Origin of the sequence: Microbacterium sp. RG1 (genome assembly GCF_005347485.1) — a bacterium.
Lineage (GTDB): Bacteria > Actinomycetota > Actinomycetes > Actinomycetales > Microbacteriaceae > Microbacterium > Microbacterium binotii_A.
In genome coordinates, this window is sequence record NZ_CP034121.1 from 2,704,887 (window position 1) to 2,760,692 (window position 55,806).

At 70.2% G+C, this 55,806-nt stretch carries 56 protein-coding genes and 1 tRNA gene (2 of these 57 running past the window's edge); 39 read left to right on the plus strand and 18 right to left on the minus strand.

The window, feature by feature from the left end; all coding sequences use genetic code 11:
- Positions 1 to 122, plus strand: partial view of a hypothetical protein gene (locus tag EHF32_RS16200; RefSeq protein ID WP_272949048.1) — the 3' portion only. Its footprint begins 4 nt before the window's first position; the window shows 122 of its 126 coding nt (coding positions 5-126); the start codon falls outside the window, past its left edge; its stop codon occupies positions 120 to 122.
- Positions 123 to 247: 125 nt separating this feature from the next.
- On the opposite strand, the gene EHF32_RS13195 is transcribed toward EHF32_RS16200, so the two are convergent.
- Both EHF32_RS13195 and EHF32_RS13200 read right to left on the minus strand, forming a co-directional pair.
- On the minus strand, positions 248 to 1,174 hold the full coding sequence (locus EHF32_RS13195; RefSeq protein ID WP_137418611.1) for a DUF368 domain-containing protein: 927 nt from the start codon (positions 1,172 to 1,174) through the stop codon (positions 248 to 250).
- A gap of 457 nt (positions 1,175 to 1,631) precedes the next feature.
- Positions 1,632 to 1,702: transfer RNA gene (locus EHF32_RS13200), tRNA-Gly, on the minus strand.
- A 50-nt stretch (positions 1,703 to 1,752) separates the two neighbouring features.
- Here EHF32_RS13200 and dcd point away from each other — a divergent pair.
- Positions 1,753 to 2,358, plus strand: coding sequence for a dCTP deaminase (gene dcd / locus EHF32_RS13205; RefSeq protein WP_137418612.1), 606 nt, complete (start codon positions 1,753 to 1,755; stop codon positions 2,356 to 2,358).
- Positions 2,359 to 2,364: 6 nt separating this feature from the next.
- Here dcd and EHF32_RS13210 read toward each other — a convergent pair whose 3' ends face one another.
- Positions 2,365 to 4,911 (minus strand): DUF2156 domain-containing protein, encoded by a 2,547-nt coding sequence (locus EHF32_RS13210; RefSeq protein WP_137418613.1) that lies wholly within the window; start codon positions 4,909 to 4,911, stop codon positions 2,365 to 2,367.
- A gap of 106 nt (positions 4,912 to 5,017) precedes the next feature.
- On the opposite strand from EHF32_RS13210, the gene EHF32_RS13215 reads away from it, so the two are divergent.
- The 4 genes from EHF32_RS13215 to EHF32_RS13230 all read left to right on the plus strand — a co-directional run bounded on the left by EHF32_RS13215 (position 5,018) and on the right by EHF32_RS13230 (position 9,075).
- Positions 5,018 to 6,199 carry a sensor histidine kinase gene (locus tag EHF32_RS13215; protein ID WP_137418614.1) on the plus strand — a complete coding sequence of 394 codons (1,182 nt, stop codon included), beginning with the start codon at positions 5,018 to 5,020 and terminating at the stop codon, positions 6,197 to 6,199.
- 73 nt (positions 6,200 to 6,272) lie between these two features.
- Positions 6,273 to 7,946: a BCCT family transporter gene (locus EHF32_RS13220; protein WP_137418615.1), complete on the plus strand. Its 1,674-nt coding sequence runs from the start codon at positions 6,273 to 6,275 to the stop codon at positions 7,944 to 7,946.
- Positions 7,943 to 8,401, plus strand: a complete 459-nt coding sequence (locus EHF32_RS13225) for a GNAT family N-acetyltransferase (protein WP_337678150.1) — start codon at positions 7,943 to 7,945, stop codon at positions 8,399 to 8,401. Before EHF32_RS13220 ends, EHF32_RS13225 begins: the two co-directional genes overlap by 4 nt.
- A 38-nt stretch (positions 8,402 to 8,439) precedes the next feature.
- Entirely contained in the window at positions 8,440 to 9,075 is a 636-nt protein-coding gene (locus EHF32_RS13230) for an NADPH-dependent F420 reductase (RefSeq protein ID WP_137418616.1), read from the plus strand.
- Positions 9,076 to 9,120: 45 nt separating this feature from the next.
- Here EHF32_RS13230 and EHF32_RS13235 read toward each other — a convergent pair whose 3' ends face one another.
- Positions 9,121 to 10,482, minus strand: a complete 1,362-nt coding sequence (locus EHF32_RS13235; protein ID WP_137418617.1) for an MFS transporter — start codon at positions 10,480 to 10,482, stop codon at positions 9,121 to 9,123.
- A 261-nt stretch (positions 10,483 to 10,743) separates the two neighbouring features.
- On the opposite strand from EHF32_RS13235, the gene dnaK reads away from it, so the two are divergent.
- The 4 genes from dnaK (at position 10,744) to EHF32_RS13255 (ending at position 14,727) form a co-directional block, all read left to right on the plus strand.
- A complete protein-coding gene (gene dnaK / locus EHF32_RS13240; RefSeq protein WP_137418618.1) occupies positions 10,744 to 12,615 on the plus strand; it encodes a molecular chaperone DnaK in 1,872 nt (623 codons plus the stop codon).
- Positions 12,616 to 12,626: 11 nt separating this feature from the next.
- Positions 12,627 to 13,199, plus strand: a complete 573-nt coding sequence (locus tag EHF32_RS13245; protein ID WP_137418619.1) for a nucleotide exchange factor GrpE — start codon at positions 12,627 to 12,629, stop codon at positions 13,197 to 13,199.
- A gap of 9 nt (positions 13,200 to 13,208) precedes the next feature.
- Positions 13,209 to 14,201 carry a DnaJ C-terminal domain-containing protein gene (locus EHF32_RS13250; protein WP_137418620.1) on the plus strand — a complete coding sequence of 331 codons (993 nt, stop codon included), beginning with the start codon at positions 13,209 to 13,211 and terminating at the stop codon, positions 14,199 to 14,201.
- Between the two features lie 82 nt (positions 14,202 to 14,283).
- Positions 14,284 to 14,727: a heat shock protein transcriptional repressor HspR gene (locus tag EHF32_RS13255; RefSeq protein WP_137418621.1), complete on the plus strand. Its 444-nt coding sequence runs from the start codon at positions 14,284 to 14,286 to the stop codon at positions 14,725 to 14,727.
- Positions 14,728 to 14,731: 4 nt separating this feature from the next.
- Here the strand turns inward: EHF32_RS13255 and EHF32_RS15810 are convergent, their stop codons facing one another.
- Positions 14,732 to 15,163: a hypothetical protein gene (locus EHF32_RS15810; protein WP_161594115.1), complete on the minus strand. Its 432-nt coding sequence runs from the start codon at positions 15,161 to 15,163 to the stop codon at positions 14,732 to 14,734.
- Between the two features lie 35 nt (positions 15,164 to 15,198).
- Here EHF32_RS15810 and EHF32_RS13260 point away from each other — a divergent pair, with 35 nt between their 5' ends.
- The 16 genes from EHF32_RS13260 (at position 15,199) to EHF32_RS13335 (ending at position 32,128) form a co-directional block, all read left to right on the plus strand.
- Positions 15,199 to 16,116 (plus strand): FAD:protein FMN transferase, encoded by a 918-nt coding sequence (locus tag EHF32_RS13260; RefSeq protein WP_137418622.1) that lies wholly within the window; start codon positions 15,199 to 15,201, stop codon positions 16,114 to 16,116.
- Positions 16,109 to 16,705, plus strand: a complete 597-nt coding sequence (locus EHF32_RS13265) for a ferric reductase-like transmembrane domain-containing protein (RefSeq protein ID WP_137418623.1) — start codon at positions 16,109 to 16,111, stop codon at positions 16,703 to 16,705. Before EHF32_RS13260 ends, EHF32_RS13265 begins: the two co-directional genes overlap by 8 nt.
- Positions 16,702 to 17,898, plus strand: coding sequence for an NADH-ubiquinone oxidoreductase-F iron-sulfur binding region domain-containing protein (locus tag EHF32_RS13270; RefSeq protein WP_161594116.1), 1,197 nt, complete (start codon positions 16,702 to 16,704; stop codon positions 17,896 to 17,898). Before EHF32_RS13265 ends, EHF32_RS13270 begins: the two co-directional genes overlap by 4 nt.
- Positions 17,895 to 18,098, plus strand: coding sequence for a ferredoxin (locus EHF32_RS13275; protein ID WP_137418625.1), 204 nt, complete (start codon positions 17,895 to 17,897; stop codon positions 18,096 to 18,098). The genes EHF32_RS13270 and EHF32_RS13275 overlap by 4 nt, the downstream gene beginning before the upstream one ends.
- A gap of 86 nt (positions 18,099 to 18,184) precedes the next feature.
- A complete protein-coding gene (locus EHF32_RS13280; protein WP_137418626.1) occupies positions 18,185 to 18,844 on the plus strand; it encodes a GntR family transcriptional regulator in 660 nt (219 codons plus the stop codon).
- A gap of 148 nt (positions 18,845 to 18,992) precedes the next feature.
- Entirely contained in the window at positions 18,993 to 19,985 is a 993-nt protein-coding gene (locus EHF32_RS13285; RefSeq protein WP_137418627.1) for a phosphoglycerate dehydrogenase, read from the plus strand.
- A 41-nt stretch (positions 19,986 to 20,026) separates the two neighbouring features.
- Positions 20,027 to 21,334 carry an ABC transporter substrate-binding protein gene (locus EHF32_RS13290; RefSeq protein WP_137418628.1) on the plus strand — a complete coding sequence of 436 codons (1,308 nt, stop codon included), beginning with the start codon at positions 20,027 to 20,029 and terminating at the stop codon, positions 21,332 to 21,334.
- Positions 21,335 to 21,390: 56 nt separating this feature from the next.
- The gene (locus EHF32_RS13295; protein WP_238343711.1) at positions 21,391 to 22,317 is read left to right on the plus strand and encodes a carbohydrate ABC transporter permease; all 927 of its coding nucleotides are present in this window, start codon (positions 21,391 to 21,393) and stop codon (positions 22,315 to 22,317) included.
- The gene (locus EHF32_RS13300) at positions 22,314 to 23,207 is read left to right on the plus strand and encodes a carbohydrate ABC transporter permease (protein ID WP_137418629.1); all 894 of its coding nucleotides are present in this window, start codon (positions 22,314 to 22,316) and stop codon (positions 23,205 to 23,207) included. Before EHF32_RS13295 ends, EHF32_RS13300 begins: the two co-directional genes overlap by 4 nt.
- 1 nt (position 23,208) lies before the next feature.
- A complete protein-coding gene (locus EHF32_RS13305; protein WP_137418630.1) occupies positions 23,209 to 23,946 on the plus strand; it encodes an SDR family oxidoreductase in 738 nt (245 codons plus the stop codon).
- Between the two features lie 35 nt (positions 23,947 to 23,981).
- The gene (locus EHF32_RS13310; protein WP_137418631.1) at positions 23,982 to 24,851 is read left to right on the plus strand and encodes a dihydrodipicolinate synthase family protein; all 870 of its coding nucleotides are present in this window, start codon (positions 23,982 to 23,984) and stop codon (positions 24,849 to 24,851) included.
- Positions 24,852 to 24,858: 7 nt separating this feature from the next.
- Positions 24,859 to 25,764 carry a ribokinase gene (locus EHF32_RS13315; RefSeq protein WP_238343712.1) on the plus strand — a complete coding sequence of 302 codons (906 nt, stop codon included), beginning with the start codon at positions 24,859 to 24,861 and terminating at the stop codon, positions 25,762 to 25,764.
- Positions 25,761 to 27,392 (plus strand): fucose isomerase, encoded by a 1,632-nt coding sequence (locus EHF32_RS13320; RefSeq protein WP_137418632.1) that lies wholly within the window; start codon positions 25,761 to 25,763, stop codon positions 27,390 to 27,392. The genes EHF32_RS13315 and EHF32_RS13320 overlap by 4 nt, the downstream gene beginning before the upstream one ends.
- 29 nt (positions 27,393 to 27,421) lie before the next feature.
- Positions 27,422 to 28,195 (plus strand): potassium channel family protein, encoded by a 774-nt coding sequence (locus EHF32_RS13325; protein ID WP_137418633.1) that lies wholly within the window; start codon positions 27,422 to 27,424, stop codon positions 28,193 to 28,195.
- Between the two features lie 91 nt (positions 28,196 to 28,286).
- Complete coding sequence (locus EHF32_RS13330; RefSeq protein ID WP_137418634.1) at positions 28,287 to 30,014, plus strand: ABC transporter ATP-binding protein; 1,728 nt, start codon at positions 28,287 to 28,289, stop codon at positions 30,012 to 30,014.
- Positions 30,011 to 32,128 (plus strand): ABC transporter ATP-binding protein, encoded by a 2,118-nt coding sequence (locus EHF32_RS13335; RefSeq protein ID WP_137418635.1) that lies wholly within the window; start codon positions 30,011 to 30,013, stop codon positions 32,126 to 32,128. Before EHF32_RS13330 ends, EHF32_RS13335 begins: the two co-directional genes overlap by 4 nt.
- A 32-nt stretch (positions 32,129 to 32,160) precedes the next feature.
- Here the strand turns inward: EHF32_RS13335 and EHF32_RS13340 are convergent, their stop codons facing one another.
- A complete protein-coding gene (locus tag EHF32_RS13340) occupies positions 32,161 to 32,754 on the minus strand; it encodes a hypothetical protein (protein ID WP_137418636.1) in 594 nt (197 codons plus the stop codon).
- A gap of 109 nt (positions 32,755 to 32,863) precedes the next feature.
- Here EHF32_RS13340 and EHF32_RS13345 point away from each other — a divergent pair, with 109 nt between their 5' ends.
- Both EHF32_RS13345 and EHF32_RS13350 read left to right on the plus strand, forming a co-directional pair.
- The gene (locus EHF32_RS13345; protein ID WP_238343713.1) at positions 32,864 to 34,081 is read left to right on the plus strand and encodes a glycosyltransferase; all 1,218 of its coding nucleotides are present in this window, start codon (positions 32,864 to 32,866) and stop codon (positions 34,079 to 34,081) included.
- Between the two features lie 14 nt (positions 34,082 to 34,095).
- A complete protein-coding gene (locus EHF32_RS13350) occupies positions 34,096 to 35,211 on the plus strand; it encodes a glycosyltransferase family 4 protein (protein ID WP_137419251.1) in 1,116 nt (371 codons plus the stop codon).
- A 27-nt stretch (positions 35,212 to 35,238) separates the two neighbouring features.
- Here the strand turns inward: EHF32_RS13350 and EHF32_RS13355 are convergent, their stop codons facing one another.
- Positions 35,239 to 35,508 carry a hypothetical protein gene (locus EHF32_RS13355; protein ID WP_137418638.1) on the minus strand — a complete coding sequence of 90 codons (270 nt, stop codon included), beginning with the start codon at positions 35,506 to 35,508 and terminating at the stop codon, positions 35,239 to 35,241.
- An 86-nt stretch (positions 35,509 to 35,594) separates the two neighbouring features.
- Between EHF32_RS13355 and EHF32_RS13360 the strand changes: the two genes are divergently transcribed.
- Positions 35,595 to 36,572: a helix-turn-helix domain-containing protein gene (locus EHF32_RS13360; RefSeq protein ID WP_137418639.1), complete on the plus strand. Its 978-nt coding sequence runs from the start codon at positions 35,595 to 35,597 to the stop codon at positions 36,570 to 36,572.
- A gap of 30 nt (positions 36,573 to 36,602) precedes the next feature.
- Here EHF32_RS13360 and EHF32_RS13365 read toward each other — a convergent pair whose 3' ends face one another.
- Positions 36,603 to 36,950: a DUF4870 domain-containing protein gene (locus EHF32_RS13365; RefSeq protein ID WP_137418640.1), complete on the minus strand. Its 348-nt coding sequence runs from the start codon at positions 36,948 to 36,950 to the stop codon at positions 36,603 to 36,605.
- Positions 36,951 to 37,173: 223 nt separating this feature from the next.
- Between EHF32_RS13365 and EHF32_RS13370 the strand changes: the two genes are divergently transcribed.
- Positions 37,174 to 37,854, plus strand: coding sequence for a TetR/AcrR family transcriptional regulator (locus EHF32_RS13370; protein WP_161594117.1), 681 nt, complete (start codon positions 37,174 to 37,176; stop codon positions 37,852 to 37,854).
- Here EHF32_RS13370 and EHF32_RS13375 read toward each other — a convergent pair.
- A complete protein-coding gene (locus tag EHF32_RS13375; RefSeq protein ID WP_161594118.1) occupies positions 37,803 to 38,396 on the minus strand; it encodes an ECF transporter S component in 594 nt (197 codons plus the stop codon). The two genes, EHF32_RS13370 and EHF32_RS13375, sit on opposite strands and share 52 nt — an antisense overlap.
- A 146-nt stretch (positions 38,397 to 38,542) precedes the next feature.
- Between EHF32_RS13375 and EHF32_RS13380 the strand changes: the two genes are divergently transcribed.
- A complete protein-coding gene (locus EHF32_RS13380; RefSeq protein WP_137418643.1) occupies positions 38,543 to 40,750 on the plus strand; it encodes an ATP-dependent Clp protease ATP-binding subunit in 2,208 nt (735 codons plus the stop codon).
- A gap of 52 nt (positions 40,751 to 40,802) precedes the next feature.
- Here EHF32_RS13380 and EHF32_RS13385 read toward each other — a convergent pair whose 3' ends face one another.
- Positions 40,803 to 41,309 carry a small multidrug efflux protein gene (locus EHF32_RS13385; RefSeq protein ID WP_137418644.1) on the minus strand — a complete coding sequence of 169 codons (507 nt, stop codon included), beginning with the start codon at positions 41,307 to 41,309 and terminating at the stop codon, positions 40,803 to 40,805.
- 151 nt (positions 41,310 to 41,460) lie between these two features.
- Between EHF32_RS13385 and EHF32_RS13390 the strand changes: the two genes are divergently transcribed.
- The 5 genes from EHF32_RS13390 (at position 41,461) to EHF32_RS13410 (ending at position 45,387) form a co-directional block, all read left to right on the plus strand.
- Positions 41,461 to 42,633, plus strand: coding sequence for a sensor histidine kinase (locus EHF32_RS13390; protein ID WP_238343714.1), 1,173 nt, complete (start codon positions 41,461 to 41,463; stop codon positions 42,631 to 42,633).
- Entirely contained in the window at positions 42,630 to 43,232 is a 603-nt protein-coding gene (locus EHF32_RS13395; RefSeq protein WP_137418645.1) for a response regulator transcription factor, read from the plus strand. The genes EHF32_RS13390 and EHF32_RS13395 overlap by 4 nt, the downstream gene beginning before the upstream one ends.
- Before the next feature lie 117 nt (positions 43,233 to 43,349).
- Complete coding sequence (locus tag EHF32_RS13400) at positions 43,350 to 43,952, plus strand: class I SAM-dependent methyltransferase (RefSeq protein WP_238343715.1); 603 nt, start codon at positions 43,350 to 43,352, stop codon at positions 43,950 to 43,952.
- 9 nt (positions 43,953 to 43,961) lie between these two features.
- Positions 43,962 to 44,483 (plus strand): putative immunity protein, encoded by a 522-nt coding sequence (locus tag EHF32_RS13405; RefSeq protein ID WP_137418647.1) that lies wholly within the window; start codon positions 43,962 to 43,964, stop codon positions 44,481 to 44,483.
- A gap of 58 nt (positions 44,484 to 44,541) precedes the next feature.
- A complete protein-coding gene (locus EHF32_RS13410) occupies positions 44,542 to 45,387 on the plus strand; it encodes a UbiA family prenyltransferase (RefSeq protein ID WP_192900647.1) in 846 nt (281 codons plus the stop codon).
- 6 nt (positions 45,388 to 45,393) lie between these two features.
- Here the strand turns inward: EHF32_RS13410 and EHF32_RS13415 are convergent, their stop codons facing one another.
- The 5 genes from EHF32_RS13415 to EHF32_RS13435 form a co-directional block, all read right to left on the minus strand.
- Positions 45,394 to 45,912, minus strand: coding sequence for a hypothetical protein (locus EHF32_RS13415; protein WP_238343855.1), 519 nt, complete (start codon positions 45,910 to 45,912; stop codon positions 45,394 to 45,396).
- Positions 45,913 to 45,969: 57 nt separating this feature from the next.
- Complete coding sequence (locus EHF32_RS13420) at positions 45,970 to 47,100, minus strand: FAD-dependent oxidoreductase (RefSeq protein ID WP_137418649.1); 1,131 nt, start codon at positions 47,098 to 47,100, stop codon at positions 45,970 to 45,972.
- Positions 47,093 to 47,785 carry a methyltransferase domain-containing protein gene (locus EHF32_RS13425; RefSeq protein WP_137418650.1) on the minus strand — a complete coding sequence of 231 codons (693 nt, stop codon included), beginning with the start codon at positions 47,783 to 47,785 and terminating at the stop codon, positions 47,093 to 47,095. Before EHF32_RS13425 ends, EHF32_RS13420 begins: the two co-directional genes overlap by 8 nt.
- The gene (locus EHF32_RS13430) at positions 47,782 to 48,864 is read right to left on the minus strand and encodes a type III polyketide synthase (RefSeq protein WP_137418651.1); all 1,083 of its coding nucleotides are present in this window, start codon (positions 48,862 to 48,864) and stop codon (positions 47,782 to 47,784) included. Before EHF32_RS13430 ends, EHF32_RS13425 begins: the two co-directional genes overlap by 4 nt.
- A 332-nt stretch (positions 48,865 to 49,196) precedes the next feature.
- Entirely contained in the window at positions 49,197 to 49,778 is a 582-nt protein-coding gene (locus EHF32_RS13435) for a nitroreductase family protein (RefSeq protein WP_137418652.1), read from the minus strand.
- Positions 49,779 to 49,942: 164 nt separating this feature from the next.
- Between EHF32_RS13435 and rraA the strand changes: the two genes are divergently transcribed.
- Both rraA and EHF32_RS13445 read left to right on the plus strand, forming a co-directional pair.
- The gene (gene rraA / locus EHF32_RS13440; protein ID WP_137418653.1) at positions 49,943 to 50,410 is read left to right on the plus strand and encodes a ribonuclease E activity regulator RraA; all 468 of its coding nucleotides are present in this window, start codon (positions 49,943 to 49,945) and stop codon (positions 50,408 to 50,410) included.
- Positions 50,411 to 50,480: 70 nt separating this feature from the next.
- The gene (locus tag EHF32_RS13445) at positions 50,481 to 50,864 is read left to right on the plus strand and encodes a VOC family protein (RefSeq protein ID WP_192900648.1); all 384 of its coding nucleotides are present in this window, start codon (positions 50,481 to 50,483) and stop codon (positions 50,862 to 50,864) included.
- Between the two features lie 6 nt (positions 50,865 to 50,870).
- On the opposite strand, the gene EHF32_RS13450 is transcribed toward EHF32_RS13445, so the two are convergent.
- Complete coding sequence (locus EHF32_RS13450; protein WP_137418655.1) at positions 50,871 to 52,235, minus strand: glucose-6-phosphate dehydrogenase; 1,365 nt, start codon at positions 52,233 to 52,235, stop codon at positions 50,871 to 50,873.
- A gap of 76 nt (positions 52,236 to 52,311) precedes the next feature.
- On the opposite strand from EHF32_RS13450, the gene EHF32_RS13455 reads away from it, so the two are divergent.
- Complete coding sequence (locus tag EHF32_RS13455) at positions 52,312 to 54,105, plus strand: glycoside hydrolase family 15 protein (RefSeq protein WP_137418656.1); 1,794 nt, start codon at positions 52,312 to 52,314, stop codon at positions 54,103 to 54,105.
- 34 nt (positions 54,106 to 54,139) lie between these two features.
- On the opposite strand, the gene EHF32_RS13460 is transcribed toward EHF32_RS13455, so the two are convergent.
- Together EHF32_RS13460 and EHF32_RS13465 are read right to left on the minus strand one after the other, a co-directional pair.
- Positions 54,140 to 55,261, minus strand: coding sequence for an ABC transporter permease (locus tag EHF32_RS13460; protein ID WP_137418657.1), 1,122 nt, complete (start codon positions 55,259 to 55,261; stop codon positions 54,140 to 54,142).
- Positions 55,258 to 55,806, minus strand: partial view of an ABC transporter ATP-binding protein gene (locus EHF32_RS13465; protein WP_137418658.1) — the 3' portion only. It continues 333 nt past the right edge of the window; only the last 549 of its 882 coding nucleotides appear in the window; the start codon falls outside the window, past its right edge; its stop codon occupies positions 55,258 to 55,260. The genes EHF32_RS13460 and EHF32_RS13465 overlap by 4 nt, the downstream gene beginning before the upstream one ends.

The following is a 55,806-nucleotide window of genomic DNA, read 5'->3' on the forward strand; positions in this document are numbered from 1 at the left end:
CGACCGGAGAGACCGACACCACGCTCGCCGCGGTCGGCGACGTCATCCGATCGTTCGACGACGAGATCGCCGGCGTCGCGATCGCGGCCTGTGCGGCGGCGTGCTCAAGACACCCGGGTTGATCGAGGCGCTGCAGGAGGGCGCCGCCGCCTGAGCGGGTGGGCGCGTTCGGGGCAGGTTTGTCGCGTTGGGGCGCACAGTTCGCGCCCCAACGCGACAAATGCGCCCCAAACGCCGGGATGTGGGTCTAGGCGGCGCGGGGCGCTCGCCGGTCGAGGACCCGCTGCATCGCCACGACCCCCAGCACGACGGCGGCGCCGGCCGCCGCCAGCAGCACCGGACCCAGGACGTCTCCCGTCGGGGCGGTGGCGGCGCCTGCCGCATCCTGCCAAGGCCAGAGAGCCCGGAGAGAGCCGAGCATGAGCCCGGTCATGATGGCGAGCATCGCCGCGTGGAAGCGGGCGAGCAGCATCCGGAGGACGTTGACGAACAGGTTGAGGCCGATGATCGCGCCGATCGCGAAGGCGAGGATGTAGGGCACGTTGCGCTCGTTCAGGGCGACGAGCGTCGTCTCGTAGAGGCCGAACACGAGCAGCAGGAAGGCGCCCGACAGGCCGGGGAGCACGAGAGCGCAGACGGCGACGGATGCGGCGAGGGCCACGATCACGAGCGGCGGGTCCTCGAGGGTTCCCGAGGGAAGCCCGGTGAGGACGAAGGCGGCGACCGCCGCGCCGAGGGCCACGACGGCGAGGCGCCAGGTCCAGTCGCGCCCCAGCATCCGGATCGGGATGAGCAGGGATGCGGCGATCATGCCCCCGAACACCGCGCGGGTCTCGGTCGGGAACTCCTGCACGAGCGGGGCGAGGAGCTTCGCGCCGAGCACGACCGCCAGCACCATCCCCAGGAGCACCGGCGCGACGATCCGCCAGCGCACGGCGCGGAAGTGGGATGCGGCGCGCGCCAGGCCCTTGCGACGGAAGACATCCGCCAGTGCGAGCGTGCCGCGCACCACGTGGCTGGCGGCTTCGATGAGTGTGGCGTAGACGCCGACGATGAGGGCGACCGTGCCGCCGCTGACCCCCGGAATCACCTCCACCGCGCCGATCAGCGTGCCGCGGACGAGGTCCACGGCGGGTCGGAGGGGTGAGCGTCGGTCGGCAAGGGTGTCGGCCATACCTCCCCACGCTACGCGAGGGGGGCTGTGAGGGGCCACTCGGGCAGGCACGAGGACAAAACGCTGGCCCGCTCCTGCGCGGTTGGGCGAGCGGTGCGTGGCCCGCGGGGTCCCGGTCGGGGCACACTACTTGCGTCGGGGCGGGAGGTTCGCGCCCCCGCGCATCAATCCCGCCCCAGATTCGCCGCGCGCGGAGCCTCTGCGTCGTGGGCCCAATCGAATACGCAGGCTTCGCCTGCTTTCGATTCCCGCGGCAAACACGAAAACAGAGAGGGCCCGGACAAGCCGGGCCCTCTCTGTTTTGGAGGGGCTGACGGGAACCGTCCCCACCGCCTTCTCCACACGCGGCTGCGCCGCGCGCGGAGCCTCTGGCGGCGTGGGCCCACCCAAGGGTTCGATTCACTCTGCCGAGACATGCAAATAGCGGCCCGGACGAGCCGGACCGCTATTTGCATTGAGGGGCTGACGGGAATCGAACCCGCGCTGTCTGCTTGGGAAGCAGAAGTTCTGCCATTGAACTACAGCCCCGGGGGTACGCGGCCAGCATAGCAAAGGGCATTGCTCGCTAGGCTGGGCGGGTGCTGCTCTCGGATCGCGACATCAAGCAGGAACTCGCCGACGGACGCATCGGGCTGGAGCCCTCCGATCCTCAGATGGTGCAGCCCTCCAGCGTCGACGTACGCCTCGACAGGTACTTCCGGCTTTTCGACAACCACAAGTACCCCTTCATCGACCCGGCGGAAGATCAGCCCGAGCTCACCCGGCTGATCGAGGTGCGCCCCGACGAACCGTTCATCCTGCATCCGGGTGAGTTCGCGCTCGGCGCGACCTTCGAGCGGGTCACCCTGCCCGACGACGTCGCCGCCCGCCTCGAGGGCAAGTCCTCGCTCGGCCGCCTCGGCCTGCTGACCCACTCGACGGCGGGATTCATCGACCCCGGTTTCACCGGTCACGTGACCCTCGAGCTCTCCAACGTCGCGACCCTGCCGATCAAGCTCTGGCCCGGCATGAAGATCGGCCAGCTCTGCTTCTTCCGCCTCAGCTCGCCCGCCGAGAACGCCTACGGCTCCGGCCCCTACGGCAACCGCTACCAAGGCCAGCGCGGACCCACCGCATCCCGCTCCTCGCGCAACTTCCACGTCACCGACGTGGGCATCACGGATGCGGGAGCCGCCGGCAGCTGACCCGGTTCAGCTTCGCGCGCGGTCGCGGCCGAGCGTCGCCGCCATGCGCGCGGCCTGACGCAATGTGAGCTGGGGCAGATAGCACCGTACGAGCGCGAGCCCCGTCACCGGCAGTGCCGCCGAATCGGCGACCACGAGCCACACGGGCGAGAAGTCCGGCTGGAACTTGCGCTTGAAGCTGTGCAGTGAGCGGAACCCGTAGCCCGGCTCCAGCAGCGATCCCGCGAGATCGAGCATGCGCTGCACCGCATCCGACTCCGCTCCCGCCTCCGCCGTGTACGCGAGGGGTGCGCCCGACAGGCTCAGCGTCTGCAGTCCCTCCTCCTTCAGCTGCACGACCACCGCGCCGATGACGAACTCCATCACGCCGTTGAACGCCTCGTGCCGCCGACGCATGACATCCAGCACGTAGCCGCGGAGTCCCTCGGGGCCGTACAGCGGCAGCCAGCTCGTGATCGCCTCGATGCGGCCGTCCTCGGCGATGGCGAGCATGAGGCGCACATCCGGATCGTCGACCTGATCGAGCCCGCCGAGGGTGAACTCCATCTCGGGGAGCTCCTTGTCGGCCAGCCACGACTCCGACAGCGTGCGCAGCTGCAGGTGCTGCGCGATGCTGAGGTCGGCCCAGCGCGTCCACACCGCCGTCACACCCTCGCGCGCCGCCTTGTTCGTCGCCGTACGGATGTCCTGCCGCTTCTTGCCCGCCGGAGTCCACTCCTGCGCGTCGAGCAGCGCCTCCTCGGCGATCCGCAGCCGGTACCAGCCCCGCGACGCGAGCTCGGCACTGGGCCCGTCGCTCACGCTGTAGAACACCGGCCGCCAGCCGTTGTCGCCGCAGAACGCCGCGAACTGCTCGAACACCCGCACGTCCGCGAACGCCGGGCCGAACGGACCGCCGACCGTGACGGCGACGTTGTGGTGCACCTGATACGCGATCGCGGCGGTGCCGTCGGGCGAGAACCAGTAGGAGTTGCCGGGCCAGGTCGACATGAAGCTGAACGAGTCCCCGCCGCCCGCGCGCAGCAGCTCGCGCGCGCGGATGCGGTCGTCGCGCTCGCCGACGGCCGCCGGCGCGAAGATCAGGTACGCCGTCGCGAGCACCGCCCCGACCCAGAAGATCGCGGGCGGCAGGTACCAGAAGATGCGCGCCTCGAAGGTCTCCGGCACGAACGACACCACGTCGGGCGGCAGCAGCGTCGGAGGGATGAAGCGCAGCGGCAGAGCGAGCAGGATGTCGCCGAAGTCGATCGCCGGATCGTGGCCCTCGCGCGTCAGCACCTGTCCCGCGGTCGCGACGACCGCGGTGAGCACCGTCGCGGTTCCGAGGACCACGAGGTAGCGTCGCCGCGCGGTGGGGCTCGAGGTCACGCGGAGATGCCGTCGGAACACCAGCAGTGCGATCGTCGTGCCGAGCGGCGCGACCGCGGCCAGCAGCGCACCGGAGATCGTCTGCCAGACGTAGGTCTCCGCATCCGTCCCCTGATACGCGGCGATGTCGGCGACCGTCTCGGGCTGCAGCGTGATCCACTGCACGATGATCCAGCCGAACACCGCCGCGTTGAGCACCACCGCGATCCACAGCGCCGCCCGGCGGCCGCGGAGGATGCCCCACGCCGCGATCAGCGCGATGATCATCGGCAGCAGCGCGATCCAGCCCGCGGCGGGGAACACCTCGGCCGCCGTCGTGTACTCGGACGGGCAGTCGACCGCGGAGCCGAACGCGCACGTCGTGCCGTCGACCACGACGACGGGATCGATGCTGAGGAACCCGTAGAACGACAGCAGGCCCGTGCCGGATCCGAACCACGTCGCGATGACGGGCCCGATGCCGCCCACGGCCACGAGGGAAGCGAGCAGCACACGGATCTCGTGGTGCGAGCTGCGCACGACGAGGGTCTTCGCCCTTCGCCCGCCGAGCAGGAAGCCCACCCCGAGTCCGACCGGCAGCGCCACGAGGATGAACAGGCTGTCCGCGTCGCCGCGGTAGAGGAAGAGCACGCAGACGGCGAGAAGGGATGCGAGGCGCACCCGCCGTCGCCAGAGCGCCCCGATGAAACAGCTCGCCGCCATCGCGGTGCACACGATCGCGGCCAGCGGGGTCAACGTGAAGAAGAAGACGTCGTTGAGCGGCAGGAATGCGAGGAAGCGCTCCTCGAGCAGCCCCACCACGATCGACACGGACGTGACGAGCAAGCCGCCGGCGATGTAGGCGATCGCCGCCCGCGCCGTGCCCATGACCCGTTCCGCCTGGCCGACCACGACGGTCGCCAGCACCAGCGTCGTCAGCAGCTCCGGGACGGAGCCCGTGACGAACATGGGGGTGATCGCCGACCACCAGCGGAAGTCGTCGAACGAGTCGTTCCACGGCGGGAGCAGGCCCGTGTCGGCATCCGGGGGAGAGGTGATGACGATCTGCGCGACGCCCGTCACCAGCATGACCAGAAGCAGCGCGGTCGTGAACGGATGCCGCCGCAGCCACGCGGCCGCCACGGCGATGCCCCGCATCCTGCTCAGAGGAGATTCCGAGACGGATGCGGGTGGAGCCGTGGACATGGCGTCATTGTCGCAGGAGGACCTTTCGTCCCTCTGCGCGCCACAGCGCGGGCCAGCACCCTAACCTGGATCGAGAAACGCGACCACGGGGCCGGGAGACGACACGATGACTGTGCAGGAAGTGATCTCGGAGTACGACGTCTTGGGAAGCCCTCCCGACGCGCTGCGCTCGGTGGTCGCGCTCGCCGCGTTCGTCGCCGAGGTCCCGATGGCGACGATCAACATCATCACCGACGACGCACAGCATCAGCTCGCCGCCGTCGGTTTCGATGCGGACATCTGCCGACGCGAGGACTCGATGTGCGCGCTCAATCTGCACCTGGGCCAGCCCGTCGCCGTCGAGGACGCGAGCGCGGATCCGCGCTACCGCTCGAACCCGTTCGTGACGGGCGACCTGGGGTCCGTCCGCTTCTACGCCAACCATCCGCTCGTGCTCGCGGGGGAGACCATCGGCACACTGTGCGTCTTCGACACCGTGCCCCGCGAGATCGACCAGCACCGCACGGCGCTGCTGGCCGTGCTCGCCGCGCGGATCGTCGACATCCTCGAGCTCGAACGGCGCACGCGCTACCTGCATTCTGTGCTCCAGCGCGCGGACGAGCTGCGCGACGAGCTGCGTCGCTCGAACGATCACCTGTCCGCCTTCGCCGGCCAGATCAGTCACGACCTCGCCGGTCCCCTGACCTCCGTCACGATGTCGCTGCACCTGCTGCAAGAGCAGTTCGAGGAGGAGCTGAAGGTTCCCCCGTCCGTGGAGAACTGGGTGGCCACGGGCATCCGCGGCACGTCCCGGATGCAGGAGATGATCCGCGACATCCTCGCCTTCGCACGCCTCGGCGGAGTGCTGAACCTCACCCCCACCGACCTGGGTGCCCTCGCGCACGACGTGCGCGCCGACCTGGGCGTCACCGACGACGACCCGCGCATCACGATCGGCGACCTTCCCGTCGTGGCGTGTGATGCCACCCAGCTGCGCGCGGTGCTACAGAACCTCGTGTCCAACGCGCTGAAGTTCGGCGGGACGGATCCTCGGGTCGACCTGCGCGCGCAGCGGACGCCCGAGGGATGGCGCATCGAGGTCGGCGATCGCGGCCCCGGCATCGACCCCGCCGACGTCGAGCGCGTCTTCGACCCCCTCGTCCGCGCGAACATGGAGGTCGAGGGCACCGGTATCGGCCTCTCCACCTGCCGTCGCATCGTGCAGGCCCACGGCGGTTCGATCGGCATCCAGCCGCGCGAGGGCGGCGGCACCACCGCGTGGTTCCAGGTGCCCGCATCCCGCGACTGACGCCGCCACTACCTCGCGGCGCCGCGAGGCACAAGAGGTGAGGGGGCGTCTCGCGCCTCTTGTCTACGGTGGGGTGGTGAGCACCGCACCCGAATCGGCCACCCCGCCCGCATCCGCGCCCACGCGAGGGATCGCCCGGTGGGTCTTCTGGCCCGCCGCATCCGTCGTCCTGGTCGCCGCTGCGTTCGCGATCATCTTCCCGGATGCGGCGGAGGTGTTCTTCGGCACGATCCAGACCGGCATCGTGAACACCTTCAACTGGTACTACGTGCTGATCGCGGCGTTCTTCGTGGCCTTCGCTCTGTTCATGGGCTTCAGCCGCTTCGGCGACATCAAGCTCGGCAAGGACACCGACGAGCCCGAGTTCTCGATCGGTGCCTGGTTCTCGCTCCTGTTCGCGGCCGGGATGGGCATCGGCCTCGTGTTCTACGGGGTGAGCGAGCCGCTCAGCCACTACGTCGATCCCCGCCCCGGTGTGACCGGGACGCCGGAGCAGCTCGCGCAGGGCGCGCTTACCCAGACGTACCTGCATTGGGGTGTCCAGGCCTGGGCGATCTACGTCGTCGTCGGGCTCGCCCTGGCGTACGCGATCCACCGCCGGGGGCGCCCCATCTCCATCCGCTGGGCGCTGGAGCCCCTGCTCGGGCGGCGCGTGCGCGGCGGGTGGGGCAACGCCATCGACGCGATCGCGCTGTGCGGCACGATCTTCGGTGTCGCGACCTCGCTCGGTCTCGGGGTGCTGCAGATCGGTTCCGGATTGCAGGCCGCGGGCCTGCCCGAACCCGACACTCTGATGAACGTGCTGATCATCGCCGTGATCACTGTCTTCGTGCTCTTCTCGGTGCTCTCCGGCGTGACGAAGGGCATGAAGTGGCTCTCCAGCGCCAACCTGATCCTCGCAGGGGTTCTGCTCGTGTTCGTCCTGGTGTTCGGGCAGACCGAGTACCTGCTGCGCGAGTGGGTGCAGTCGATCGGCGCCTACCTGCAGAACTACGTCGGCCTCAGCTTCACGGTCAGCGCCTTCCAGGGCACCGCGGGCGAGGAGTGGCAGGCGGCGTGGACCTCGTTCTACTGGGGCTGGTGGATCGCGTGGGCTCCGTTCGTGGGCGTCTTCATCGCGCGCGTCAGCCGCGGCCGCACGGTGCGTCAGTTCGTGATGGGCGTGCTGCTGGTGCCCACCCTCGTCGGCATCCTGTGGTTCGCCGTCCTCGGCGGGTCGGGGCTGTACCAGGAGCTCCACAACCCCGGGTCGATGCTCACCGACGGCGAGGTCGATCTGCAGGGCGCCTTGTTCCGCCTGTTCGAGTTCCTGCCCGGCACTCCCGTGCTGACGATCGGCGCGATCGTGCTGATCGCCATCTTCTTCGTCACCTCCGCCGACTCGGGGGCGCTCGTCATGGCGATGCTCGCGACCGGCGGCAACCCGGAGCCGAAGCGGTGGGTGCGCGTGTTCTTCACCCTCGCGACGGCCGTGCTCGCCATCGCGCTGCTGATCGCCGGCGGCCTCACGGCTCTCCAGTCCGCTGCCATCCTCATCGCGCTGCCGTTCAGCGTCGTGATGCTCCTCATGTGCTGGGCCACGATCGTCGCGTTCCAGCGCGAGAGGCGCGTGTACGACCGGGCGCAGCGCGCACAGTTGCTCGAGCAGATCGGCGACCATTACGGTCTCGAGGTCGAGCAGGAGAACGAGGGCGGGCTGCGCATGCCCGCCTGGATGCGGCGCCCCCGCACTAACGTGAAGGAGTGACAGAGCTCTCCTACCGCGCCGCCCGCCTGGCGGACGTCCCCGCCGAGACGCTGTACCGGCTGATGTGGCTACGCGTCGCGGTCTTCGTGGTCGAGCAGGAGGCCGCGTACCCCGAGCTCGACGGACGCGACCTCGAGCCGGATGCGGAGCTGTTCTGGGCCGAGCAGAACGGCGAGGTCGTCGCGACCCTCCGCCTCCTGCACGACGAAGACACGGGTGACGCACGCATCGGGCGCGTGGCGACGGCCGAGGCCGCGCGCGGGCGGGGTGTGGCCGCCGAGCTCATGACGCGCGCCGTGCTGCGCGCGGGGGAGCGCTGGCCCGGTGCGGCGATCGTGCTCGACGCGCAGGAGCACCTCGCGCCCTGGTACGCGCGCTTCGGGTTCGCCGTCGACGGCGAACGCTTCCACGAGGACGGCATCCCCCACGTGCCGATGCGGCGGATCGCCGACTGAGCGGGAATGCGCCGCATCCGTCGGCGTTGTCCTTCACCATGACACGCGTCGGAATCATCGGAGCAGGACACATCGGATCGGCCCTCGCGAAGGGCCTCGTGGACCGGGGTTACGAGGTGGCGATCGCCAACTCGCGCGGGCCGGAGACGCTGGCAGACCTCGTGGCGGAGCTCGGCCCGAAGGCGCACGCCGCCACGGCAGCGGATGCGGCCGCCTTCGGTGAGTGGGCGATCGTCACGGTCCCGCTGAAGGCCATCGACCAGGTGCCGGTCGCGGAGCTGGCGGGCAAGATCGTCGTCGACACGAACAACTACTACTGGGAGCGGGACGGCCGCATCCAGGTGCTCGAGAACAAGCAGACCACGACGAGCGAGATGCTGCAGGAGCGTCTGCCCGGATCCACCGTCGTGAAGGGCTTCAACCACATCATGGCCGCCCAGATCAACACCGACGGCACCGCCGCGGGCACCGAGAACCGCCGGGCGCTGGCGACGGCGGCCGACACGGACGAGGGCCTCGCGTTCATCACGGCCCTCTACGACGAGTTCGGTTACGACACGGTCACCGTCGGTCCGCTGGCCGAGAGCTGGCGCGTCGAGCGCGACCAGCCCGCCTACGTCGTGCGCCAGAACGCCGAGGAACTGCGCGCCAACCTGGCCCGCGCCACGCGCTGACCCGCGTCCGCCGCCGCCGCGGCTCGGTAGGGGGTCGGCGGCGGGTTACGAGGAAGAAGCGGCGAGGCGGCGGGATGCGGCGCGCACCGGGATGAGCATCGCGAGGCCGATGGCCAGCACCAGCACGATGCCGAGGATGCCCCAGTACTGCTCGCCGCCGATGACCACGAACAGTCCGAACGCGCTGGGTGCCAGGAACACCGCGGCGCGGCCGGTCGTGGCGTAGAGGCCGAAGACCTCGCCCTCGCGCCCGGGCGGGATGAGTCGGGCGAGGAAGGTGCGGGATGCGGACTGCGCCGGCCCGACGAACAGGCACAGGATCAGGCCGAACACCCAGAACATGCCCGCGCCGCCGGCGTGGAAGATGAAGATGCACGAGCCGCTGACGATGAGTCCGATGAGCGCGACGAGGATCAGCGGCTTCGGGCCGAAGCGGTCGTCGAGGGGGCCGGAGGCGATGGTCGCGAGGCCGGCGACGACGTTCGCCGCGATGGCGAAGATGATGACCTCGCCGGGGCTGAAGCCGAAGGTGCCCGCCGCCAGCACGCCGCCGTAGGTGAAGACGCCCGTCAGACCGTCGCGGAAGACCGCGCTGGAGAACAGGAAGTACACCGTGTGGCGGCTCTCCCGCCACAGCTTCGCGATGTTGCGGAACAGCAGCCCGTACGACGCGAACACGCCCACCCGCTCTGTCTCGATCGGACGCAGGAACTTGTTCTCCGGCACGGCGATCAGCACGGGGATCGCGGACAGGCCGAACCACACCGCGGCGACGATCATCGACACGCGCACGGCCCAGCCGTTCTCGCTCGTCACGCCGAACAGTCCGACCTCGGGGCTGATGAAACCGAAGTAGACGATGAGCAGCAGCACGATGCCGCCGAGATAGCCCATGCCCCAGCCGAAGCCCGACACCTTGCCGACGGTCTCCGGCGTCGACACCTGCGCGAGCATCGCGTTGTAGTTGACGGATGCGAGCTCGAAGAACACCGTGCCGACCGCGAGCAGCACGAGGCCCAGCCACAGATAGGCCGGGTCGGGCGCGACGAGCGACATGAGAGCGAGCATCAGCACGACCACGGCCGTGTTGATGGCGAGCCAGCGCTTGCGGTGCGCCGACACGTCCGAGCGCTGCCCGGTGACCGGTGCCGTGAGGAGCACGACGACGCCGGCCGCGGCGAGGGCGAACGACATGGCCGCCGAGGTCTCGGCCGTGCTCCCGAACGAGCTGCTGGTCAAGTACACCGTGAACACGAAGGTCGTGGCGACCGCGTTGAACGCCGCCGATCCCCAGTCCCACAGGCCCCACGCGATCACCGGCCCGCGACGGGTGCGTTCGGGGGCGGGAGTGCCGGAGACGGAGGCCGCCCCCGCTTCCGCGGGGGCAGGGACAGGCGAGTCGGACATGTCGGGCACGGTAGGACCTCTCGGTGAACAGCCGGTGCCGCGGATGCGCCGGCCCGCGTCGTCGCGGTGCGCTCAGCGTAACGGCTGGCGACTTCCGTCTCGATGAACAAAGTTGAGCGCATTCATATCAAGTTCACTTGACGCTCAGGTGCGATGTGTCTATCCTTGAGTCATCGCGGCTCAACCTGAGTCGGCGAGCAGATTTCACACACATCGGGCCGTCGCATCCGCGGGGGTCCTTGCAAAGGGAGAGGGAAACACATGCCCCGTGCAGTAGGTATCGACCTCGGTACGACGAACTCCGTCGTCAGCGTCCTCGAGGGCGGCGAGCCGAAGGTCATCGCAAACGCGGAAGGCTTCCGCACCACCCCGTCCGTCGTCGCCTTCACCAAGGATGGCGAGGTTCTGGTGGGTGAGACCGCCAAGCGTCAGGCCGTCACCAACGTCGACCGTACGCTCACCTCGGTCAAGCGCCACATGGGCACCGACTGGAAGACGCAGGCGATCGACGGCAAGCAGTACACGCCGCAGGAGATCTCGGCCCGCATCCTCCAGAAGCTCAAGCGCGACGCCGAGCAGTACCTCGGTGACAGCGTGACGGATGCGGTCATCACCGTTCCGGCGTACTTCAACGACGCCGAGCGCCAAGCCACCAAGGAGGCCGGCGAGATCGCGGGCCTGAACGTCCTGCGCATCATCAACGAGCCCACCGCTGCGGCTCTGGCCTACGGCCTCGACCGCGGCAAGGAGGACGAGCTCATCCTCGTCTTCGACCTCGGTGGCGGAACCTTCGACGTCTCGCTGCTCGAGGTGGGCAAGGACGACGACTTCTCCACCATCCAGGTGCGCTCCACCGCCGGTGACAACCGCCTCGGTGGCGACGACTGGGACCAGCGCGTCGTGGATTACCTCATCAAGCAGTTCAAGGACACGACCGGTGTCGACGTCTCCGGCGACAAGATCGCGCTGCAGCGTCTCAAGGAGGCCGCGGAGCAGGCGAAGAAGGAGCTCTCGAGCTCGACCTCGACCTCGATCAACCTCCCCTACCTGTCGCTGACCGACTCGGGCCCCGTGTCGCTGAGCGAGACGCTCTCTCGCGCCAAGTTCGAGGACCTCACCAAGGACCTCCTCGACCGCACGAAGAAGCCCTTCGACGACGTCATCCGCGAGGCCGGCATCAAGGTCGACGACATCGACCACGTCGTGCTGGTCGGTGGTTCGACCCGCATGCCGCAGGTGACCGAGCTCGTCAAGAAGCTCACCGGTGGCAAGGAGCCCAACAAGGGCGTCAACCCGGACGAGGTCGTCGCCGTCGGTGCCGCCCTGCAGGCCGGTGTGCTGAAGGGTGAGCGCAAGGACGTGCTGCTCATCGACGTCACCCCCCTGAGCCTCGGTATCGAGACCAAGGGCGGCATCATGACCAAGCTCATCGAGCGCAACACGGCCATCCCGACCAAGCGCAGCGAGACCTTCACGACCGCCGACGACAACCAGCCGTCGGTCGCCATCCAGGTCTTCCAGGGCGAGCGCGAGTTCACCCGCGACAACAAGCCGCTCGGCACGTTCGAGCTGACCGGAATCGCCCCCGCCCCCCGCGGCATCCCGCAGGTCGAGGTCACCTTCGACATCGACGCGAACGGCATCGTCCACGTCTCGGCGAAGGACAAGGGCACCGGCAAGGAGCAGTCGATGACCATCACGGGCGGCTCGTCGCTTCCCAAGGAGGACATCGAGCGCATGGTGCGCGAGGCCGAGGAGCACGCCGCAGAGGACAAGAAGCGGCGCGAGTCGGCTGAGACCCGCAACCAGGCCGAGACCCTCTCGTACTCCGTCGACAAGCTGATCTCCGAGAACGCCGACAAGCTGCCCGCCGAGGTCAAGGACTCCGTGCAGGCCGACGTCGACGCGCTGAAGGCAGCGCTCGCCGGTGAGGACGACGACGCGGTCAAGACCGCGTTCGACAAGCTCAACCAGAGCCAGAGCCAGCTGGGCGAGGCCCTCTACCAGGCCGCACAGGCCGAGGGTCAGCCCGCCGACCCGTCCGCCACCGACCCGGGCAGCGGCACCACGCCGAACCCCGAGGAGGACGTCATCGACGCCGAGGTCGTCGACGACGAGGACGAGAAGAAGTAAGAGATACGACCATGACGGACAAGAACTTCGAACAGCCGGACGACGGCGACGAGGTTCGGCCCGGCGAGGAGGGGTCGGAGGCGCACGCCTCCGACCCCGCTTCGCAGGAGCCGGAGCTGACGGTCGACGACATCCTGGGTGCCGAGCAGAACGCGGATGCGGCTGCCGAGGACCCCGACCTGCTGGGAGATCTCAAGCGCCTGCAGGCTGAGTACGCCAACTACCGGCGTCGCACCGAGGAGCAGCGGGAGGTGGAGATCGAGCGCGCGAAGGGCTCGGTGGCCAAAAACCTGCTGCCCGTGCTCGACGATCTCGACCGCGCTGCCAAGCACGGCGACCTCGCCGAGGGCACCCCGTTCGCAGCGATCGCAGAGAAGCTGCGGGGCGTGGCCGAGCGCATGGGCCTGGTCACCTACGGGGCGGCCGGCGAGGCGTTCGACCCGCAGCAGCACGAGGCGATCTTCCAGCAGCCGACACCCGGTCAGACCGAGGCGACGATCCTCGAGGTGGTCGAGGTCGGTTACCGACTCGGCTCCGTCGAGCTGCGCCCCGCGAAGGTCGTGGTCGCCGTGCCGGCGGACTAGGAGGAGAACGTGGCCAGTCAGGACTGGTTCGACAAGGACTTCTACGCGGTGCTCGGCGTCGCGAAGGACGTCTCCGACGCCGATCTGAAGAAGACGTACCGCAAGCTCGCCCGCCAGTACCATCCGGATTCGAACCCCGGGGATGCGGCGGCAGAGGCACGCTTCAAGGAGATCAGCGAGGCGTACTCGGTGCTCAGTGACAAGGAGCAGCGCGAGGAGTACGACCAGATGCGCGCCATGGGCTCCGGCGCCCGCTTCACCGCGGGCGGCGCGGGCGCTGGCGGCTTCGAGGACGTGTTCTCGCGCTTCGGCCAGGGCCGTGGCGGCAGCCAGTTCGACGCGGGCGGCTTCGAGGACTTCTTCACGATGTTCGACCGCGGCGGATCGAGTTCGTTCGGATCCGGCCGCTTCGGGCAGACCTCGGGCGGCTACCGCGGCTTCGGCGGGCCCACCAAGGGCGCCGACGTCACGGCCCGCACGACGCTCGATTTCGCGACGGCCGTGGGCGGCGAGACCATCACGCTCCAGGGCGAGGACGGCAAGCCGTTCAAGGTGAAGATCCCCGCCGGTGTCGCCGACGGGCAGAAGATCCGACTCCGCGGCCGCGGGCGCCCCTCGCCCGACGGCGGCGAGGCCGGCGACATCGTCGTGCAGGTCTCGGTGCGGCCGCATCCGGTCTTCACGCGCGACGGGCTCAATCTGCGCCTGACCGTGCCGATCACCTTCACCGAGGCCGTGCTGGGCGCGACGATCGAGGTCCCCACCCTGGGTGGCGACCCGGTGCGCCTGCGGGTGGCTCCGGGCACGCCGTCCGGCCGGGTCCTTCGGGTCAAAGGTCGCGGCGTCCACACCCAGAAGGGCACGGGCGATCTGCTCGCCGAAGTGCAGGTGGCGGTTCCCGCCCACCTCGACGACGCGGCCAAGGAAGCGCTCGAACGCTTCCAGGAGCTGGAGCCCAAGGAGAACCCGCGCGCCGAGCTGATGGCCAAGGCGCGCAACTGACGAACGATCCGCGGGTGCCGCATCCGAATCCGGATGCGGCACCCGCGGACGACGAGATGATCGGGGCAAGGAGGTGAGCGGGATGGACGAGAACGAGATCGACGACGAGGCGCCGGTGTTCGCGATCGCGACGGCCGCGGAACTCGCCGGCATGCACCCGCAGACCCTGCGGCAGTACGACCGGCTGGGGCTGGTCGTGCCCGGACGCACGAAGGGTGGATCGCGCCGGTACTCGGTGCGTCACATCGAACAGCTGCGCGAGGTCTCGCGCCTGTCGGCGGACGGCATGAGCCTGCCCGCCATCGCCCGCATCATCGAGCTCGAGAACCGCGTGCGGGAGCTTCACGGCCGCGTGCGGGATCTCGAGAACGCGATGCGCGCTGAGCTCGAGCGGCGGCCCGGAGCACGCGTGTTCGCGGCCGGCCCCTCGGGCTCCGTGGTCCCGCTGCGCTCGGGCACACGTGTGCGTCGCTCCACCGAGATCGTGGTCTGGAGACCCCGCCGCGAACTGCCTCCCGCGGACTGATTCGTCATAGCAAACACAGAGAACGCGCTGTAGCGGCGGTCGGCGGGCGCAGGGCATCCGCGACGGTTCCTTTCGCACCATGGGGGTGTGGAAGGGAGGCGGAGATGACCGCAACACACAAGGGACGCCTGCGAACCAGGATCGCCTCGGCAACGGTGGCGATCGCCAGCATCCTCGGATCCGTATTCGCCATCGCGTCGTTCTCCGATGACGCCGTCGCGGAGGAGACCACCAGCGTGACGTCGTCGCAGACGAGCGACGCGAGCGCGACGACCGGATCCACCACGGGCTCGGACGCGTCGACGAGCTCCGACGCCGCGACCACCTCCGGCAGCAGCTCGACCGGATCCGCGACCTCCTCGACCTCGGGGTCCTCCACCTCCTCGGGCTCCTCATCCTCCGCGACGCAGTCGAGCGTCTCAGGCTCCACGTCCACGTCCACCGACGCGACCAGCAAGGGATCGTGACGGGATGCGTGCCGTATCCGGATGGCAGCTGTGGTCTACGACCGCCCGCCTCGTGGTCGAGCCGGCGGACCGTCTCGAAGCGGCGACCGCCATAGCGGATCGCGAGCTCGCCCGCATCGACGAAGTCGCGAGCCGGTTCCGTGCCGACTCCGAGCTCAACCGCGTCGCAGGTTCCGCGCCCAGCGGAGTGAGGGTGAGCCCGCTGCTGGCCCTGCTGGTGGGGCGAGGCATCGATGCGGCGCTTCTCACCGACGGCCTCGTCGATCCCACCCTCGGTCACACCCTGAACCGTCTCGGCTACGATCGCGACATCGAGCTGATCGAGGATCAGGGCGAGCTCGTCCGAGCTGTCGTTCACACACGGCCGGGGTGGCGGAGTGTCTCCCTCGTCGGCGATGTGCTGACCGTCGCCCCCCATCTCGCGCTCGATCTGGGCGCCACGGCCAAAGCCGTCGCCGCCGATCGGGTCGCGGCGACCATCGCCGAAGAGTTGGAGTGCAGCGTTCTGTTGTCGCTCGGAGGCGATATCGCGACCGCGGGGCCCGAACCCGAAGGCGGCTGGCACGTCCTCGTGCAAGACGGCCCGGACGAGCCGGCCGCGACCGTGCGTCTGCGTGCGGGCACTGGACTCGCGACATCCAGCACTCTGCATCGTCGCTGGCGGCGCGGCGGACGCAGTATGCACCACATCGTGGACCCGCGCACGGGGCTCCCCGCCGGCGAGTACTGGCGCACGGTCACCGTCGCCGCCGAGAGCTGCTTCGTCGCCAATGCGCTGGCCACCGCATCCATCGTCCGCGGCGCCGAGGCGTTGTCGTGGCTGAAGGGGCGCGGCGCGGCGCGGCTCGTCGATGAGACCGGTCGGGTGCGCGTTGTCGGCGGGTGGCCGGTGGAGCAGGAGATGCAGGTGCGTCATGGATGAGGCGCTCTGGGCGCTCGGACGAGGCACGGGTGTCGTGGGACTGGTCCTGTTCACGCTCGCCGTCGTGCTCGGGATCGTCGTCCGCGGCGGTCGGGCGGCGGTCGGTCTGCCCCGTTTCGGGATCGCGCGTCTCCACCGTGACGTCGCGCTGATGGCGACCGTCTTCATCGGCATCCACATCGTCAGCTTGCTCTTCGACAGCTACGCACAGCTCAACCTGGTCGATCTTCTCGTCCCCTTCCTCGCGACCTATCGGCCGTTCTGGCTGGGTCTGGGGACCGTGGCCGTGGACCTCGTGATCGCCGTCATCGCGACCGCGTTGCTTCGACACCGGATCGGATCTCGGGCGTTCCGTGTTGTGCACTTCGGTACGTATCTGCTCTGGCCGATCTCGCTCGCCCACGCGATCGGAGCTGGCACCGACGGAACGCAGGCCTGGTTCATCGCGCTGGCGGGAGTATGCGCCTCGGCTGTCGGTGTCGCCGTTGCGTGGCGGCTGTCGCCTCGCTTCCGACGCACCGGCACCGCTTACGCCGGTGCGTCCGAGACGTCGCCGGTCGCGCGCCGCAGACTGGAGACGGTCCGATGACGACGACGATGCCCTCCCCACGCCTTCTGGCGGTCGCGACACCGCGTTGGGACGATCACCTCGCACACCACGGTGCGCTTCCTCTGCTCTCGTCCGAGGCCCTCATCGCAGAAGTCGGTCGGGCGGGGTTGACGGGTCGAGGTGGCGCCGGGTTCCCGGTTGAGCGCAAGCTCGCGGCCGTGGCCAGATCGAGCGCGCGGCATGGCCGGCCCGTCATCATCGCAAACGGCTCCGAGGGAGAGGCGCTGAGTGCCAAGGATGCGGTCCTGCTGACGTCGTCGCCGCACCTCGTGCTCGATGGGCTCCTGGCGTGCGCCGCTGCACTGGATGCCCGGGCCGTGCACCTCGTCGTCGACGAGAAGGTGATGCCGCAGATGCGCCGGGCGCTCGATGAGCGCCCGGACGCGGGGTACGTCGAGCTGCGCGCGGCGGCCGGCGGTTTCGTCGGTGGTGAGGCCTCGGCCCTCGTCGCTTCGCTGCGCGGCGGGCGGCCCGTCCCCGTCGATCGGCGAGAGCGTTTGGCCGTTCGCGGCCTGCATCGCGCACCGACTCTCGTGCAGAACGTCGAAACGCTCGCCGCGATCGGCCTGATCGTGCGCGTCGGGGCGGACCACTTCCGGTCGGTGGGCACCGCCGACGAGCCGGGAACCCGTCTGGTCAGCGTCAGCGGCCCCTCGCGGTCTCCTGTCGTCTTCGAGACGGTGGGAGGCACCCCCCTGCGGGCGCTGCTCGAGGCGGCCGAGATCTCCGACGTCAATGCCGTTCTGGTCGGCGGATACCACGGCGCATGGGTGGGGCAGTCGGCTCTGGACGCACCTCTGTCGCCGACCGGACTTGCGCCGCACGGTGCGGCCGTGGGCGCCGGCATCCTGCACGCGATCGGGTCGGAGCACTGCGGCATCGCGGTCACCGGCGACATCCTGCGTGTCCTCGCCGATGCGTCCGCTGGTCAATGCGGCCCCTGCGCCAACGGTCTACCCGCCGTCTCCCACGCCTGGGAGGCGCTGGGCTCCGGCGTCGACACGCGGGCCGAGCTCTCGCGACTCGCGGGACTGGTGGCGGGCCGGGGTGCGTGCCACCACCCGGACGGCTCCATCCGCATGATGGGCTCCGCCTTGCGGGTCTTCGCCGACGACGCGGCGGCTCATGCGCGTGGCCTCTGCTTCGTTCGGCAGGGAGTGGATGCGCGATGACACGTCTGCACATTGATTGGACGGCCTGTCGGGGACGCGGCGGGTGCACCGAACTGCTCGAGGGGATCCTTCGCAGCGACGACTGGGGATATCCCCTCGGTGAGGGTGGGAGCGATGTCGTCGTGCCGACGGATCGTCTGCGCGACGCGCGAGAGGCCGTGGCGCTCTGTCCGAGGATGGCGTTGAGGATTCAAGACTGACGGCGGCCGACCGGTGCGGATCGCGATTTGACCCGCGCACAAGCGCGGTGCAACGCTGACTGTTAACCGACGACAGTGAGGTGCTCGTGTCCGATCTCCGCCCCCTTGCGATGGGTGACCAGATAGCCCATCGGCTTCGCGTCGAGATCATCAAGGGGATCATCCCCGCCGACACGCACCTCGCCGAGGACGCCCTTGCCACGCGCTTCGACGTCAGCCGTGGTCCGGTGCGCGATGCCTTGCGCCACCTGGAGGCGGAGGGTCTGGTCGAAGACCGCCGCAAACGGATCTACACCCGCGCCGTCGGCATGACCGACATCGAGGAGCTGTACATGCTGCGCGAGGTGCTCGAGTCCCTCGCCATCCGCCTCGCCATCGCCAACGCCAGTTCGAAGGACTGGGACCGGGTCCAGGCGATCGTCGACGACATGGCCGCCGCCGCCGAGAGCAATGACGGCGAGCGCTTCGCGGATGCGGACATGCAGTTCCACACGAGCTTCTACGTCAACGCGCGCAACCGTCGGTTGATGGAGGCCTGGCGCCCGTACCAGCGCATCTTCGCCATCCTCTTCGAGCTCAGCGACACGAGCGACATCGCATCGGCAACCGCCGATCATCAGGGCTTTCTCGATGTGATCCGCACCGGTGATGCCGACGCCGCCGTCAAGCGGCTGCACCTTCATCTCACGCTCGCCAAGGGCCACGTGCGCGACGCCCTGCGCAGCCTGCCCGACGCTGCTCACTGACGCTTCCGCCGTCGATACCCGCCAGGCGGGTATTTGACACGGCCCTCACACTGTCCTATGTTGACTGTTAACAGAAAACAGATCGTTCAACGGTGACCGGTCGCTCCGCCTGGAGCAGCCCTGACCCGTTTCGAGGAGGGGCTCCCAGATGGCAGGACACGATTCGACCGCACCGGTGGGTGCAGGTCGCACCGTCATCGTCGGACCGGTCCGCTACCCGGCCCTCTGCGCCTCCGGCCGTGCGCTGCTTCTCGAGCACGGCTTCACGCTCATCGAGAACGAGTCCACCGTGCCGTGGACGTCCGAAGAACTGCACGCACGCATCGCGGATGCGGACGCCGCCGTCGCCGGCGTCGAGGTCTACGACGCCGACGCCCTCGACCGCGCCGGCCGGCTGCAGATCATCTCGCGCCTCGGCGTGGGACTCGACAACATCGACCTCGACGCAGCCCGCGCCCGCGACATCCGCGTCGTGAACGTCCCCGGCGGCAACGCCGCGGCGGTCGCCGAACTGGCGATCGGCTTCATGCTGGCGCTGCTGCGGCGCATCCCCGAGCTCGACGCAGCGACGAAGAACGGCCGATGGGATCGCTACGTCGGCCGCGAGCTTGCGGGAAAGAGCATCGGCCTCATCGGCTTCGGTGCCATCGCGCAGACCGTCGCCCGCCGCCTCGCCGGCTTCGACGTCGACCTCGTGGCCTTCGACCCGTTCGCCGACCGCCAGGCGGCCGAGCGACTGGGCGTGTGCATCGTCGACCGCGTCACGGATGTCGTGCGCGACGTCGACATCGTCTCGGTGCATGCCCCGCACACGCCCGACACCCACCACACGGTCGACGACGAGCTGATCGCCGCGATGCGTCCCGGCACCCTTCTCATCAACACGAGCCGCGGCGGCCTGGTCGACGAGGCGGCGCTGGTGCGCGGACTCGCGTCCGGGCGCATCGGCGGGGTAGGACTGGACGTGTTCGAGGTGGAGCCCGTCGCCGCGGACAACCCCCTCTTCTCCTTCCCCAATGTCGTCGTCGCCCCCCACGCGGCCGCCGACAGTGCGGAGGCGTACGAGCGCATCGGCCTCGCCACCGCGCAGGCCATCGTCGACGTCTTCGCGGGCCGCGTTCCGGCCGCCCTCGCTGTCTGACCCGAATCCCACGCACCACCCACCTCCTGAAAGGAACAACGATGTTCACGACACGCAGACCCCGTCGGCTGGTCATCGGTCTCGCCGCCGGCGCCGTCGCGGCCCTGGGCCTCACCGCCTGCGCGGGCGGCACAGGCGACGCGGGCGACTCCGCCGACGTCTCCGAGATCACGGTCGTCGCCGCCAACAGCCCCTGGGTCGAAGGCCTGAAGACCCTCGGCACCCAGTACGAGCAGGAGACTGGCGTCAAGGTCAACATCGAGGCCTACGGCAACGAGCAGCTCAACGACAACTACAAGGTCAAGCTCAACGCACAGTCCGCCGACTTCGACGTCATGGCCTTCCAGGTGCAGGACGTCATGCGCGAGTTCTCGCGCAACGGCTGGCTCACCGACATGACCGAGCAGGTCGAGAGCGACGCCGACTGGAACTGGGAGGACTTCCAGTCCGCCGCCCGTGACGCGGTGGAGCTCGACGGAGTCGTCTACGGCGTTCCCGTCATGACCGAGCGTCAGATCGTCTACTACCGCACCGACCTGCTCGAGGCCGCGGGCATCCCCGTGCCCAAGACGCTCGACGAGCTGAAGTCGGCAGCCGCCGCGCTCAACGACCCGGACAACGGGATGTACGGAATCGCCATGCGCGGCTCCCGCGTGCCGCTGGTCACCCAGCTGTCGTCGTTCCTCTACAGCTTCGGCGGCGACTTCCAGGACGAGGACGGCAACGCCAGCGTCGACACTCCGGAGGCGAAGAAGGCCTACGAGTTCTACGGCGACCTGCTGCGCGAGTCGGGCCCTCCCGGAGCCACCAACATGGGCTGGGTCGAGGCATCCGCCCTCTTCGCGCAGGGCAAGGCGGCGTTCTACATCGACGCCGACAGCCAGGCGTACACCTTCCTGGACGCCGACAACAGCGCCGTCGTCGACACGGTCGGCTTCGCGCAGTTCCCCGAGGGGCCGGCCGGCTCGAAGTTCTACAACATCGTCCCGCAGACCATCGGCATCAACGCCTTCTCCAAGAAGAAGGAGGCCGCATGGGAGTTCATCAAGTGGGTGACCAACGAGGAGAACACCAAGTGGCTGCTGGCCAACGAGACGGTTCCCGGCGCGCGTGAGTCCGCATGGAACGACGCGGAGGCCACCGCATCCTTCCCCGCCGGTCTCGTCGAGATCATCCAGAACGTGGGCGACCACGGCGTCGGCCATGACCGTCCGCAGCTGGAGCAGGTCGCCGCGGCCCGCGAGATCGTGGGCGGTCCCGCCATCACCGCGATCGAGGGGGGCGACGTCGCAGACGCCGCCAAGACCGCGAACACGCAGTTCCAGGAACTGCTCGACTCCGAGAAGTGATCTCAGGCCCCGGGCGGCGCTCGCCGCCCGGGGCCACCCCGGACCAAGGAGGCTCCGTGTCCTCGCTCACCGCGCGCAGGTCGACGTTCGGCAACCGCGCACTCAACTGGATCGACGCTCGTCTGAAGTGGATCCTGATCGTCCCGTCGGTGCTGTTCATCGCGCTGCTGATCGCCTTCCCGATCGGTTACACGGTCTTCCTCTCCCTCACCGACTCGGCGGGCGCCGTCACCCGCCCCTTCTCGTTCGTCGGCCTCGACAACTACGTCACCTGGCTCAGCGACACCGACCGCTTCTGGCCGGCCGTCGGTCGCACGGCCTACTTCACGATCGTGGCGCTGGGCATCGAGCTCATCCTGGGCCTCGCGATCGCGCTCCTGCTGCGCAAGACCTTCCGCGGTCAGGGCCTGGTGCGCGTGTTCATCCTGCTGCCGCTGGTTGCCACACCCGTCGCGGTCGGCATGATGTGGCTGCTGATCTTCGAGCCGTCCATCGGCTTCGCCAACAGCGTGATGCAGTTCCTCGGCCTTCCGCGCCAAGGCTGGTTGAGCGACCCCTCGACCGCGTTGAACACCCTCGTGTTCATCGACGTCTGGCAGTGGACGCCGATGGTCATCCTGATCCTCCTCGCCGGCCTGTCGACGCTGCCGGAGGAGCCCGACGAGGCCGCGCGGGTGGATGGCGCCAACGCGTGGCAGCGCTTCCGTCACATCACCCTGCCGCTGCTCGCCCCCGTGATCGGCGCGGCCGCCATCCTCCGCTCCATCGATGCGATGAAGACCTTCGACATCATCTACGCCACGAAGGGCATCGGAGGCGGCTCGAGCCATGAGGCCGAGACGCTCAACATCCTCGCGTACGGCCAGGCCTTCCAGTTCTCGCAGTACGGCAAGGCATCGGCGCTGCTGATCCTCTTCTTCCTGCTGATCGTGGTGGTGCTGCTGGCCCTCGCGATCCTTCGCAAGAAAGGAACCCGGGTATGAGTGAGACCCGCGCCCTCGTCCAGCCCGTCGGCCGTCGCGGCCGTCGCGCTGCCGCCCCCAAGCGTCGCCCGCGTCGCCCGATCGACATCGCCGGGCAGACCGCGCGCATCGTCGGAATCGTCCTCGTCGTGCTCGCCTTCCTCGTGCCGCTCGTGTGGATGCTGCTGGCCAGCTTCAAGCGCAATCTCGACGTCGTGAACCCGGACAAGATGTTCGCGTTCGAGCCGACGCTCAAGAACTACGAGACCGTCTTCACGGTGCAGAACTTCCTGCCGGTCATCGGCAACAGCCTGCTGGTCGGCGTCGGGGCCACCCTGCTCGCGCTCGTGATCGGGGTGCCGGCGGCCTACGGCATCGCCCGGTACAAGGTGCGCAGCACGACCGGCTTCCTGCTGATGGCGCGTGTGATCCCCGGTGTCAGCCTGCTGATCCCGTGGTACTTCCTGTTCTCGCAGGTGCAGCTCGTCGGCAGCTACACGGTGCTGATCCTCACGCACCTGTTCGTGACGATGCCGCTCGTGGTGGCGATCATGTCGAGCTTCTTCGACGGCATCCCGACGGAGCTCGAGGAGGCCGCGCAGATCGACGGCTCGAGCAAGATCGGCGCCTTCGTGCGCGTCGTGCTCCCCCTGTCGCTGCCCGGCATCGCGACCGCGTCGATCCTGTCGTTCATCTTCAGCTGGAACAACTTCCTGTTCGCGCTGGTGCTCTCCAGCCAGTCAACTCGCACGCTGCCGGTCGCGATCGTGAACTTCACGAGCTACGCGTCGGTGGATTGGGGCGGGCTCATGGCCGCCGCGGTGGTCATCACGGTGCCGGTCATGATCGTGGCCCTGTTCGCGCAGCGCTACGTCGTCAGCGGTCTGACCGCCGGCGCCACGAAGGGCTGAGATGGGCGAGGCAACACGGACCGCATGGGTCGTCGGAGGCGGAACCGGCATAGGCCGCGCCGCCGCCCAGGCGCTTGCCCGCGACGGCTTCCACGTCGTCGTGTCGGGCCGCCGGGCGGCAGAACTGGACGCGACCCTCGACGCCGTCCATCAGAGCGGCGGCGCCGCATCCGCCCTCGTGCTCGACGTCACCGACGACGACGCCGTCCAGGATGCGGCTGCGCGCCTGGCCGAGGCACACGGCCACATCGACACCCTGGTCTACTGCGCGGGCACGAACGTCGCCGGACGCTTCTGGGACCGGGTCTCGGCGACCGACATCGCGCACGTCATGGACGTGAACCTCCAGGGTGCGGTGCGCACGGTCCACGCGGTGCTGCCCGGGATGCGGTCGGCCGGCGTGGGACTCGTCGTGCTCGTCTCATCCTGGGCCGCGTGGCGCCACTCGCCCGGCGCGGGCGCCGCCTACGCCATGAGCAAGACCTCGCTCGGCGTGATGGCGGAGACCCTGAATGCGCAGGAGCGGCTGCACGGCATCCGTGCCACGCATCTGTGTCCAGGCGAGGTGGCCACCGACATCCTCGACACCCGGCCGAACCCGCCCTCCGCCGAGGCGCGCGCCCTCATGCTCGCGCCCGACGACGTGGGCGAGACCGTCGCCTGGATCGCCCGCCAGCCCGCGCGCGTCTGCGTGAACGAGCTGGTCCTGACCCCCACCGCCAACACCTCCTACGCGTGAGCGGCTCGCTCCGCATCCTCTCGAAAGGCATCGACATGACCCGTCGCGACATCGTGACCGCCATCCCCACCAGCTTCCACGCCGACGGCTCGCTGGATCTCGACGGCAGCCGCTCGATCTTCCGGTACGTCGGCGAGTCCGGCAACGAGGGCGCCTTCGTGCTGGGCACCACGGGCGAGTTCCCCGCGGTCGACGACGACGAGTTCGCACAGCTCATCCGCACCGCGGTCGAGGAGCTCGCGGGTCGCATGCGTGTCATCGCCCACGTCGGCCAGCCGAGCGCCTACGAGGCCGTTCGGCGCGTGAGGATCGCGAAGGATGCGGGCGTCACCGAGTTCGCCGCCCTCACGCCCTACTACCTGCCCGCTGCCGAGTCGGCGGTGTACGACTACTTCGTTCAGGTCGCCGAGGCGGTCGGCGACGGCACCCTCTACGTCTACATCTATCCGCGACGCAGCGGCATCACCGTGAGCCCCGAGCTGCTGGCGCGCCTCGCCGAGCTTCCTGCCGTGGTGGGGGCCAAGGTCAGCGAGCTCAGCCTCGAGGAGCTCGCCGCGTACCGCGCGGCCGTGCCGAGCGACTTCATCCTCTACACCGGTGCCGACAAGGACCTCGTGGCCGCCGGTCAGGTCGGCGCGCAGGGCGTCGTCTCCGGCGTCTCCTCCGTGCTGCCGAAGCCGTTCCGGGCGCTCGCCACCGCGGCGGACACGGGCGACGCCGAGAAGATCGCGGATGCGCAGGCGGCCGTCGACGACATCGTCGCGGTCATCGGCGGAGACATGGCCCGGATGAAGGCGGCCTACCGGTCGATGGGCGTCGCCGACGGCACCTGCCGCATGGCTCTCGTGCAGCCCGACGGGGCGGCGCTCGCCGAGATCGAGCGCGTCATCGCGACGTACCGCTGAGCCCGCCGTGGCTTCGTCGATCGCCGTGCTCGGCAGTGCCAACATGGACCTCGTCGTCCGGGTCGCATCCGCGGTGCGTCCGGGGGAGACGGTCAGCGGGTCGTCGTTCGCGACCGGGCCGGGCGGCAAGGGGCTGAATCAGGCGGTCGCCGCCGCGCGCGCCGGGGCGGGCGTCTGCTTCCTCGGCGCGGTCGGCGCGGACGAGTTCGGCGGACGCCTGCGCGGCTTCCTCCTCGCGCAGGGGATCGACGCAGCGGGACTCGTGGCCAGCGCGGAGCCCACCGGGATCGCCGCCATCACGGTCACCGACGACGGCGAGAACGCGATCGTCGTCGTCGCGGGCGCGAACGGCGGCGACCGGCTCTCCGACTCGGACCGGGCCGCGATCGCCGGCGCCGGCCACCTCATCGTCCAGCTGGAGCGGCCGGTCTCGCTGGTGCTCGAGGCGATGCGGTGGGCACGCGGACACGGCGTGACGACGGTTCTGACGCCCGCGCCCGTGCCCGATTCCCACATCGACGAACTGGTCTCGCTGAGCGACATCCTTCTGGTCAACGAACACGAGGCCGCCGCATTGAGCGGCGACGCGGATGCGGCGGGCGCCGGGCGCATGCTCAGCCGTACCGCCGGGACGGTCGTCGTGACCCTCGGTGCCGCGGGTGCGCTTGTCGCGCAGGGCGGCGAGGTCACGGCCACCGTGGCCGCGCGTCCTGTCGCAGCCGTCGACACCACCGGCGCAGGCGACACCTTCGCCGGCGTGCTGATCGCCTGGCTCGCCGCCGGCGCCACGCTCCACTCCTCACTCGAGGCCGCATCCGCCGCGGCCGCTCTCACCGTCACCCGTCCGGGGGCCGCGGCGTCGATGCCGCACCGCGCCGACATCCTCACCGCTCTGCAAGGAGATCGATCATGACCTACACCCTCCCCACCGCACCCGCCGCTCCCGTGGCGCCGCCGCGCACCGCGTACCTGATCTCGTCGGGCGACCTCCGCGAGTCGGCGAACGTCGCCGGCTGGCCCGCGCAGGTCGAGCTGGAGGCCGCCGTGACCCGCGTGCTCGGCGACCTCGGCTGGAGCGTGGTCAGGGCCAACGATGTCGACCCCGCGACCGGCCACGGCTTCATCTCGAGCCAGCGCATGGGCATGGAGGTGTTCAAGAGCATCCCCGCCGAGGCTCCGCTCATCGTCGCCGAAGCGGTGTGGCAGTACTCGCACCACGTGCTCGCGGGGCTGCGCACCCACCACGGGCCGATCCTCACGGTCGCGAACTTCGCCGGGGAGTGGCCGGGCCTCGTGGGGCTGCTGGGGCTGAACGCGGGCCTCACGAAGATGGGCACGCCCTACGCCACGATCTGGTCGGTCGACTTCGCCGACGACTGGTTCCGCGAGGGGCTTCTCGAGTGGACGCGCACCGGCCGCATCACCCATGACACCTCCCACGTCCGGCCGCTGCCGCTGCTGCCCGAGAGCCCGGAGCGGGAGCTCGGCGAGGCGATCGGCCGGCAACTGCGCGAGGAGAAGGCCATCATCGGCGTCTTCGACGAGGGGTGCATGGGCATGTACAACGCGATCTTCGACGACGAGCTGCTCAACCCGACCGGCATCTACAAGGAGCGTCTGTCACAGTCCGCGCTCTACGCCGAGATGCTCGCGGTCACGGATGCGGACGCCGAAGCAGCCTTCGACTGGCTGATCGAGCGGGGGATGACGTTCCGCTTCGGCGAGGATCCGGCCACCGAGCTCACCCGCGAACAGGTCCAGTGGCAGCTGAAGATGTACATCGCCGCCCTGCGCATCGCGGACGACTTCGGACTGGATGCGGTCGGCATCCAGTACCAGCAGGGCCTCAAGGATCTCGTTCCCGCATCCGATCTCGCCGAGGGCATCCTCAACACGAGCGAGCGCCCGCCGGTGTTCTCTCGCGACGGACGCCGTGAACTGCACGCGGGGCGGGCGCTGCCGCATTTCAACGAGGCCGACGAAGGCGTCGCGGTCGACGCGCTCGTGACCGACCGTGTGTGGCGCGCGATGGGCCTCGTGCCCGACAACACGCTGCACGATGTGCGGTGGGGCGAGGAGTTCGACGGCGAGTTCGTGTGGGTCTACGAGATCTCGGGATCCGTTCCCGCATCCCACCTCGGTGGCTGGGACAAGGCCGAGGGCTGGCGGCAGGGGCACGTCTTCTTCCCCGCGGGCGGCGCGACGATCAACGGCGTGAGCAAGCCGGGCGAGCTCGTCGTCTCGCGCGTCTTCATCGCCGAGGGTGTGCTGCAGGCAGACATCTTCCGGGCGAGCGCGGTGGAGCTGCCCGAGGAGGAGACCCGCCGGCGCAAGGAGGCGACGAACCCTGAGTGGCCGATCGCCCACGTCGTGCTGCACGGCATCGGCCGCGACCAGTTCATGGCCCGGCACAAGGCGAACCACGCGCAGGTCGTCTACGCGCCGGACGCCGAGACGGCCGACCGTGCGCTCATCGCGAAGGCCGCGGCCTTCGACGCGATGGGCATCCGGGTCAACCTGGTCGGTGACGTCGCGGTGTGAGGCGGGCGGGTGCGCTCTAGAGTGCAGGTGTGCACGGGGATGGGCAGCAGCGCGGCGCGGGGGTGAACCCGCGCGGTGAGACCGCAGCGACGGCGCGGTGGGAGCGGATGACGTACTGGCCGCTGACGATCGCGGCGCTCGTGTTCATCCTGACCCAGACGGTGCACGTCATCGCCGACGTGTCGGGGGTCGCCGCGATCATCACCTCGTCGATCCTCACGATCACCTGGGTGATGTTCATCGGCGACTACCTCGTGCGTCTGGCGATGTCGCGTCCGAAGTGGCGGTGGTTCCGCACGCACCTGTTCGATCTCGCCGTGGCGCTCCTGCCGATCCTGCGGCCGATCCGTCTGCTCGGGGCGCTCACGCGCATTCCTTCCTTCACCCGCACCGCCGCCAGCTCGCTCCGCGCGCGGATGCTGGTGTACGGCATCGCGGCCGCGCTGCTGCTGATTTGGACCGCGGCCCTCGCCGTGCTCAATGTGGAACGTCACGCGGCGGGCAGCAACATCCGGAGCTTCGGGGATGCGGTGTGGTGGGCGTTCTGTACCGTGACGACGGTGGGCTACGGGGACTTCACCCCCGTCACCGTGCCGGGGCGCACGGTCGCGGTGGCGCTCATGGTGGGCGGCGTCGTGCTCGTCGGCCTCATCGTCGCCACCTTCTCGTCGTGGGTCATGGAGCGCGTCACCCGCGGCCATCAGGAGCAGCTGCCCGCCACCCGGGCCGACGTCGCGCGGCTCGAGCAGGAGCTCGCCGCAGCCCGCGCGGCGCTCGCCGCGGCGGAGAAGTCCACGCCCTGAGCGAAATCCTCCCCGCGGTGGATGCGGGGTGTCGGAGCTCCGGCCTACTCTGTGCACGGCGTGTGAACCGCGCCCTGCCTGGGGAGGCACCGTGCTCGTAAAACTCCTGCTGCGATATCTCGCGCCCTATCGTTGGTGGCTGCTGGCTCTGCTGGTCTTCCAGTTCGCCTCCGCCATGGCGTCGCTCTACCTGCCGCGTCTGAACGCCGACATCATCGACAACGGCGTGGCCCGCGGCGACACCGGCTACATCTGGTCGACCGGCACGATCATGCTGGTGATCTCGCTCGGGCAGATCACCGCATCCGTCATCGCCACCTTCTTCGCCGCCCGTGCCGCGATGTCGGCCGGCCGCGACATCCGTCGTGACGTGTTCCAGAAGGTCAGCGGCTTCTCCGAGCGCGAGGTGTCGCAGTTCGGCCCGGGCTCGCTCATCACCCGCAACACCAACGACGTCCAGCAGGTGCAGATGCTCGCGATGATGGGCTCCACGATGCTCGTCACCGCCCCCCTGCTGGCCATCGGCGGCATCGTGATGGCGGTGCAGCAGGATGTGGGGCTGAGCTGGCTGATCGCGGTGGCGGTGCCCGCGCTGCTGATCGTGGCGGGGCTCATCATCGCCCGCATGGTGCCGCTGTTCCGGCAGTTCCAGAAGAAGCTCGACGCCGTCAACCGCGTCATGCGCGAGCAGCTGACGGGCGTGCGCGTCGTGCGTGCGTTCGTGCGCGAGTCGATCGAGGCCGAGCGCTTCCGTCTCGCGAACACCGACATCATGGTCATCGGACGCAAGGTCGGATCGCTCTTCGTCCTCCTGTTCCCGCTCGCGATGCTGGTGCTGAACGTCACGGTCGTCGGAGTGATCTGGTTCGGCGGCCGTCAGATCGATGCCGGGGGCGTCGAGGTCGGAACGCTCTTCGCCTTCATGCAGTACGTCGGGCAGATCCTCATGGGCGTGCTCATGGCGAGCTTCATGACGATCATGATCCCGCGCGCAGCGGTGTCGGCCGAGCGCATCGGCGAGGTGCTCGACGCCGAGGGAGGGCTCGCCCGACCGGTGCGGCCCGTGACGGTCTTCCCCGCGCCCGGGGCCCTCGAGCTCGACGACGTGTCGTTCAGCTACCCGGGCGCGAACGCTCCCGTGCTGCAGGGCATCTCGTTCCGCGCGGCGCGGGGCGAAACGGTCGCGATCGTCGGTTCGACCGGCTCCGGCAAGTCCACGCTCGTCTCGCTCATCCCGCGACTGTTCGACGTCACGGGCGGTGCCGTGCGGGTGGCGGGCGTCGATGTGCGCGAGGCGGATCTCGATCTGCTCTGGAAGGGCATCGGCCTCGTGCCGCAACGTCCGTTCCTGTTCACCGGCACCGTCGCCTCAAACCTCCGCTTCGGTCGTGAGGATGCGAGCGACGACGAGCTGTGGGAGGCGCTCGAGATCGCCCAGGCGAGGGACTTCGTCTCCGAGATGTCCGGCGGTCTCGAGGCGACCATCGCGCAGGGCGGCACGAACGTCTCGGGCGGCCAGCGTCAGCGCCTCGCGATCGCGCGGGCGATCGTGCACCGCCCCGACCTGTTCGTGTTCGACGATTCGTTCTCCGCACTCGACCTGCGCACCGATGCGCGGCTGCGCCACGCGCTCTGGGAACGCCTGCCCGACGTCACAAAGGTCGTCGTCGCGCAGCGGATCTCGACGGTCACGGGCGCCGACCGCATCGTCGTGCTCGACGGCGGTCGCATGGTCGGTGTGGGAACGCACGAGGAGCTGCTCGCCGACAACGACACGTACCGCGAGATCGTCGAATCGCAGCTGGGGGTGGACGCATGAGCACTCCCGACGCCCTGACGGAAGAAGAGCGCCTCGAGCTGGAGCTCGCCGAACAGGCACGCCAGAACTCGGGCAGCTGGGACTCCGTCGCACCCGGCAAGGCCGCGAACTTCGGAAAGTCGTTCCTGCGGCTCATCGGGCTGCTGAAGCCGCACGCCGTCGCCTTCACTCTCGTCTCCCTGGCGGGCGCCGCCGGCGTCGTGCTGGCCGTCATCGCCCCGCGCGTGCTCGGTGAGGCGACCAACGTCATCTTCGAGGGCGTCGTGTCCGCCGGCCTCGGGGGCCAGTTCCCCGCGGGCACCTCGCAGGCCGACGTGGTCGCCGCGCTGCAGGCGGCGGGGCAGGGGGACATCGCCAACATCGTCGGGGCCATGCCGAACTTCGCGGTGGGCGCGGGCATCGACTTCGAGCGACTGCGGGTGGTCACCATGGCGGCCCTGGCGATCTACATCGCCTCCGCCGTGCTCACCTGGTTCCAGGGCTACGTCATCAACGTGATCATGGTGCGCACCATGTGGCGCCTGCGTGAATCCGTCGAGGCGAAGATCAACCGCCTGCCGCTGTCGTACTTCGACCGCGTACAGCGCGGCGAGCTCATCTCCCGCGTCACGAACGACATCGACAACATCACCCAGACGATGCAGCAGTCGCTCTCGACTGTGGTGACATCGGTTCTGACGGTCGTCGGCGTGCTCGTGATGATGTTCTCCATCTCGTGGCAGCTCGCCCTCGTGGCGCTCGTCTCGCTGCCGCTCATGGCGGTCATCTTCGGCGTCATCGGGCCGAAGTCGCAGAAGTCCTTCGCGCTGCAGTGGCGCAAGGTCGGCCGGCTCAACGCCCGCGTCGAGGAGTCCTTCTCGGGCCACGCTCTCGTCAAGGTCTACGGCCGCGAGGCGGATGCGCGCGAGAAGTTCCAGGCCGAGAACGAGGAGCTGTATCGCGCGAGCTTCCGTGCGCAGTTCCTGTCGGGCATCATCATGCCGGGCATGATGTTCGTCGGGAACCTCACCTACGTGGGCATCGCGGTGCTCGGTGCGCTGATGGTGGCGTCGGGGCAGCTGCGTCTCGGTGACGTGCAGGCGTTCATCCAGTACTCGCAGCAGTTCACGCAGCCGCTGTCGGAGCTGGGTGGGATGGCGGCCGTCATCCAGTCGGGCACCGCATCCGCGGAGCGCGTGTTCGATCTGCTCGACGCCGAGGAACAGGAGCCCGACTCCGACGACGCACCCGCACCCGCGGGAGGCCGCGGAGTCATCGAGTTCCAGAACGTCGCGTTCTCGTACTCGCCCGACAAGCCGCTCATCACCGACCTGTCGTTCCGCGTCGAGCCGGGACAGACGGTGGCGATCGTCGGACCCACCGGCGCCGGTAAGACCACGCTGGTCAACCTGATCATGCGCTTCTACGAGCTCGACGGCGGCCGCATCCTCCTCGACGGGCAGGACATCGCCGAACTCACCCGCAACGATGTGCGCTCGCGCACCGGCATGGTGCTCCAGGACCCGTGGCTGTTCGCGGGGTCGATCCGCGAGAACATCCGCTACGGGCGCGCCGACGCCACCGACGAAGAGGTGGTCGAGGCCGCCGTCGCGACACGCGTCGATCCGTTCGTGCAGACCCTCCCGGACGGGTACGACACGGTGCTCGATGAGGATGCGGCGAACGTCTCTGCGGGAGAGAAGCAGCTCATCACGATCGCCCGGGCGTTCGTGGCGCGTCCCGAGGTGTTGATCCTCGACGAGGCCACCAGCTCGGTCGACACCCGTACCGAGCTGCTGCTGCAGCACGCGATGGCGGCGCTGCGGGAGGGGCGCACCTCGTTCGTGATTGCGCACCGGCTCTCGACGATCCGCGACGCCGACCTCATCCTCGTGATGGAGCACGGCGACATCGTCGAACAGGGCACGCACGAGCAGCTCATCGCCGCCGAGGGCGCCTACTGGCGTCTGTACCGCTCGCAGTTCGAGCAGGCGGCGACGGAGCTGGTCGAGGAGCCGCCCGCGGCTCCGGAGGCGACGGCGGATGCGGCGGCCGAGTCGGTGACCGCCGAAGACGTTCCCTCGGCCCCGGTCCCGCCGTCGGCGCCGCCCGCGCCGGGCGTTCCCTCCAGCTGAGTCTGACCGCCCGGTCCGTCGCGACCGGGCGGTCAGGCCGGGTCGATGCGCAGGATGTCGGGCGACTCGCCGATCGGCAGGTCGTCGACCGCTCGCAGCGTGCGGGCGAGGGCATCCACGGCCGGGACCGCGGTCTTCACCCGCTCGCGGTCGCCGAAGACCGCGGTCAGCGTGACGAGGTGCGTGCCGATGTCCCACGTGTAGGTCGCGAACGGCGGCGCCTTCGGGTTCGACGGCAGGTCCATCAGCAGTCGTTCACCCGTACCGAGGTGCGGATTGCGGAAATCCTCGGTGTCGTCGTACTCCATCGGCATCATGGCGCGGGCGGTCCGCAACTGCGGGGTCGCCTCCTGCACCTGCGCGAGCACGACGACGAGTTCGGGGTCGGCGCGCCACATCCACGCCAGGACGCGTCCGGCGGCACGCCTCATGAGCAACGGCGTCGCCTGGCTCACGAGCCAGGCCGCGAAACCGCTGCCGGTGCGCTGCTCGGCGCCGGTGGCGAGCGAGCCCTGTGCCATCAGCATCCGCAGCGCCTTCTTGCGGTGACGACGGCCGCGCAACCCCAACGATTCGGTGACGGCGACCCACTGGGTCTCATCGGCGTCGGCCTGCAATCGCATCATGACAACCAGCGTAGGGCGGGGTGCCTCGGTGGCGCTCGGGAGGGCTCCGGTAGACTCGGGATGCCTGCGCACCCCGCAAACGACCCCCCCAGAGAGGCAGCCACCACACGTGACTACCCCCTCGACGCCCGATGTCCCCGAACCGGCGCCGGATACCGAACGCCCCCTCACGATCGTCATCGGCTGCGACACGTTCGCACCCGACGTGAACGGGGCCGCGCGTTTCGCCGAGCGGCTCGCCGCCGGTCTCGCGAGCCGCGGCCACGATGTGCACGTCGTCGCTCCCGGCCTCAAGTACCGCACGTACCCGCCGGCCACCGAGATCATCGAGGGCGTGCCGATCACGGTGCACCGCCTGCCCGCTGTGCGCTGGAAGCCGCACGACTGGCTCCGTTTCGTCTGGCCGTGGCGCTCGAAGCACTACGCGCGTCAGGTGCTCGACAGCGTGAAGCCGGACATCGTGCACATCCAGTCGCACATCGTCATCGGTCGCGGCCTCGCGCGCGAGGCGCGTAAGCGCGGCATCCCGGTCGTCGCCACCAACCACGTCATGGCCGAGAACATCCTCGACTTCACGACGCTGCCGCCCGTGCTCGACAAGGTCTTCGTCAAGCTCGCGTGGGACGACGCGTCGCGCACCTTCCACATGGCGCGCGCGGTCACGACCCCCACGCGCCGTGCGGCCGACTTCCTCGAGGCCACGATCGACATCCACGGCGTGATCCCGATCAGTTGCGGCATCGACGCCTCCGGGTACACGGCCGATCTGTCGCCGCGCGACGAGAACCGCATCCTGTTCGTCGGGCGCCTCACCACCGAGAAGCACGTCGACACCCTGCTGCAGGCCGTGACCAAGCTCGACCCGGCGCTCAACGCCACCGTCGAGGTCGTCGGCGGTGGTGACCAGCGCAAGTCGCTGGACGCGCTCGTGCAGCAGCTGGGTCTCGCCGATCGTGTGACGTTCCACGGTCGTGTGGAAGAGGAGGAGCTGCGCCGCATCCTCACTCGCGCGACGGTGTTCGCGATGCCCTCGATCGCGGAGCTCCAGTCGATCGCGACCATGGAGGCGATGGCGTCGGGTCTTCCCGTCGTGGCCGCCGACGCGCTCGCGCTGCCCCACCTCGTGCACGACGGCGAGAACGGCTGGCTGTTCCGGCCGCAGAACGCCGACGATCTCGCCGAGAAGCTCACGCGGGTGCTCACCGCATCCCCGGAGGAGTATCGCGCGATGCAGGAGGCGTCGCTGAAGGGTGTCGAGATCCACGACATCGCGCGCACCCTCGACACCTTCGAGAAGCTCTACCGGGGCCAGCCGGTCGCGCCGTGACGGCAGCCGAGCCGCTGCGGCTGTTCTTCGACGCGCGGTACATCCGCACGGACTTCCACGACGGCATCAGCCGCTACTCCGCGGAGCTCGCGGCCGCGGTGTCGTCGGCCGCGGCGGATGCGGGCGTCGAGGTCACCTTCCTCGTGCACGACGCCCGGCAGATCCCGCTGCTGCCGGACGGTGCGCAGACGCTCGCCATCCATGCGCCGACCTCGTGGCGTGAGCCCTTCACCGCACGGCTGCTCAACCGCTTCGCGCCGGATGTCGTCTTCTCCCCGATGCAGACCATCGGTGCCGGTGGACGTCGATTCCGTGTCATCCTCACGCTGCACGACACGATCTACTACCGCCACCGCACGCCGCCGAAGGACCTGCCCGCCCCCGTGCGGCTCGGCTGGCGCCTGTTCCACCTCAGCTACCTTCCGCAGCGTCTGACGCTCAACGCGGCGGATGTGGTCGCCACGGTCAGTGAGACGAGCAAGCGGCAGTTCGCGGCCGTGAGACTCACGTCGCGCCCCGTGGTCGTGATCCCGAACGCGCCGCAGCGCCTCGCCGACCGTCTCGACGGTGTCGCGGTCGACGCGAGCGGCCCCGTGCGCAATGTCGTCTACATGGGCTCGTTCATGCCGTACAAGAACGTGGCGAACCTCGTGCGCGCGATGGCGGGGCTCCCCGGACGCACCCTGCACCTGCTCAGTCGCATCTCGACCGAGCGTCGCGCCGAGCTCGAGGCGATCACCCCCGACGGCGCCGACATCGTGTTCCACAACGGAGTGAGCGACGAGGAGTACGCACGCCTCCTCGCGGACCGGGCGGTGCTCGCGACCACCAGCCTCGACGAGGGCTATGGCCTGCCCATCGCCGAGGCGCTGGAGCTGGGCGTTCCCGCCGTCGTCACCGACCTCGAGATCTTCCGCGAGGTGGCCGGAGACGGCGCCCTGTACGTCGATCCGCACGATCCGCGGGCGTTCGCCGCGGCCGTCGCCGAGCTGGACGATGCCGACGTGCGCGCCGCGACCATCGCCGCCGGACGGGAGCACGTGGCGCGGTTCTCCTGGGGGCGGTCGGCCCGCATCCTGCTCGACACCGTGCGCGCGATGACCCCGCACCCCCGCGCCGCGCGCGACTGAGCCGCATCCCGGCGGTCGGTCCCGGAATTACGCGCGGGCGGCGGTGCTGACGTGGTCGAGGGACGCGACGTGCGATGTTTCGGGCGCCGTGGTCGCGACTCGTGTCCCTCGAACGCGGGTCGAAGGTGCGTCGCTGGTCGAGGGGGCCACGGAGGATGAGGGGGCGACGGGGTCGTCGCGGTCCGGGAGGCGGCTCCAGTCGGTGCGCACCGGGCCGTAACCGTCTCGCGCGACGGCGATGACGGTGGCGACGATGGCCACGATCGAGAGGATGCCGAGGACGATGAGTGCGATCATGGCAGAAAAGCTACGTGTTGTGAGATCGTGCCACGACTGGCAGAATTGCCCATGAGCGCATCAATCCTGCCAACCACGGAGGGCTCATGAGAACCGTCGCCGTCGTCGTCCAGAACGGGTTCACCCCGTTCGAATTCGGACTCGCATGCGAGGCGTTCGGCCTCGATCGCACCGACGACGGCATCCCGATGTTCGACTTCCGCGTCTGCGCCATCGAACCGGGCGCGATCATGTCCAACCTCGGCTTCTCGATCAACGTCGAGCACGACCTCACCTTCGCCGACGAGGCCGACCTCGTCGTGGTCACACCCGTCCCGCGCGACACCTGGGGCACGATCGACGCGCGACTCGCAGACGTGCTGCGCCGCGCGGAGCGCCGCAACGCCTGGCTGCTGAGCGTGTGCAGCGGGTCGTTCGTGCTCGCCGCATCCGGTGTTCTCGACGGACGCCGCGCGACGACGCACTGGAAGTACACCGACCGGATGTCCGAGATGTACCCGAGCCTCGACATCGACCCGGACGTGCTCTACGTGCAGGACGGCAAGGTCATCACGAGCGCGGGGACGGCGGCAGGATTGGACGCGTGCCTGCACCTGCTTCGACAGGAGCTCGGTGCAGAGATGACCAACACGATCGCGCGCCGCATGGTCGTGGCCCCGCAACGGGAGGGCGGCCAGGCGCAGTTCATCTCGCGACCTCTCGCGCAGACGGCGTCGCTCTCGCTCGCCCCGGTGACGGAGTGGATGGTGCAGAACCTGCGTCAGGAACTGTCGGTCGAGCAGCTCGCGGCGAAGGCGCACATGTCGCCCCGCACCTTCGCGCGGCGCTTCAAAGCCGACCTGGGCGCCACGCCGGCATCCTGGCTCGCCCGCCAGCGGGTGCTCCACGCGCAGCGCCTGCTCGAGCAGACCGACTACGGGCTCGACCGCATCGCTGCGGAGTGCGGGTTCGGATCCGCGGCCGTGCTGCGGCAGAACTTCACGCGCGTGCTGTCGACGACGCCGACCGCCTACCGTGCCCGGTTCGCGTGTCCAGCCGATGAGGCGGTCGCCGCCGTCGCATGATCGCCGCGCTGAACGGCAGGCCGCTGCGCCTCAGCTGATCAGGCGCAGGATGCTGCGGTTGCGGTACAGCTCGCCCTTGGCGGCGGCGCGCGCGCCGATCACGGCGAAGATCACGCCGACGATCCATACGAGACCGCCGACGGGCACGTTGATGACGAACGCCAGGATGCCGGCCGCGACGATCCCGAGGAAGACCGTGATCTGCAGGTTGAGCGCCTCTTTGGCCTGCTCGTAGAGGTTCGAGCCCGTACCGCGCTGGACGAGGAAGACGACGAGGCTCGGCACGAACGAGAACAGGATGCCGCCCAGATGCGTCAGCACGGCCGCGCTGTGCGAGGTGGAGCCGGTTTCGACGGTGGGTTGGGGCGTGGAGGTCATGGGGGGATGGTCCTCTCGGATGACGGATGCGGGTGCGCCCGACGGGTGGCGGGCCGACGCGAGAGTACGGTCCCATCGGCGGGCCGGTGGCCCATCGCTGAGTGATCGTCACCTCCGGCCCCGCAGGATTGACGTCCGCGGTGTCGGAGCGCGAGCATCGGAAGCGGATGGGACCGCCCATCGTCGTGATCGCGCACCACCGCGGCGAAGGGAGGAGGCCCGCATGCCCCACAGTCTGAGCCGGCCGACGCCGGTCACCCGCCTGCGGCGGCTTCCCGTGCAGGAGCGCTCGAACGAGCGGGTGGAGGGACTGCTGCGCGCTGCCGCATCCGTCGTCGACCGGGTGGGATCGATCGAGCTCACGCCCGCCCTCGTCGCAGAGGAGGCGCACACCTCGGTCGGCACCGTCTACCGCTACTTCCCGGACGCCAGAGCCGTCATCGTCGCGCTCGGTGAACGCAACTTCCAGCTGCTGCGGCGGCTCATCGCCACGGCCCTCGCTCAGCCGCACGCGGACGCACAGAGCGTATTCCACGCTCTGGTGCGGTCGCTTCTCACGGCGTACCGCACCATCCCGTCGTTCCGAGCGATCCGCACCGCGGGATGGCTGCTCGTGGACATCCCGGCGCGGGATGCGCCCGCCGACCTCACGATCCTCGACGACGTCGTGGCCGCGCTCGAGCATCAAGAGGCCGTGGCGCTCACACCGCATGCGCGCGCAGCGCTCGGGCGCGCGTTCGTGGTGGTCGACGCCCTCGTGCTCGCGGCGTTCCAGCGAGATGCGGCGGGCGACCCGGAGACGCTGCACCTGGCCGTGCGGCTCGGGATGCGGGAGGCGGCGGCCGCCTTCGCTCAGGCGGAGGGCTTGCCGCGCGCTGACACGCCGCCGCTCGCGGCGGACTGACCGCCCACGCCGGCGTGCCGCAGGCGCCGCGCCACGGCCGCGCAGGAGGCTGCGGCCACCGCGGGTGACACGAGAGAGAGCCCGATGGTGACGATCTGCGCGGCGAGCGGCATGACCGTCAGCACGCCGGTCGTGAACGACACGGCGATGCTCACCAGCCCCGCGACGATGCCGCCGCCGACGTGCAACGGGAGCGTCCAGCGGCGGTAGCGCGCGAGGAGGAACGGCAGCTCGCAGGCCGCGGACCACCACAGCGTCGCCAGGATGACGGACGCGCCCTGTGGACTGAAGGGCGTCATCACGAGTCCCACGATGAGGCCCGTGAGAACACCGACGCCCGGGCGGCGGAGGAGCGCCAGTGCGAGCGTCGCCGGCACGACCCAGAGTCCGGCGAGGACGTATGCCGACGGCGGGAAGGCCGGGATCAGCAGCTTGGCGGCGAGGTTCGTGACCGTCAGCAGCACCGTGCTGGCCGCCGCGATGGCGGCGCAGGTGAGGAGCACGCGGGTCGGCAGAAGGGTGCGCGAGGCTCGGCGGATCACCGCAGCACCGTAGCCGTTCCGGTGGCCGCGTCGGCGGCTTCGTGACGAACGCTCATCTGCTCGCACCTCTGGTGCGCGGGGGCCCTCGGTGATAAACTTGAGCCTGTGAGACTCAAGTTTGAGTCCCGGAGATTTCAGGAGAACACATGAACGCCACACAACAGCCCGGGCAGGAGGAGTCGCAAAGCGCCCTCGAGCAGTTCGGCATCAACCTCACCGAACGCGCCCGCCAGGGCAAGCTCGACCCCGTCATCGGACGCGACAGCGAGATCCGGCGCGTCAGCCAGGTGCTGACCCGCCGCACCAAGAACAACCCCGTCCTCATCGGCGAGCCCGGCGTCGGAAAGACCGCCGTGGTCGAGGGCCTCGCGCAGCGCATCGTCGCCGGCGACGTCGCCGAGAGCCTCAAGAACAAGGAGCTCGTCTCCCTCGACATCTCCGCGCTGGTGGCAGGCGCCATGTATCGCGGCCAGTTCGAGGAGCGCCTCAAGAGCGTCCTCAAGGAGATCACCGAGTCCGACGGGCGCATCATCACGTTCATCGACGAGCTCCACGTGCTCATGGGCGCGGGCGGCGGCGAGGGCTCCGTGGCCGCATCCAACATGCTCAAGCCCATGCTCGCGCGCGGTGAGCTGCGTCTGATCGGCGCGACGACCCTCGACGAGTACCGCGAGTTCATCGAGAAGGATGCGGCCCTCGAGCGCCGTTTCCAGCAGGTCTACGTGGGTGAGCCCACGGTCGAGGACACCGTCGCCATCCTTCGAGGGCTGAAGGAGCGTTACGAGGCCCACCACAAGGTGGCCATCGCGGACGGCGCGCTGGTCGCGGCTGCCGCGCTGTCGAACCGCTACATCCCGTCGCGGCAGCTGCCCGACAAGGCGATCGACCTGATCGATGAGGCCGCGTCGCGTCTGCGCATGGAGATCGACTCCGCGCCGCTCGAGATCGATGAGCTGCGTCGCCACGTCGACCGCCTGAAGCTCGAGGAGCTCGCGCTCAAGAAGGAGAAGGACGCGGCCTCGAAGGAGCGCCTCGAGAAGCTCCGCGAGGACCTCCGCGTCGAGCAGGAGCGGCTCGGTGAACTGCAGGCGCGGTGGGAGCACGAGCGTGCCTCGCTCAACCGCGTCGGTGAACTCAAGACCCGACTGGATGCGGCGCGCATCGACGCCGAGCGCGCGCAGCGCGAGGGCAACCTCGAGCGCGCGTCGCGGCTGCTCTACGCCGAGATCCCCGCGCTGGAGCGCGAGCTGAGCGTGGCCGAACAGGCGGAGTCGACCGGCGACCGGATGGTGAACGACCAGGTCACCGACGAGGACATCGCCTCGGTGATCGCGGCATGGACCGGCATCCCGGTGGGACGTCTGCTGCAGGGCGAGAGTGAGAAGCTCGTGCATCTGGAGGCCGAGCTCGGCAAGCGCCTGATCGGTCAGAAGGAGGCCGTGAAGGCGGTCTCGGATGCGGTGCGCCGCTCGCGTGCGGGCATCAGCGACCCGAACCGTCCCACGGGCTCGTTCCTGTTCCTGGGGCCCACCGGCGTCGGCAAGACCGAGCTCGCGAAGGCCCTCGCCGAGTTCCTCTTCGACGACGAGCACGCCATGGTGCGCATCGACATGTCGGAGTACGGCGAGAAGCACTCCGTCTCGCGCCTGGTCGGCGCCCCTCCCGGCTACATCGGCTACGAGCAGGGCGGTCAGCTGACCGAGGCCGTGCGTCGCCGTCCCTACTCCGTCGTGCTGCTCGACGAGGTCGAGAAGGCGCATCCGGAGGTCTTCGACGTGCTGCTGCAGGTCATGGACGACGGGCGTCTCACCGACGGCCAGGGGCGCACCGTCGACTTCCGCAACGTCATCCTGATCCTCACCTCGAACCTCGGCTCACCGATCCTGATCGATCCGATGCTGACGCTCGAGCAGAAGCGCGAGCAGGTGCAGGTGCTGCTGCGGCAGGCCTTCCGTCCCGAGTTCCTCAACCGCCTCGACGACATCGTGATGTTCCAGGCACTGAGCCAGGACGACCTCGCGCAGATCGTGGAGCTGTCGGTGGATGCGCTGCAGCGCCGGCTGAAGGACCGTCGGCTCACGCTCGCGGTCACCCCGGACGCCCGCGCGTGGCTCGCCGAGCGCGGCTACGACCCGGTGTTCGGCGCCCGGCCGCTGCGCCGGCTCATCCAGTCCGAGATCCAGGACCGCCTGGCGATGGCGATCCTCTCGGGCGGCGTGCACGACGGCGACGTCGTGCGGGTGGACGTCGCCGCCGACGGTTCGCAGCTCGTGCTGACGAGCGCGGGCTCGGCCGCATCCGAGTCCGCCTCGGACGATGACGACGTCATCGAGGCCGAGCTGCTCGACGACTGATCGACCGACAGAGAGGCCCCGCATCCCGACGGATGCGGGGCCTCTCCCGTTCTCAGAGGATGCCGGCGAAGGCCCAGACTCCGGTGACGATGAGCGTCGCGATGGCGGCCCACATCGTGATGGCGATGGCCTGCCACACCAGGATCCGTCCCTTGGCGACACCGGCCCCGGCGAGCATCGCGGAGGTGAGCTGCGTCGGAAGCAGCAGCGGTCCGAGCAGGCTCACGCCCGGCACTCCGTAGCGCACGAAGGCGCGCTGGAACTTCTCGCGGCGCGGCGAGGTCTCGGGGACCTGACCGCCGGCGGTGGCGACGCGCCCGGAGGTCACGGCGGATCGGACGCCCGCCCCCACGAGCACCACGATCGCCACGCAGACGAAGTTGCCGACGGCGGCGGCCACGGCCGCGACGATCGGGTGGATGCCGCCGACGATGCCGATGACGGTCGCGCCCTCGCCCTCGACGAACGGGACGGCGCCCGCGAGTGCGACGATCAGCGGCTGCACCAGCTCGGGGACCGCGGCGATGAGGTTCTGGAATCCTGCGATGAGATCGTGCATGTCGGCTCCGTCGGTGGTGGCGTGCTCGGTCGGGGGAACATCTCCATCCCACCGAGCACCGGCCGTCGCCGGCAGTGCCGCCACGTCACCTCCGGCGGGGAGGAAAGGGCAGCTCGGGCATGACTTTTGTCATGCCCGTAGCCTGGTCGGCGTGAGTGCTTCATCACCTCCGGCCGCTGCCGAGCCCGCCGTCGGTCGCGGCGTGCGCGCGACGTGGTGGTACACGTTCTCGTCCGCTGTGTTCTTCGCCGTCGGCACCCTGACGGTGTGGGCCATTCCGACGTGGGTCACCGCGTCCGCCGCGGAGCTGGTCGTTTTCGTGGCCGCATCCGTCGCGTGGCTCGTGGCGTTCGTCATGACGGGTCTGGACTACTTCCGGGCGGATGCGGCGGGAAGTCGCCGCTGGGTGCGTTTCGCCGCGTTCGCTCTCGGCGCTGCGGCGGCCATCGCGGTCGGGCTCGTGACCGGGAGTATCACGCTGGCGCTGGCCCTGGTGGCAGCGCTCGTGTGCACCCTGCCGTGGCCGAGGGGCGTGCGGGCCCGGGTCACGGGGCTCGTCACCGTCGTGCTGGCCGCCGTCGCGGTGATCGAGTACCTCCGCGCCGTCCAGGGCGAGGCGACCCTCGTCTACGGCCCGATCTTCGTGCTCTTCATGTTCCCCGTGGCGTTGCCGATCACCGTCGTCAGCATGCTCTGGTGGTGGGACATCGTGCGCGAGCTCGACCGCGCCCGCCTCACCGAGGCGAAGCTCGCCGCGACCCAGGAACGGCTGCGCCTGGCGAGCGACGTGCACGACCTGCAGGGCCACCATCTGCAGGTCGTCGCGCTGCAGCTCGAGCTCGCCGAACGCCTGAGCGCCGATCCGCCCGCCGCCCTCGAGCACATTCGTGCCGCGCGCCGCGAGGTGGACGAGGCGCGCGTGGGTACGAGGGCGCTCGCCGCGCGCTTCCGCGGCGTTCCGCTCCCGGATGAGCTGGCCAACGCCGCAGACCTCCTGCGCGCGGCGGGTCTCGAGGTCGAGCTCGCCGTGAGCCCGGATGCGGCGGGCGCGCCGAGCGACACGCTCGGCCCTGTCGTGCGCGAGAGCACGACCAACATCCTCAAGCACGGCGGCGGACGCTTCGCGCGGCTCTCGTTGGAGCGCGACGCGGGCGGCTGGCGGTACCGGGCCGAGAACGATCGCGGTGACACGGCCGCCGGCCAGGGTACGGGGATCGACGGCATGGCGGCTCGTCTCGCCGAGGCGCAGGGAGCGCTCTTGACCGAGTCCGACGGTGACGTGTTCGTCCTGGACGCGCGCGTGCCGACGGGGGTCGGAGCATGATCCGGGTGCTCCTCGCCGACGACGAGGACATGATCCGCACCGCGCTCGCCGCGCTGCTGCGCCTGGAGCAGGACATCGAGGTGGTCGGTGAGTGCATCGACGGAGAGCAGGCGGTTGCTGCGGCCCTGCGCCTGCAGCCCGACGTATGCCTGTTCGACGTCGAGATGCCGGGCCTGGACGGCATCGACGCGGCCGCGCGGGTGCGCAAGCAGACGCGCTCGCGGGTCGTCGCGGTGACGCGGCACGCGCGACCGGGCGTGCTGCGGCGTGCGCTGCAGGCGGGTGTCGACGGGTTCCTGCCGAAGTCCCGGCCGGCGCAGGATGTCGCCGACGTCATCCGCCAGGTCGCCGCGGGGCGCCGGTACGTCGATCCGGAGATCGCCGCCGATGCGCTCGCCGACGAGCGGAGCCCTCTCACCGATCGGGAGCTCGACGTGCTGCGGGCGGGGTCCGAGGGGCAGACGATCGCCACGATCGCCCGCACCCTGCACCTGTCGCCCGGCACGGTGCGCAACCACGTCTCCTCCATCCTCGGCAAGCTGCACCTCGAGACACGCCAGCAGGCGCTGCTGCGCGCTCAGGAGCGCGGCTGGATCTGAGGGGGCGGGCTGCGCCGCATCCTTCATCAGGAGATCGCCACGGTGCAGGATGATCCTTCGCGAATCGTCCTGTGGGAGGGAGATCTCCTGATGAGGGGGCGCCGCTACGCTCGACGGGTGACGGATGTGGCCGAGGCGTACGACCGGCGGGCCGCCGAGTACACGCGGGCGCTGGGGACGATGGCAGCCGTCCACCCCTCCGACCGCCGGCTGGTCGAGACCTGGGCCGCCGGCATCCGCGGCCGTGTCCTGGATGCGGGATGCGGGCCCGGCCACTGGAGCGCGCACCTCGCCGAGCGCGGGCTCGACGTGCGCGGCATCGACCTGACGCGGCAGTTCGTCGAGGCGGCTCGGCAGAGTCACCCCGGCATCCGGTTCGATCTCGGCACGATCGATGCGCTCGACGAGCCGGATGCGGCGTTGAGTGGCATCCTCGCGTGGTTCTCGACGATCCACCACGCGCCGCCGGACATCGACGTGCCGTTCGCCGAGTTCGCGCGGGTTCTGCGCCCGGGCGGCACGCTCCTGCTCGGGTTCTTCGATGCGGATGCGCTCGAACCGTTCGATCACGCTGTCGTCGGCGCGTGGCGCTGGCCCGCCGCGGAGCTGGAACGGCGGCTCGAGCGTGCGGGGTTCGAGATCGTCGAGACGCACCGACGCGCGACCCGCGGCGAACGCCCGGTCGGTGCGATCCTGTGCCGACGGCCGGATGCGGTGTAGACAGGAACGATGGCATCCCCGCAGTCGCTCGACGACGCCGACCGTCGGCTGGTCGCGGCCTGGGCGGCAGAGTGCGCCGAGCGCGTGCTCGCCCTGTTCGAAGCGGAGGCCCCCGGTGACGACCGGCCCCGCGACGCCATCGCGCGTGCCCGGGCGTACGCCCGCGGCGAGCTGGATGCGGCGGGGGAGATCAAGCGACGGTTCGTCGCCGGTCGGGCGGCACACGCGGTGACCGGCGCCGCGGCGATCGCGGCCGCCCGCTCCGCGGCGCAGGCGGCCGGCGTCGCGCACATGGGGGCGCACGCGCTGGGTGCGGCCGCCTATGCCGCGGTGGCGGCGGATGCGGCGATCCCCGGTTCGTTCGACGGGCAGCTCGCTCTTCTCGCCCCCGATGCGCGCGCGGCGCTGCGCCTGCTCCCGGCCGTCGGTGGCGATGCATCGGGTCCGCTGGTCGCGGGTGGTCTGCTGGCGCGGGGGCGTCTGGGCGAGGCGATCTCCCGCATCCAGGCGCAGCTCACGGCGGCCGGATGAGCGGCGCGTCGTCGTCAAGCCGCGCCGCGACACGGATGCGGCGGCTTACGGTCGGAGCATGACCCGTGCCCTGGCGACCGTGCGCGCGTTGTGGGCGTCCACGCATCCGGGGCCGGCGCTGGTCGTCACGGTGCTCGCCCTGGCGCTCGGTGTCTCGGCCGGACTCGACGCATGGCGCATCGCGCTGCTGACGGTCGCCGTCTTCGCGGGGCAGGTCTCGATCGGGCTGTCGAACGACGCGATCGACGCGGGCCGCGACCGTGCCGTGGGTCGCACCGACAAGCCGCTCGCACGCGGCGACGTGAGCCTGCACACCGCCTGGGCCGTGGCGGCCGCATCCGTCGCCGCCGCACTCCTGCTGTCCGCCCCGCTCGGAGCGGGGCTGCTGGCCGCCCAGGCGGTGACGATCGCCTCGGCGTGGCTGTACAACGCGCCGCTGAAGGCGACGCCGTTCTCGATCGTGCCGTTCCTCGTGAGCTTCGGGCTTCTGCCGTCGCTCGCGACCCTCTCGGCCGCGGAGCCGGTGCTCGCGGCGCCGTGGGCGAGCGCCGCCGGAGCGTCACTGGGGGCGGCGGTGCACCTGGCCAATGTGTTGCCGGACCTCGACGACGATCAACGCACCGGCATCCGCGGGCTGCCGCATCGGATCGGCGCGCGGTGGTCGGGTGCCCTGGCGGGCGTCGGGATCATCGGCGGCGCCGTGGCCGTCCGGCTCGGGCCGGCGAGGGATGCGGTGCCGATCGTCTCGTGGGTCTTCTTCGCCGCCGTGGTCGGCGTGGCGGTCGTGGCCGTGGGCTGCGCGTGGGCCCGTCGCCCCGGGCGCATCGTGTTCCGCCTCGTGATGGGCGCCGCGCTGCTGCTCGCCGTGCAACTCGTGGCGACCGGCGGCTCGCTCACCGCCTGAGCGGTTCTACCCGGCGCACTCGCGCGATTCGTCCGTGATGATCCAGGACGCGGCGTCGCGGTGCATCACGACGGTGCCGCAATCGCCGGACGCGCCGTAGGTGACGAACAGCGTGGCGTCGGTGGCCGTCTCGGACTGCACCTGCACGTCGACGTCGGCGCTCTGGCCGGTCGCGCGGTAGAGCTCCGAGGTCGCCTGGATCATCTCCTCGCAGGTGCTGAGAGCGAGCCCGTTCTGGTTCAGCTCGGCGAGCATCCGCTCCGCCAGAGCCGGCGACAGCGCCGCGCACGCTGCAGCGGGATCGGGGGTGCGCGTGGCCGCGAACCACGCGCGGAAGCTCTCGACGGGGCCGTCGGCGGTGGCGGCGGATGCCGCGGGAGCGGGAGTCGCAGAGGGCGCCTGCGTGGCGATCGGGCTCGACGATCCGGCCGGCTCGGTCGGGTCGTCCGGCGCCGCGGTGCACGCTGTCAGCACCAGCGCCGCCGCGGCCAGGGTCATCGTGCCGAGGACTTTGAAGCGTCGCATGCTCACGGATGAATGCTGTCAGATCGGCTCGCGCGCCGCTGGTGCCTGTGGGAAAGATCAGCGGGCGTCGGCATCGAAGCCCATCGCATAGGCGCGCGTCAGCACGGCCCCGGCGGGGCTGCGCAGCAGCATGCCGAGTGCCGTACCGCGGATGCGGTGGGTCACCGCTCCGGCCGGACGGCCGAGTGCGGTGTTCACGCTCGCCATCCCGGCCGCGACCCGCGCGGAGCGCACACGGCGGCGTTCCCATCGGTCGAGGGCGGGGGAGGCAAGAGAGCCGGTGCGGAGCGCCTCTGCGACCAGCGGGGCGAGCGTCGCCGCATCCAAGAGACCGAGGTTCATGCCCTGCCCGCCGATCGGGCTCACCTCGTGAGCCGCGTCGCCCACGACCACGAGACCGCCCCGACGCAGGCGTGGAGCGACGAGGCGCCGCACCCGGAAGGAGGTCACGACCTCCATGCGGTCGGCGGCCTCCGCCTCGCCGCGCTCGTGCAGCGCGCGCCGCATCCGTTCGTATCGGGCGTGGGGCTCGTCCGGGCCGCCGTCGGCGTCGTGCAGGACGAAGCGGCGGGCGGAGCCGGGCAGCGGGAAGGACTCCATGACGCCGGCGGCGTCGAGCCGGATCACCGCCACCGGGTCCGACGCGGCCAGCGAGGTATCGGTCATGAGATAGCGGTCGCGGTATTCGTGCACCCGCAGGGCGGCGGGGCGGTAGGCGAGCTCCCGGCCGCCCCAGCCGCCGGCCACGATGACCACGCGCGCGGTGAACTCGCGGCCCTCCATGGAGCGGACCCGCATCCGGTCGCCCTCGCGCTGCACGGCGGCCACCGCGACGCCGCGCTCGACGGGCCCCGCGAGATCGGCCAGCACGGCCTCCGTCACGCGCTGGGGAAGCGTCGCGACGAACGGGAAGCGGGCGGACAGGCGACGGAAGTCGACCGCGCCGACCAGCCGACCGTCGGTGCGCGCCTCCCCGCGCTCGACGCGCACCGCATCGGCGAGCAGGCGCTCCGTCGCGCCGGAGGCTTCGAGCGCGGCGAGTGCGGGCGGATGGATGCCGATCGCCCTCGTGCCGTCGCCGGGACCGGGACGCCTCTCGAGCGCGATGACGTCGACGCCGAGTCGGCGCAGCTCCGCTGTGAGGAGCAGTCCGACCGGCCCGGCGCCGACGACGATGACCTCAGGCACGGGGGTCCCTCACAGCCAGCACGCGGAAGCGGGCGGGGTGCTCCACCCGCCATCCCTCGGGCAGCCGCGACGCGAGCTCGGCGGCCCGATAGCTGCGCCGGATCGAGCGAAGTCCGTCGGTGCGCAGGAAGGTGCCCGGGGCCAGCGGCAGGATGCCGACGCCGTAGAGCGCGTACGCCAGGCGCCCGCGCTCGATGTCGCCGTGCAGGACGAGCCCTGTCGAGAGCGCGGCGGAGTCGTAGACGAACGCGGCCAGTTCCGCCGTATCCAGGTGGTGCAGCACGTGGTTCGAGAGCACCGCGTCGAAGCGCTCGCCGCTCTCGCGCAGAGCATCCGAGCCGGTGCAGCGGAAGGACACATCGGATGCGGCACGCGCGACCGCGGCCTCGATGGCGCGCGGGTCGGGGTCGGCGCCGACCCACTGCACCCGCAGCCCGTCGGCGCGGGCGAGGGCTGCGAGGTGTGCCGCCACATCCCCGCCGCCGCATCCCAGATCCAGCACGCGTGCCGGGCGTCCGAGGCCGGACAGATACGGACGGAGCGTCCGCCGGTAGACGCCGGTCCACCCCGCGACCAGCCGGTTCACGAGACCGAAGCGGCGGTAGGTCGCCGCGAGCAGCCGCGGGTCGCAGTCCGGGTCGTCCATCAGCTCGCGGAGCGACACGTCGCGCTCCGCCAGGTTCACGCGTCGCCTCGCACGAGCAGACGTCCGGACTCGACTGTGAGCCCGGGCCCGAAGGCCAGGAGTCCCAGGGTGGTGCCGTCGGCCAGGGCGGGGTCGCGCCGCATCCGGTCGAGGATGAACAGCACCGTCGCGCTGGACATGTTGCCGAACGCGCGGAGCACCTCGCGCGACGGTGCCATCTGCTCCTCGGTGAGTCCCAGCCCGGTAGCCACCCGGTCCAGCACACTGCGTCCGCCCGGATGGATCGCCCAGGCCGTGGCGCCGTCGAGGTAGGCGACCGCATCGGCGACCTCGCGCCCCACGATGCGGGGCACCTCGGCGGTGAGCGTCATCTCGAAGCCGTGGTCGCCGATGGTCCACACCATGTCGTGCTCGCCGTCGTCGCTGAGCGCCGTGCGGAACTCGTCCAGCTCGAACCGACGCCCCGCGTGCTCGCGCGAGGTCACGACGGCGGCCGCGGCGCCGTCGGCGAAGAGGGATGCGGCGACGATCTGCTCCGGGTCGTCGCTGACCCGCAGGTGCAGGGAGCACAGCTCGGCGCACACGACGAGGACGACCGCGCCCGGCTGGGCCACGGCGATGCGATGCGCCGCCCGCAGCGCGGGGACCGCGGCCGCGCAGCCGACGAAGCCGTGGTGGTAGCGCTCGGTCTCCGGGCGCAGCCCCAGGTCGCGCACGAGCAGCATGTCGGGACCGGGGGCGAACAGTCCGGTGCAGCTGACGGTGATGACGTGCGTCACCTCCCCGGCGGCGACTCCGGCGTCGGCCAGGGCCGCTCTGCCCGCCCGCGCGAACAGGTCGGGCGCGAGGCGGCGGAACTCGGCGTTGCGCGCGGAGGTGCTCGGGTCGAGCAGCAGGTCGCCCTCGCGCACCACGAGAGCCTCGGGCGGGGCGTCGCCGGTGAGGGATGCCAGCACGGTGTGGCGCGTCTCGATGGCCGCCGCGTCGAACGCGGCGCCGAGGATCCGCTGCGCCCGGCGGTCGAGACCGGCCTGCACCAGGAAGAGGTCGCGGATCTGCGACTGGGTGAGCCGGGTGTCCGGTACAGCCGTGCCCACTCCGACGATGCTCGGGACCATGTCTCACGATAGGCACGTCGTGCCCCGAGGTCGCGCAGGCTGGTGCCCGGATGTGGCGGCGTCTAGAGTGCCGCGCCCCGCTGTGCCCCGCTGTTGTGCGCCCGCCGGGCCGGCCCCTGCATCCACGGCGGATCCGTCGCCCGAAAACCACAGCTCGCCTGTCTCAGATCGAGCGCGGAGCGTCGATCTGAGACAGGCGAGCGGGGGGGTGGCGTGGTTCCCCTGTCACAGATCGCGCCCGGGGCGTCGATCTGTGACAGGGGAACGGGAGAGACGGGTGCCGGAAGGGTCACGCGCACGCGCACGGCGGAGTGCCGCCGGCCCGGAGGGGATCAGTCGTCGACGACGACCGACTCCTCGATGGGGCGGCGGACGCGGGGCGCGCGCTCGCCGTCACGGGCGAACTCCGGGGCGTCCTCGATGGTGCCGAGGTTGCCGACGGCCATGATCGAGAAGGGCGTGAACTCGGGGGCGAGCTCGAAGGCCTCGGCGACCGCGGCTGCGTCGAAGCCGGTCAGCTGGTGGGTGTAGAGGCCGTTGGCGTGCGCCTGCACGGTGAAGTGCGCGGCGGCCTGGCCGAGGTCGTAGAACGCGGAGGGGAACTGGTGCTCGCCGCGCGAGGTCTCGGCGATGAAGACGACGAGTGCGCCGGCGGGGGCGGCCCACGCCTGGTTGAACTCGACCATGCTGGCGACGACCTTGGCGTGGGTCTCGGTGCCGCGGCGGGCCACGATGAAGCGCCAGGGCTGGTTGTTGTAGGCGGAGGGCGACCAGCGGGCGGCCTCGAGCGCGCCGCGCAGGGCGTCCTCGTCGATGGGAGTCACGCTGTCGTAGGCGCGGGTGCTCCAGCGCTGCGAGAGCACGTCGAGAATGGGCGCGTCGGTGGGCGCGGTGCGGTCGAGAGTGTCGGACATGAGGATCTCCTCGGGGTCGAATATGCGGGGGGACGTCATCGGCCCGATCCATGCAACGGTATACAGAGGCGGAATGTTCCCGGATCCGAGCCGGGTGTGAATGTGGAAAGAACTTCACGGCGCACGCCGCGCGCACCCGGAATCCGGCGTCCTAGCGTGGAGACATGGTGATCGCGACAGCCGATGTGTACGACGAGCGGGGTGAGCAGCTCGACTCGCTCGCGCTGCAACTGCGCGACCTGGGGGGACGGCAGGCGTTCGACGGCCCCGTCCGCACGGTGCACTGCCATCGCGACAACGCCCTGGTGAAGACGGTGCTGCAGACGCCGGGAGACGGCGCCGTGCTGGTCGTGGACGGCGGCGGTGCACTGGAGTCGGCGCTGGTCGGAGACATCATCGCCGGCGCCGCAGTCGACAACGGCTGGGCCGGCATCATCGTCTTCGGCGCCGTCAGGGATGCGGCCGTGCTCCGGACCCTCCCGCTGGGAGTGAAGGCACTCGGCACGAACCCCCGCAAGAGCGCCAAGGACGGCGTCGGCGAGGTCGATGTGCCTGTCGAGATCGCGGGCGTCGTGTTCGTCCCCGGTCACCATGTGTGGGCCGACGCGGACGGCGTGCTGGTCGAGCGCTGAACCCGCATCCGCCCTCGACAGCCGTGCCTCGCGGGAGCAAGCTGGAGCGTGACGATCGAGGGGGATCACGATGTTCACACCGGATGCCGCGTTCAGCGGCTTCAGCGTCGACGACACGGATGCGGCCCGCACGTTCTACGCGGATGTGCTCGGCCTGACGGTCATCGACAACCCCATGGGCTTCCTGGAGCTCGAGCTCTCGTCGGGAGCGCGCGTGCTGTTGTACACGAAACCGAATCATGAGCCGGCGAGCTACACAGTGCTGAACTTTCCCGTCACCGATATCGACGCGGCCGTCGACGACCTCCGCGCTCGGGGGGTGGAGACGAAGATCTACGCCGACGAGGAGTTCGCCACCGACGAGAGGGGCGTCATGCGCGGCGGTGGGTACGGCCCCGACATAGCGTGGTTCACCGACCCCGCGGGCAACGTGCTGGCGGTGCTGCAGCCCTGACGCGGCTCAGGGTAACTGCGGCCAGGTGGCCGGGCCCGCGGACCCTGCCGGATACTCGTCCAGCGGCGTCTCGCCGCGTCGCCATGCATCCAGCACGGGCTGCACGATGCGCCAGCACTGCTCGGCCGCGTCGCCGCGGACGGCGAGAGCCGCATCCTGGTCGAGGATGCTGGAGAGCACCTCGCTGTAGGCGAGGAGTGCGCCGTCGCCGAGCGTCACCTCCACGTCCTCCCGTACGAGCGAGAACGGTTCCTCGTTGCCGTTGACGTTGAGCCCGAGCGAGATCTTATCGGGACCCAGCGAGAAGCGCAGAGTGGAGCCGGGCGCGTGTCCGGTGAAGCCCGCCGGCAGATGACGCACCGGCCGGAACGTCAGCACGATCTCGGTGTCCTTGCGTCCGAGTGCCTTGCCCGAACGCAGGGTGAAGGGAACCCCCTCCCACCGTGCGGTGCGCACCTCCAGAGTGACCTCCGCGAGCGTCTCGGTCTGGCGGGCGGGGTCGACGCCCGGCTCGTCGGCGTAGGCGGGGAGTTCTTCGTCGCCGACGGTGCCTGCGGTGTAGCGGGCTCGGCGGGCGGAGCGCACGGCGTTGTCCTCCCACAGCGATGTCGCCCGGAGAGCGGCCGCGGTCGCATCACGCAGGTCCGTCTCGTGCAGGGTGGCCGGGGGCTCCATCGCCACGATGGCCATGACCTGCAGCAGGTGGCTCTGGATCATGTCGATCAGGGCGCCCGCCTGGTCGTAGTAGCCGGCGCGATCCTCGAGTCCGAGCGTCTCGTCGAAGCGGATGACGACGGATTCGACGTCTTCCGCGGACCACGCCGGCTCGAACAGCCGGTTGGCGAAGCGCAGCCCCAGGACGTTGAGCACCGTGGAGCGACCGAGGAAGTGATCCACGCGGAAGATCTGGTTCTCGGGCACGACACGGCGCAGGGTCTCGTTCAGCGAACGGGCGCTCGCCTCGTCCGTGCCGAAGGGTTTCTCGAGCGCGAGGGTGAGCCCCTCGGGGATGTCCATGCCCGCGAGCTGCTCGCACGCGGCCTCGGCGACCTGGGGCGGAACGGCGAAGTAGAACACCGGTCGGCCTTCGACCGCATCCAGCACGCTCTTCAGGTCTTTCGCGTCGGTCGGATCGGTGACGATGTACTGCGCATCCGCGACCAGGCGGTCGACCGCCTCTCCGTGGCCGTCGCCGACGCCCGCCTTCAGCAGGTCGCGCCACTGCTTGTCGCTGAGCTCCCGACGGGCGGCGCCGAGCAGGTGCACGGTGCGGCCGGGTTCTCGATCCAGCAGCTGGGCGAGTGCGGGAAGCAGCAGTCGGGACGTGAGGTCGCCGGTCGCGCCGAAGATGACGAGTGTGGTGTCGGTCACGCAGGCCACGTTAGTCCCCGCTATGAGTTGCCGCGCCGGACGCGGCGCGGGCTCCACGACACGGCATGATCGGAGCATGAGCGTCCCGATCGAGGACTACGCCGTCCTCAGCGACTGCCGCACCGCCGCCCTGGTCTCGCGCGAGGGCAGCATCGACTGGTTCTGCGCACCGCGGTTCGACTCCGCATCCGTCTTCGGCGCGATTCTCGGCGGGAACGAGCAGGGCGCGTGGCATCTGCGACCGGAGGATGCGGATGCGGTCGCGAGCCGGCGCTACGACGGCGACACCTTCGTGCTCGTGACCCGGTGGGAGAGCGCGGGCGGCATCGCCGAGGTGCACGACTTCCTGCCCATCGACGGAGGGCGCGTCGACATCGTGCGCCGCATCGTCGGCATCAGCGGCACCGTCGAGTTCACGACGCATCTGCGCATCCGCTTCGACTACGCGCGCGCGATCCCCTGGGTGCGTCAGGTGGGGGATGCGGCGGCTCCCGCGCTCCACGCGATCGCCGGTCCCGACGCGCTCATCGTCCGCGGCGTCGTGCTCACCCCGCACGGGCGGGCGCACCGCGGGCGCGTGAGCGTGACCGCGGGCGAGACGGCCGACCTCGTTGCGACCTGGAACCCGTCCTACCTGCCCACGCCGGAAGCGCTGGACGTGGATGCGGCGCTCGAGCACACCAGGACCTGGTGGACCGGGTTCGCCGCATCCATCGATCACGACGGACCGCACCGCGACGAGGTCGTGCGTTCTCTCCTCGTCCTGCGGGCGCTGAGCCACCAGGACACCGGCGGCATCGTCGCCGCGGTCACCACCTCGCTCCCCGAGCAGATCGGGGGAGAGCGCAACTGGGACTACCGGTACGTCTGGCTGCGGGACGCGGCCCTCACCCTCGAAGCGCTCGTCGCGCACGGATTCCTCCAGGTCGCCGAGCAATGGCGGTCCTGGCTCATCCGTGCGATCGCGGGAGATCCTCGCCAGATGCAGATCATGTACGGCGTCGCCGGGGAGCGCGACCTGCCGGAGCGCCAGTTGACGAGCCTGCCCGGCTACGAGGGATCGGCGCCGGTGCGCGTCGGGAACGGCGCGGTCACGCAGTACCAGGCCGACGTCGTGGGCGAGGTCATGGTGTCGCTCGAGGCGGCCCGTGTCGCCGGGGTGCCCGACGACCCGCTCGCGTGGGCGCTGCAGCGCGCGCTGCTCGACGGTGTCGAGGCCCGTATCGACGAACCCGACAACGGCATCTGGGAGGTGCGCGGCGATCCGCAGCGCTTCACCCAGTCCCGCGCGATGATGTGGGCCGCCTTCGATCGCGGCGTACGTGCGGTGCGCAGGTACGGGCAGGACGGACCGGTCGCGAAGTGGGAGGCGCTGCGCGACCGGCTGCGCGAGGAGATCGACACCCACGGGGTGGATCCCGCATCCGGAGCGTTCGTGCAGCACTACGGCTCGACCGAGGTCGATGCCTCCCTGCTCCTTCTGCCGCAGGTGGGCTTCTGCGAACCGGACGATGCGCGCATGGTCGCCACGGTCGCGCGCATCGAGGCGGAGCTCATGCCCGACGGGCTCGTGAACCGCTATCGCACGCAGACCGGCGTGGACGGGCTGGCGGGCGGCGAGCATCCGTTCATCGCGTGCACGTTCTGGCTCGTGGAGCAGTATGCGCGGGTGGGACGGGTCGACGACGCGCAGGCGCTCATGAACCGCGCCTGCGCGACCGCGAACGATCTGGGGCTGTTCTCGGAGGAGTACGACCCCGCAGCCCGCCGGCAGATCGGCAACACGCCCCAGGCACTGTCGCACCTCGCTCAGGTGCGAGCGGCCGATGCGATGGGCGGGCACGGCGGCCGCGCCGCCCATCGCACCTGAGGCCCGTGAACCGTCTCGGGGGGCGGATGCGGGATCAGCTGCGCGAGAGCGCCTCGGACAGCTTCACCCGTGCCCCCATCCGCAGCAGCGAACGGCTGTAGATGCGCGAGCCGACCCAGATCGCCAGGACGCACGTGATGGCGAGCACGACGAGCGAGACCAGCGGCTCCCACCACATCGCGTCGCCCAGGTAGAGCCGCAGCGGCATCGCGACCGGAGCCGAGAACGGCACGTACGACATGATCGTCAGCACGAGCTGGTTGTCGTTGAAGAAGATGACCAGGAAGTAGGGCAGCATCACGAGCATCGTGAGCGGTGCCGTCGTCGAGCCGATGTCCTCCATGCGCGACACCATGGCACCGGCCGCGGCGAACAGCGACGCGAGCAGGATGAAGCCGAGCAGGAAGAAGATCGCGAACCACACGATGGGCCCGCCGAGGCCGGTGAGCACGAGGTCCTGCCCCGTCACCGACAACCCGACGATCGCGATCGCCGCCAGCACCACGATCTGACCCATTGCGAGGATCGTGTTGCCGATGACCTTGCCGGCCAGCAGCGCCCGCACCGGGATGGCGGAGATCAGCAGCTCGACCACGCGGGTCTGCTTCTCCTCGACGACCGACTGCGCGATCGTGCCGCCGAAGGTGGAGGCGGCCAGCAGGAACACGATGCCGAATCCGAGGGCCACGAAGTACCGCAGCAGGAAGTCGGTGCTCGAGGGATCGAGCAGGTGCACCGGCGGTGACTGGCTCAGGATCGAGAGCAGCCCGGACGGCAGGTCGTCCTTGCCCACCACCGTGTAGTCGAACGAGCCGGATGCGGTCGCATCCGGGACGTCCGCACTGGGGACGAGAGCCGCCTCCACGGTGCCGTCGGTGACCAGTGCCATCGCGGCGTCGGACGAGTCCGCATCCGTCACGTCGAGTCCTGAGACGCCCGAGACGACGGATGCGGTCGCCGGCGTCACGGCCACCTTGATGCCGCTGGTGTCGCTCGCCGTGAACCCGCCCCAGACGACCGCGCCGAGCGCGAGCACGAAGAGGATGACGGTGGAGATCACGAACGACTTGCTGCGCAGCTTGGAGCCGATCTCGCGCTCGGCGACGAGCCACACGCTCTGCGTGGTCGTGGGGGCTGTGGGGACATGCGCATTCATCGGATGACCTCCCGGAAGATCTGGGTGAGGGTGGGGCGCTGCGGCGAGAAGGCGTCGACGTCGCCGGACGCCGCCGCGCGGGAGAGGACGGCGCGGGCCACCTCGGGGGAGGCCTCGAACACGGCCTCGCCGCCGGCGAGCTCGACGACGGTGACCTCGGGCACATCGCGGAGCCAGCCCAGATCGCCGCCGGTGACGAGTTCATAGCGCGGCGAGCTGTACTCGGCGCGCAGCTGCTCCCGACTGCCCGCCGCGCGGATCGTGCCGCCCGCGATGATGACGAGGTCGTCGCAGAGCCGCTCGACGACGTCGAGCTGGTGGGACGAGAACAGCACGGCGACACCTGCCGCGGCGCGCTCGGCGAGCACACCCGCGACGACCTCGACCGCGAGCGGGTCGAGGCCTGAGAACGGCTCGTCGAGGATGAGCACTTCGGGCTCGTGCACGAGGGCTGCGGCGATCTGTGCGCGCTGCTGGTTTCCGAGGGAGAGGGTCTCGACCGTGTCGCCGAGGCGCTCGCCGAGTCCGAGGCGATCCAGCAGCTT

What these genes read in the sequence shown, in the direction of transcription:
- EHF32_RS13265 (WP_137418623.1), top strand. Translation starts at nt 16,109, where the DNA reads ATGGATGAGGCGCTCTGGGCGCTCGGACGAGGCACGGGTGTCGTGGGA.
- EHF32_RS13360 (WP_137418639.1), top strand. Translation starts at nt 35,595, where the DNA reads ATGAGAACCGTCGCCGTCGTCGTCCAGAACGGGTTCACCCCGTTCGAA.
- EHF32_RS13275 (WP_137418625.1), top strand. Translation starts at nt 17,895, where the DNA reads ATGACACGTCTGCACATTGATTGGACGGCCTGTCGGGGACGCGGCGGG.
- EHF32_RS13300 (WP_137418629.1), top strand. Translation starts at nt 22,314, where the DNA reads ATGAGTGAGACCCGCGCCCTCGTCCAGCCCGTCGGCCGTCGCGGCCGT.
- EHF32_RS13435 (WP_137418652.1), bottom strand. Translation starts at nt 49,778, where the DNA reads ATGTCCGACACTCTCGACCGCACCGCGCCCACCGACGCGCCCATTCTC.
- EHF32_RS13380 (WP_137418643.1), top strand. Translation starts at nt 38,543, where the DNA reads ATGAACGCCACACAACAGCCCGGGCAGGAGGAGTCGCAAAGCGCCCTC.
- EHF32_RS13255 (WP_137418621.1), top strand. Translation starts at nt 14,284, where the DNA reads ATGGACGAGAACGAGATCGACGACGAGGCGCCGGTGTTCGCGATCGCG.
- EHF32_RS13365 (WP_137418640.1), bottom strand. Translation starts at nt 36,950, where the DNA reads ATGACCTCCACGCCCCAACCCACCGTCGAAACCGGCTCCACCTCGCAC.
- EHF32_RS13415 (WP_238343855.1), bottom strand. Translation starts at nt 45,912, where the DNA reads ATGCGACGCTTCAAAGTCCTCGGCACGATGACCCTGGCCGCGGCGGCG.
- EHF32_RS13355 (WP_137418638.1), bottom strand. Translation starts at nt 35,508, where the DNA reads ATGATCGCACTCATCGTCCTCGGCATCCTCTCGATCGTGGCCATCGTC.
- EHF32_RS13195 (WP_137418611.1), bottom strand. Translation starts at nt 1,174, where the DNA reads ATGGCCGACACCCTTGCCGACCGACGCTCACCCCTCCGACCCGCCGTG.
- rraA (WP_137418653.1), top strand. Translation starts at nt 49,943, where the DNA reads ATGGTGATCGCGACAGCCGATGTGTACGACGAGCGGGGTGAGCAGCTC.
- EHF32_RS13290 (WP_137418628.1), top strand. Translation starts at nt 20,027, where the DNA reads ATGTTCACGACACGCAGACCCCGTCGGCTGGTCATCGGTCTCGCCGCC.
- EHF32_RS13460 (WP_137418657.1), bottom strand. Translation starts at nt 55,261, where the DNA reads ATGAATGCGCATGTCCCCACAGCCCCCACGACCACGCAGAGCGTGTGG.
- EHF32_RS13455 (WP_137418656.1), top strand. Translation starts at nt 52,312, where the DNA reads ATGAGCGTCCCGATCGAGGACTACGCCGTCCTCAGCGACTGCCGCACC.
- EHF32_RS13405 (WP_137418647.1), top strand. Translation starts at nt 43,962, where the DNA reads ATGGCATCCCCGCAGTCGCTCGACGACGCCGACCGTCGGCTGGTCGCG.
- EHF32_RS13285 (WP_137418627.1), top strand. Translation starts at nt 18,993, where the DNA reads ATGGCAGGACACGATTCGACCGCACCGGTGGGTGCAGGTCGCACCGTC.
- EHF32_RS13235 (WP_137418617.1), bottom strand. Translation starts at nt 10,482, where the DNA reads ATGTCCGACTCGCCTGTCCCTGCCCCCGCGGAAGCGGGGGCGGCCTCC.
- EHF32_RS13270 (WP_161594116.1), top strand. Translation starts at nt 16,702, where the DNA reads ATGACGACGACGATGCCCTCCCCACGCCTTCTGGCGGTCGCGACACCG.
- EHF32_RS13260 (WP_137418622.1), top strand. Translation starts at nt 15,199, where the DNA reads ATGCGTGCCGTATCCGGATGGCAGCTGTGGTCTACGACCGCCCGCCTC.
- EHF32_RS13385 (WP_137418644.1), bottom strand. Translation starts at nt 41,309, where the DNA reads ATGCACGATCTCATCGCAGGATTCCAGAACCTCATCGCCGCGGTCCCC.
- EHF32_RS13245 (WP_137418619.1), top strand. Translation starts at nt 12,627, where the DNA reads ATGACGGACAAGAACTTCGAACAGCCGGACGACGGCGACGAGGTTCGG.
- EHF32_RS13335 (WP_137418635.1), top strand. Translation starts at nt 30,011, where the DNA reads ATGAGCACTCCCGACGCCCTGACGGAAGAAGAGCGCCTCGAGCTGGAG.
- EHF32_RS13395 (WP_137418645.1), top strand. Translation starts at nt 42,630, where the DNA reads ATGATCCGGGTGCTCCTCGCCGACGACGAGGACATGATCCGCACCGCG.
- EHF32_RS13430 (WP_137418651.1), bottom strand. Translation starts at nt 48,864, where the DNA reads ATGGTCCCGAGCATCGTCGGAGTGGGCACGGCTGTACCGGACACCCGG.
- EHF32_RS13310 (WP_137418631.1), top strand. Translation starts at nt 23,982, where the DNA reads ATGACCCGTCGCGACATCGTGACCGCCATCCCCACCAGCTTCCACGCC.
- EHF32_RS13320 (WP_137418632.1), top strand. Translation starts at nt 25,761, where the DNA reads ATGACCTACACCCTCCCCACCGCACCCGCCGCTCCCGTGGCGCCGCCG.
- EHF32_RS13370 (WP_161594117.1), top strand. Translation starts at nt 37,174, where the DNA reads ATGCCCCACAGTCTGAGCCGGCCGACGCCGGTCACCCGCCTGCGGCGG.
- EHF32_RS13410 (WP_192900647.1), top strand. Translation starts at nt 44,542, where the DNA reads ATGACCCGTGCCCTGGCGACCGTGCGCGCGTTGTGGGCGTCCACGCAT.
- EHF32_RS13305 (WP_137418630.1), top strand. Translation starts at nt 23,209, where the DNA reads ATGGGCGAGGCAACACGGACCGCATGGGTCGTCGGAGGCGGAACCGGC.
- EHF32_RS13230 (WP_137418616.1), top strand. Translation starts at nt 8,440, where the DNA reads ATGACACGCGTCGGAATCATCGGAGCAGGACACATCGGATCGGCCCTC.
- EHF32_RS13340 (WP_137418636.1), bottom strand. Translation starts at nt 32,754, where the DNA reads ATGATGCGATTGCAGGCCGACGCCGATGAGACCCAGTGGGTCGCCGTC.
- EHF32_RS13445 (WP_192900648.1), top strand. Translation starts at nt 50,481, where the DNA reads ATGTTCACACCGGATGCCGCGTTCAGCGGCTTCAGCGTCGACGACACG.
- dnaK (WP_137418618.1), top strand. Translation starts at nt 10,744, where the DNA reads ATGCCCCGTGCAGTAGGTATCGACCTCGGTACGACGAACTCCGTCGTC.
- EHF32_RS13215 (WP_137418614.1), top strand. Translation starts at nt 5,018, where the DNA reads ATGACTGTGCAGGAAGTGATCTCGGAGTACGACGTCTTGGGAAGCCCT.
- EHF32_RS13210 (WP_137418613.1), bottom strand. Translation starts at nt 4,911, where the DNA reads ATGTCCACGGCTCCACCCGCATCCGTCTCGGAATCTCCTCTGAGCAGG.